This is a genomic window from Candidatus Edwardsbacteria bacterium, from assembly GCA_031082425.1.
GTDB lineage: Bacteria > Edwardsbacteria > AC1 > AC1 > EtOH8 > UBA2226.
Genome location: JAVHLB010000005.1, coordinates 1 through 57,671, shown reverse-complemented (window position 1 = coordinate 57,671; position 57,671 = coordinate 1). Strand labels below are relative to the sequence as shown.

General features: G+C 56.1%; 53 protein-coding genes, 1 tRNA gene and 1 pseudogene (1 of these 55 running past the window's edge). 19 read left to right on the top strand and 36 right to left on the bottom strand.

The window, feature by feature from the left end:
* The 11 genes from RDU76_06255 to RDU76_06205 form a co-directional block, all read left to right on the top strand.
* Window positions 1-218 carry the 3' portion of a hypothetical protein gene (locus tag RDU76_06255; GenBank protein ID MDQ7798528.1) on the top strand. Its footprint begins 190 nt before the window's first position, so only the last 218 of its 408 coding nucleotides appear in the window; the start codon falls outside the window, past its left edge; the stop codon is at window positions 216-218.
* Window positions 218-4,234, top strand: a complete 4,017-nt coding sequence (locus RDU76_06250) for a hypothetical protein (protein MDQ7798527.1) — start codon at window positions 218-220, stop codon at window positions 4,232-4,234. Before RDU76_06255 ends, RDU76_06250 begins: the two co-directional genes overlap by 1 nt.
* 21 nt (window positions 4,235-4,255) lie before the next feature.
* Window positions 4,256-4,837 carry a hypothetical protein gene (locus tag RDU76_06245; GenBank protein ID MDQ7798526.1) on the top strand — a complete coding sequence of 194 codons (582 nt, stop codon included), beginning with the start codon at window positions 4,256-4,258 and terminating at the stop codon, window positions 4,835-4,837.
* Between the two features lie 47 nt (window positions 4,838-4,884).
* A complete protein-coding gene (locus tag RDU76_06240) occupies window positions 4,885-5,655 on the top strand; it encodes a hypothetical protein (protein MDQ7798525.1) in 771 nt (256 codons plus the stop codon).
* A gap of 166 nt (window positions 5,656-5,821) precedes the next feature.
* Window positions 5,822-12,166, top strand: coding sequence for a GGDEF domain-containing protein (locus tag RDU76_06235; protein MDQ7798524.1), 6,345 nt, complete (start codon window positions 5,822-5,824; stop codon window positions 12,164-12,166).
* Window positions 12,167-12,202: 36 nt separating this feature from the next.
* On the top strand, window positions 12,203-12,700 hold the full coding sequence (locus RDU76_06230; GenBank protein ID MDQ7798523.1) for a hypothetical protein: 498 nt from the start codon (window positions 12,203-12,205) through the stop codon (window positions 12,698-12,700).
* A 27-nt stretch (window positions 12,701-12,727) separates the two neighbouring features.
* Window positions 12,728-14,095 (top strand): hypothetical protein, encoded by a 1,368-nt coding sequence (locus RDU76_06225; protein MDQ7798522.1) that lies wholly within the window; start codon window positions 12,728-12,730, stop codon window positions 14,093-14,095.
* Window positions 14,096-14,347: 252 nt separating this feature from the next.
* Window positions 14,348-14,818, top strand: coding sequence for an NlpC/P60 family protein (locus RDU76_06220; protein MDQ7798521.1), 471 nt, complete (start codon window positions 14,348-14,350; stop codon window positions 14,816-14,818).
* 332 nt (window positions 14,819-15,150) lie between these two features.
* On the top strand, window positions 15,151-15,333 hold the full coding sequence (locus tag RDU76_06215) for a hypothetical protein (protein ID MDQ7798520.1): 183 nt from the start codon (window positions 15,151-15,153) through the stop codon (window positions 15,331-15,333).
* Between the two features lie 4 nt (window positions 15,334-15,337).
* Window positions 15,338-15,634: a hypothetical protein gene (locus RDU76_06210; protein MDQ7798519.1), complete on the top strand. Its 297-nt coding sequence runs from the start codon at window positions 15,338-15,340 to the stop codon at window positions 15,632-15,634.
* Between the two features lie 6 nt (window positions 15,635-15,640).
* Window positions 15,641-16,240 (top strand): hypothetical protein, encoded by a 600-nt coding sequence (locus RDU76_06205; protein MDQ7798518.1) that lies wholly within the window; start codon window positions 15,641-15,643, stop codon window positions 16,238-16,240.
* 170 nt (window positions 16,241-16,410) lie between these two features.
* Here the strand turns inward: RDU76_06205 and RDU76_06200 are convergent, their stop codons facing one another.
* The 33 genes from RDU76_06200 to umuD all read right to left on the bottom strand — a co-directional run bounded on the left by RDU76_06200 (window position 16,411) and on the right by umuD (window position 45,643).
* A complete protein-coding gene (locus RDU76_06200; protein ID MDQ7798517.1) occupies window positions 16,411-16,704 on the bottom strand; it encodes a DUF4116 domain-containing protein in 294 nt (97 codons plus the stop codon).
* Between the two features lie 37 nt (window positions 16,705-16,741).
* On the bottom strand, window positions 16,742-17,218 hold the full coding sequence (locus RDU76_06195; GenBank protein ID MDQ7798516.1) for a hypothetical protein: 477 nt from the start codon (window positions 17,216-17,218) through the stop codon (window positions 16,742-16,744).
* Entirely contained in the window at window positions 17,215-18,714 is a 1,500-nt protein-coding gene (locus tag RDU76_06190; protein ID MDQ7798515.1) for a ParB N-terminal domain-containing protein, read from the bottom strand. The genes RDU76_06195 and RDU76_06190 overlap by 4 nt, the downstream gene beginning before the upstream one ends.
* Window positions 18,715-18,910: 196 nt before the next feature.
* Window positions 18,911-19,396 (bottom strand): hypothetical protein, encoded by a 486-nt coding sequence (locus RDU76_06185; GenBank protein MDQ7798514.1) that lies wholly within the window; start codon window positions 19,394-19,396, stop codon window positions 18,911-18,913.
* A complete protein-coding gene (locus RDU76_06180) occupies window positions 19,381-19,674 on the bottom strand; it encodes a hypothetical protein (GenBank protein ID MDQ7798513.1) in 294 nt (97 codons plus the stop codon). Before RDU76_06180 ends, RDU76_06185 begins: the two co-directional genes overlap by 16 nt.
* Complete coding sequence (locus RDU76_06175; protein MDQ7798512.1) at window positions 19,665-19,904, bottom strand: hypothetical protein; 240 nt, start codon at window positions 19,902-19,904, stop codon at window positions 19,665-19,667. Before RDU76_06175 ends, RDU76_06180 begins: the two co-directional genes overlap by 10 nt.
* Before the next feature lie 216 nt (window positions 19,905-20,120).
* A complete protein-coding gene (locus RDU76_06170) occupies window positions 20,121-20,681 on the bottom strand; it encodes a septal ring lytic transglycosylase RlpA family protein (protein MDQ7798511.1) in 561 nt (186 codons plus the stop codon).
* Entirely contained in the window at window positions 20,678-20,875 is a 198-nt protein-coding gene (locus tag RDU76_06165; GenBank protein MDQ7798510.1) for a hypothetical protein, read from the bottom strand. The genes RDU76_06170 and RDU76_06165 overlap by 4 nt, the downstream gene beginning before the upstream one ends.
* A gap of 124 nt (window positions 20,876-20,999) precedes the next feature.
* The gene (locus RDU76_06160; GenBank protein MDQ7798509.1) at window positions 21,000-21,812 is read right to left on the bottom strand and encodes a DUF5131 family protein; all 813 of its coding nucleotides are present in this window, start codon (window positions 21,810-21,812) and stop codon (window positions 21,000-21,002) included.
* Window positions 21,813-22,021: 209 nt separating this feature from the next.
* Window positions 22,022-22,774 (bottom strand): hypothetical protein, encoded by a 753-nt coding sequence (locus RDU76_06155; GenBank protein ID MDQ7798508.1) that lies wholly within the window; start codon window positions 22,772-22,774, stop codon window positions 22,022-22,024.
* Entirely contained in the window at window positions 22,771-23,253 is a 483-nt protein-coding gene (locus RDU76_06150) for a hypothetical protein (GenBank protein ID MDQ7798507.1), read from the bottom strand. The genes RDU76_06155 and RDU76_06150 overlap by 4 nt, the downstream gene beginning before the upstream one ends.
* Before the next feature lie 15 nt (window positions 23,254-23,268).
* Window positions 23,269-23,667, bottom strand: a complete 399-nt coding sequence (locus RDU76_06145) for a hypothetical protein (GenBank protein ID MDQ7798506.1) — start codon at window positions 23,665-23,667, stop codon at window positions 23,269-23,271.
* Between the two features lie 19 nt (window positions 23,668-23,686).
* Window positions 23,687-24,244, bottom strand: a complete 558-nt coding sequence (locus RDU76_06140; GenBank protein ID MDQ7798505.1) for a hypothetical protein — start codon at window positions 24,242-24,244, stop codon at window positions 23,687-23,689.
* A 17-nt stretch (window positions 24,245-24,261) separates the two neighbouring features.
* Window positions 24,262-24,543: a hypothetical protein gene (locus tag RDU76_06135; GenBank protein ID MDQ7798504.1), complete on the bottom strand. Its 282-nt coding sequence runs from the start codon at window positions 24,541-24,543 to the stop codon at window positions 24,262-24,264.
* Between the two features lie 70 nt (window positions 24,544-24,613).
* A complete protein-coding gene (locus RDU76_06130) occupies window positions 24,614-25,054 on the bottom strand; it encodes a hypothetical protein (protein MDQ7798503.1) in 441 nt (146 codons plus the stop codon).
* A gap of 21 nt (window positions 25,055-25,075) precedes the next feature.
* On the bottom strand, window positions 25,076-25,288 hold the full coding sequence (locus RDU76_06125) for a hypothetical protein (protein ID MDQ7798502.1): 213 nt from the start codon (window positions 25,286-25,288) through the stop codon (window positions 25,076-25,078).
* Between the two features lie 212 nt (window positions 25,289-25,500).
* Complete coding sequence (locus RDU76_06120) at window positions 25,501-26,022, bottom strand: hypothetical protein (protein MDQ7798501.1); 522 nt, start codon at window positions 26,020-26,022, stop codon at window positions 25,501-25,503.
* 59 nt (window positions 26,023-26,081) lie between these two features.
* Window positions 26,082-26,480: a hypothetical protein gene (locus RDU76_06115; GenBank protein MDQ7798500.1), complete on the bottom strand. Its 399-nt coding sequence runs from the start codon at window positions 26,478-26,480 to the stop codon at window positions 26,082-26,084.
* A gap of 2 nt (window positions 26,481-26,482) precedes the next feature.
* A complete protein-coding gene (locus RDU76_06110; protein MDQ7798499.1) occupies window positions 26,483-26,854 on the bottom strand; it encodes a hypothetical protein in 372 nt (123 codons plus the stop codon).
* A gap of 63 nt (window positions 26,855-26,917) precedes the next feature.
* The gene (locus tag RDU76_06105; protein MDQ7798498.1) at window positions 26,918-27,205 is read right to left on the bottom strand and encodes a hypothetical protein; all 288 of its coding nucleotides are present in this window, start codon (window positions 27,203-27,205) and stop codon (window positions 26,918-26,920) included.
* Between the two features lie 787 nt (window positions 27,206-27,992).
* Window positions 27,993-30,614 carry a leucine--tRNA ligase gene (leuS, locus tag RDU76_06100; protein MDQ7798497.1) on the bottom strand — a complete coding sequence of 874 codons (2,622 nt, stop codon included), beginning with the start codon at window positions 30,612-30,614 and terminating at the stop codon, window positions 27,993-27,995.
* 92 nt (window positions 30,615-30,706) lie between these two features.
* Complete coding sequence (locus tag RDU76_06095) at window positions 30,707-31,588, bottom strand: zinc finger Ran-binding domain-containing protein (GenBank protein MDQ7798496.1); 882 nt, start codon at window positions 31,586-31,588, stop codon at window positions 30,707-30,709.
* 16 nt (window positions 31,589-31,604) lie between these two features.
* Window positions 31,605-32,600: a DNA polymerase III subunit delta gene (gene holA / locus RDU76_06090; GenBank protein MDQ7798495.1), complete on the bottom strand. Its 996-nt coding sequence runs from the start codon at window positions 32,598-32,600 to the stop codon at window positions 31,605-31,607.
* A 115-nt stretch (window positions 32,601-32,715) separates the two neighbouring features.
* The gene (locus RDU76_06085; GenBank protein ID MDQ7798494.1) at window positions 32,716-36,552 is read right to left on the bottom strand and encodes an Ig-like domain-containing protein; all 3,837 of its coding nucleotides are present in this window, start codon (window positions 36,550-36,552) and stop codon (window positions 32,716-32,718) included.
* A gap of 86 nt (window positions 36,553-36,638) precedes the next feature.
* The gene (locus RDU76_06080; GenBank protein MDQ7798493.1) at window positions 36,639-38,528 is read right to left on the bottom strand and encodes a DUF2723 domain-containing protein; all 1,890 of its coding nucleotides are present in this window, start codon (window positions 38,526-38,528) and stop codon (window positions 36,639-36,641) included.
* Between the two features lie 131 nt (window positions 38,529-38,659).
* Window positions 38,660-38,736: transfer RNA gene (locus RDU76_06075), tRNA-Arg, on the bottom strand.
* A gap of 48 nt (window positions 38,737-38,784) precedes the next feature.
* Window positions 38,785-40,173, bottom strand: coding sequence for an MBL fold metallo-hydrolase (locus RDU76_06070; GenBank protein MDQ7798492.1), 1,389 nt, complete (start codon window positions 40,171-40,173; stop codon window positions 38,785-38,787).
* Between the two features lie 29 nt (window positions 40,174-40,202).
* Entirely contained in the window at window positions 40,203-40,715 is a 513-nt protein-coding gene (locus RDU76_06065) for a methylated-DNA--[protein]-cysteine S-methyltransferase (protein ID MDQ7798491.1), read from the bottom strand.
* A complete protein-coding gene (uvrC, locus tag RDU76_06060; GenBank protein ID MDQ7798490.1) occupies window positions 40,716-42,503 on the bottom strand; it encodes an excinuclease ABC subunit UvrC in 1,788 nt (595 codons plus the stop codon). It abuts the gene before it with no gap.
* 4 nt (window positions 42,504-42,507) lie between these two features.
* On the bottom strand, window positions 42,508-43,179 hold the full coding sequence (locus tag RDU76_06055; GenBank protein ID MDQ7798489.1) for an SOS response-associated peptidase: 672 nt from the start codon (window positions 43,177-43,179) through the stop codon (window positions 42,508-42,510).
* 106 nt (window positions 43,180-43,285) lie between these two features.
* The gene (locus RDU76_06050; protein MDQ7798488.1) at window positions 43,286-43,924 is read right to left on the bottom strand and encodes a hypothetical protein; all 639 of its coding nucleotides are present in this window, start codon (window positions 43,922-43,924) and stop codon (window positions 43,286-43,288) included.
* Window positions 43,925-43,950: 26 nt separating this feature from the next.
* Window positions 43,951-45,219 carry a Y-family DNA polymerase gene (locus RDU76_06045; protein ID MDQ7798487.1) on the bottom strand — a complete coding sequence of 423 codons (1,269 nt, stop codon included), beginning with the start codon at window positions 45,217-45,219 and terminating at the stop codon, window positions 43,951-43,953.
* Window positions 45,220-45,226: 7 nt separating this feature from the next.
* Entirely contained in the window at window positions 45,227-45,643 is a 417-nt protein-coding gene (gene umuD / locus RDU76_06040; GenBank protein ID MDQ7798486.1) for a translesion error-prone DNA polymerase V autoproteolytic subunit, read from the bottom strand.
* A gap of 217 nt (window positions 45,644-45,860) precedes the next feature.
* Between umuD and RDU76_06035 the strand changes: the two genes are divergently transcribed.
* The 7 genes and pseudogenes from RDU76_06035 (at window position 45,861) to pyrE (ending at window position 52,340) form a co-directional block, all read left to right on the top strand.
* A complete protein-coding gene (locus tag RDU76_06035) occupies window positions 45,861-47,300 on the top strand; it encodes a TldD/PmbA family protein (GenBank protein ID MDQ7798485.1) in 1,440 nt (479 codons plus the stop codon).
* An 8-nt stretch (window positions 47,301-47,308) separates the two neighbouring features.
* The gene (locus RDU76_06030) at window positions 47,309-48,871 is read left to right on the top strand and encodes a tetratricopeptide repeat protein (GenBank protein MDQ7798484.1); all 1,563 of its coding nucleotides are present in this window, start codon (window positions 47,309-47,311) and stop codon (window positions 48,869-48,871) included.
* Window positions 48,872-49,648: a dihydroorotate dehydrogenase electron transfer subunit gene (locus RDU76_06025; protein MDQ7798483.1), complete on the top strand. Its 777-nt coding sequence runs from the start codon at window positions 48,872-48,874 to the stop codon at window positions 49,646-49,648.
* A complete protein-coding gene (locus RDU76_06020) occupies window positions 49,645-50,571 on the top strand; it encodes a dihydroorotate dehydrogenase (protein ID MDQ7798482.1) in 927 nt (308 codons plus the stop codon). The genes RDU76_06025 and RDU76_06020 overlap by 4 nt, the downstream gene beginning before the upstream one ends.
* A gap of 164 nt (window positions 50,572-50,735) precedes the next feature.
* Window positions 50,736-51,017, top strand: a pseudogene (locus RDU76_06015) (septal ring lytic transglycosylase RlpA family protein).
* A 23-nt stretch (window positions 51,018-51,040) separates the two neighbouring features.
* Window positions 51,041-51,775: an orotidine-5'-phosphate decarboxylase gene (gene pyrF, locus RDU76_06010; GenBank protein MDQ7798481.1), complete on the top strand. Its 735-nt coding sequence runs from the start codon at window positions 51,041-51,043 to the stop codon at window positions 51,773-51,775.
* Entirely contained in the window at window positions 51,762-52,340 is a 579-nt protein-coding gene (pyrE, locus tag RDU76_06005; GenBank protein MDQ7798480.1) for an orotate phosphoribosyltransferase, read from the top strand. The genes pyrF and pyrE overlap by 14 nt, the downstream gene beginning before the upstream one ends.
* 91 nt (window positions 52,341-52,431) lie before the next feature.
* Here pyrE and RDU76_06000 read toward each other — a convergent pair whose 3' ends face one another.
* Window positions 52,432-54,585, bottom strand: coding sequence for a TonB family protein (locus tag RDU76_06000; GenBank protein MDQ7798479.1), 2,154 nt, complete (start codon window positions 54,583-54,585; stop codon window positions 52,432-52,434).
* A gap of 219 nt (window positions 54,586-54,804) precedes the next feature.
* Between RDU76_06000 and RDU76_05995 the strand changes: the two genes are divergently transcribed.
* The gene (locus RDU76_05995) at window positions 54,805-55,761 is read left to right on the top strand and encodes a dipeptidase (GenBank protein MDQ7798478.1); all 957 of its coding nucleotides are present in this window, start codon (window positions 54,805-54,807) and stop codon (window positions 55,759-55,761) included.
* A gap of 120 nt (window positions 55,762-55,881) precedes the next feature.
* On the opposite strand, the gene RDU76_05990 is transcribed toward RDU76_05995, so the two are convergent.
* Window positions 55,882-56,610 carry an ABC transporter ATP-binding protein gene (locus RDU76_05990; protein ID MDQ7798477.1) on the bottom strand — a complete coding sequence of 243 codons (729 nt, stop codon included), beginning with the start codon at window positions 56,608-56,610 and terminating at the stop codon, window positions 55,882-55,884.
* 149 nt (window positions 56,611-56,759) lie between these two features.
* A complete protein-coding gene (locus tag RDU76_05985) occupies window positions 56,760-57,560 on the bottom strand; it encodes an ABC transporter permease (GenBank protein MDQ7798476.1) in 801 nt (266 codons plus the stop codon).
* Window positions 57,561-57,671: the final 111 nt, after the last annotated feature.

Sequence of the window (57,671 nt, the reverse complement as noted above, 5' to 3'; positions counted from 1 at the left end):
CGCAGCTTAAGCACGCCAAGAACAGCTCCACCGGGACCGGGGCGCAGCAGACCATTGCCCACGGGCTGACCGAGGCCCCGACCGTGGTGCTGATAACGGCAACCTCGGCCCTGGCGGCCGCGGCTGACGCGCCCTATATGAGCGCGGCGGCAGACGCCACGAACATATACATCACCGCCGGAAGCGGAATAAATTATAACTGGGTGGCCATACTGTAATGCAGAGGCACGGCAACACATTGATGGATATAACCCCGCAAAAGGGGTTCAAGGGGATGAGGGAAGACAAGGATCCCAGGGCCATGGATCCCGGGGAGTGCCTGTTGATGTCCGGATTCAGGCCCAGGGACGGCATTATGGACGGCAAATACACCGGTTCGGGCGATCCCCTGAACACCGTTGCCTTTGGATTTGACATATACGACGCCGTGGAGTTTAGAAGCTCGCAGGGCGTTAATTACATACTGGCCCTGACGTCCACCGGCAAGATAATATACACCGCCAACAAATGGGCCGACTGGGACAACGAGGCGGCCACCAAGTCATTTGCCGAGACGGCCGATGGAACGGACCTGGAGCTGGAAGGAGGATCCCCGCACCTGCATGTAGCCTGGATAGTGAGAAGCAACCGGGACGTGGTGTTTTCCAACGGGGTGGACGTTTACCTGATAGACGGCACCACCTGGCCAACCAGCGGGGCCCTGAAAGTGACCAGCCTGACGGAGTTCCCGCCGTTCATACGGGGCCTGTACATGGGCAGCCGGACGGTGATAGACGACGGAGAGAGATACCTTTTATCATCGCCCAACGATCCCAACCGGTTTAAATCCACGCTGCAGGAAAGGCTGGACAAGGTATACGACGACAACCAATGGGTGGCGGCGGCCGCCCAGGGAGTGAGCGGATACAACACGGCACTTTGCCAGATGAGCGAAACCTCGGCCTTTGCAGCCACCCAGAACGGAGTGTTCTGGATAGGACTGGCCCCGGGCGAGAACGGCATAGTGAGCCTTAACATAATATGCGCCCTGCAGGGCGCGGGATGCGCCATAAAAGACGCGGCCTTTGTGAACGAGTTCGGATTGTTCAGTTTTTACAGCAATTACGAAGGCGGAAGCTGGCTGATGCTGGGAAGGGGATCCTACAGCAAGTTACCGGGCGATCCGGTGAACCTTACCGCCGAAGCCGGTTTTTACGTGCGGCCACTGGCCCCGGGCATAAGGAATAGCCTGAAAGCGATCTACAAAGGCGACGGCAATCTGGTGGGGATAGGAAAGGACACCAAGCCGGAGTTCGAGCAGGTAAGCGCCAGGATGAGACTGGGAGCCGATACCGAGGCAGACGCCGGATGGATGTCATTAGGGGTAACTAATGTTATCCCATATACAGTAGGAAGAGCAACAACCCCATGGAAAAACGGAGGAATTGGATGTTTAGATGCTTCCGGTAATAACGTAGGTGGGGTTTATGGCGCGCCATTATATGATAATCATCCAGCTTATCCGGATATTACATCCCCTACTTACTACAGATTGGTAAATCAGGATTATTCATTTTTCCTTACAAAACATACTGATCCAGTATTATATGCTGATGGAAAACAAATAAGTAAAATAGGACCGTCAACTGGCTGGCAGGAAATAACAGTAAATAAATACTGCAGTTCAATTACTTTGGCTTGGTGGTACAGCAATTTAACAGAAGATGATGATAGTGATGCCAAAATAAGCAGATTTTCTGTAACGCTATATATTACGGGAGGTCCAGTTTATATAGCTAAAATGAAAATATTCGGTATGACCTTTACGGGAACCGCCGGAGCGGTGGCCGGCAGTAATTTTATAAATATTGGTGAAATACGACTTGAGGGAAGCGATTCCACCCAGGTCACCTACATCGACGCCATAGCCAAAGGGACGGGACTGACAGCCAGCTCGCAGATTGATTTCGGCCGGTTCCTGGCCGGATTCCGCAAGATAGACAGCGAGTACTACCCGAAGTTCAAGATAAGGGTGGGAAAGTCGGCCACCCTTGACACCCTGGGGACCACCACTTTGTCCGGGGTGCACAGCGCGGGAGGATCTTCCATAACCGTAGCGTCGGCCAGCGCATCCGGACTGGAAATAGGCGACCAGATAAAGATAACCGACCCCACCAACGGGAACGAGACCTTTTATATAACGGCCATATCGGGGAATGTGATCACCCCGGACAGCAACCTGCAATATAACCACGCCAACGGCCTTACAGTGACCTTTTTGGGCAGCTATTCGGGCCTGGCCAGCGCAAACTGGTCACCCTGGACGGAGCTTACCCTGGCCCAGATAACCGCCGGGTACAAGTTCAGCGCACTTAATTACCGGACCGAAGGGGCCGACACCCCGGCCGTGACCGACGCCTCCGGCAACATATGGTCCCACACCAAGGTAACATTCGACCTGAAGCCCAGCGTGGGGTATTCCAGCGCGGCCGACTACTGGCGATTCCAGTTTTTAAAGGGAACGCTGCCGCTTAGCAACCATATGATCCGATCGAGCTATGACAACAGCCTGATATTCGCCACCCCGCTGCCGGGAGCGGCGGCCAACAACACGGTATTCGGCCACAAGGTGGACATGAACAAAGCCGGGTCGTTCAAGATACCGGGGCAGGAGATAAAGGCCTTTGTGCGGTCGGGATCGGACTATCTGGCCTTTATGGGGCGGTCCTGGGTGCTTTACTGGCAGGGCTGGAAGAACTTTAACGGAAGCGGCAACAGCAACGTGCCACTGGTGAGGGAATGGCAGGGCCAGGGAATTGACGAGCAGAGGATGAGGGCATCCAGCATAAAGGGGCTGATAAGATCGTATGAAAGGGATCTGAGCGGCTATACGGTGGCGGCGACGGCGGCCGAAAAGACCATGACGCCCTCGGGATCCCTGCTGCCGGCGGAATTGAACGGAAATTCGTCCATGCAGTGGGGCAACAACAATTCGTCGGTAGTGGCGGGAGACGGTAACGAATACTTTTTGGTGGCCTGGAAAGACACCACCACCACCGGAAAGAGCGACTATGATAAAAACACCTCGGTGGATCTGATAAAACTCAACCGGTCCACCGGAGCCATAGAAAGAATAGCGGTAGACCGCTCGGTGAACGGGAACTACGACATAAACGGGACGAACATACTGCTTTCAGCGGACGGGAATACCCTGTACCTGCTGTGGACCGGACTGACGGCGGCCTGGAATAACAGGATAGTTTACAACACATTCAACGTGAACAGCCAGAAACTGGGGACCGAGCAGAACATAATAATCTTGCCCACCCCAACTCAGGCAAGATGGATATCATCGGTAATCAAAGATGGAATTATATATTTGGTTTATGTGGATTATGTCGGATATACGGCATATATATATAAATCGTCCAAGGACCATGCCACCTGGACGCTGGACAAGTCCGTAACGGCCTATCGCACTGATATATCGCCCTGCTACCTGTACGGACCGAGACTTTTTATAAACAACGCGGGGAATCCGGTGTTTACCGTGGTGGAGCAGACCAACAAGATATCCATTTGGGAATGCGTCGGCGGGATATGGAGCAGTTATCCCAATGTTTGCACGGTGGCAGGAAGCGTATACACAAATAACTCCTATGCCTATTTGAAGCACAGCGGCAGCGAATACCTTTTTGTTCTGTTTTCGGCAACAGTTTACTGTTACCGGAACATATACGGGACCTGGACGCTGGACAGCACGGTATCGGCCAGCGCGGCCAGCTCCAACAATTCGATTGCCGCCTTTTCGGCCTACAATACCATTATCGTGGTGTTCTCCAACGGATCCGGAGCAACGGTTTATTTTAAGCGGATCGACGGAGCTACCAGTTGGGGAAGCTCGACAAACATAAAGACATCGTATCAGTCGCTGTATTTGTGCGGCAATTCTTACCTGACGGACAACTATCTGATAATCTGGGCCAAGAAAACCACGTCCGATTACTGGCGGGTTTTAAGGTTTACGCTTACGCCGACGGCCAGCAACGACGAAAGCGCACTGGTGATAAGCCTGATAACGGCATCCGGCACCAAGAACGCCTACAGCGGGACCGAAAGCCTGGAGGACGAATACCGGCCGAAGAGCGGACGTCCGCCCAGGATAGGGACGGTGAACACCATAAGGCCCAAGATCAGGACCACCAGCCCGGTGGAGATAGCCGAGATGGAGCTGACAGCGGAAAAGAACACATAATACCAATAAAGGGGAAATACGATGGCATACGGAGATATTTACGGGCAAATGCTGATGGACAACCTGATGCGTAAAGGCCGGGCCGCCAGAACCAGAGCCAAGGATGCCGCAGGCCTTCAAAGCGCCGGAGGCGTTCAGAGCGGAGCCCTGCAAAGCAATTTGGACAGCATTGCCGGACAGGAAGCGGTGGAGGGCAGCGGGATAAACCTGCTGGCCACCGAACTGAACCGGGCGGAAAAGGAACGAAATGACGAGTTGGAAAGGATCCGTAAAGAGGAGCAAAAGGCTAAAAAGTGGGGAGCGATAGGCACCGGAGTGAATCTGGGCGCCAACCTGCTTAATTTAGTGGCTCCTGGCGCGGGAACGGCGGCCCAGGCGGTGGCCGGGGCGGTGATGCCGGGCGCAAGCGGACAGCGGACAGCGGACAGCGGACAGGGAACGGGACCCCTCCCGGCTACTGCCACCCTCCCCGATGCGGAGAGGGTAAATCAGATCATGGGCGGGCAGAGGCCGGCGGGGATGACCCTGGCCGAGTGGCTGAAACGGCTGGCCATGAAAGGACAATACCCGCAGGGCTTGGAGACCTACGGGTATCAACAGTAGAAGCGCAAAGCCAAAAGATCAAAGCTTAATTTTAAGGATATACGGACATGGACGCATATCAGAGACAACTGCTGGGCCTGCTGAAAGGCAAGCAGGACAACACATACGACATGCAGATGAGGGCGGCGCTGAACCCGCAGAGATCGGACGCCGATTTGGGCATGCAGGCGCTTTCCGGCATAGTGAAGACCATTGCCGACAAACGGAACGAGCGCCGGGCCGCCCAGATGCTGTCCATGACCGCGGAACAGACCAAGGCGGTGAAGGACCGGGAAAAGGCCTTTGAGGATGCCATGACCATGTACAAGGCCGGGCTGAACGTGCCTCCGGAGCTGGCGGAACGGGCGGGGCTGCCGCAGATAGCGGGACAGGCCAGCAAGCCAAAAGGGTCCGGGAAGATCTACAGCACGCCGTACATGATCCAGAAGGAGGACGGGCAATGGTATGAGCGGCGGATAATCCACGACATTGACGGGACCGCCAAGCGGATAGAGGATACCCCGCTTTCCGGGCAGCCGATGCAGGCCAAGCTGAAACAGCAGACCATGAACAGCCAGATGAACGACTGGAGCGACAGCGAGAACAACGCCTACCGGAACATCATGGAACGGCTGAAGAATATCACCGTATACGACGACGAGGGAAAGCGGGTGCAGGACATGTCCGGCCAGGGAGCATATTTGAAGAAACTGAAGATACTGCCCAAGGCCGGGATAACCCAGCGGGTGCTTGATTCGATAGCCAGCACGTTTGAGCCGATACAGGGCGGGTATAAGAGCCAATTCGGCGAGGGGATCAACACCGATCAGGTGCCTTGACCTCACCCCGCCCCTCTGGCTTGAGGATGACCTCACCCCGCCCCTCTCCAAAGGCATTTGGAGAGGGAGATAAAAGCAAAATAATGAAGGGCTGAAAATGCCGGTATACAGATTTAAAGACCCTGAAGCCGAGACCTTTTTGAAAAAAAGCGAAATCCCTGAGGGAATGAAACGGGGATTAACCACCGAACAGGTGATACAGGGATTTATCAAAGAAAACGGCATGAAAGAAGGCGTGGATTTTATTGTAGAAGGATCCGGACCCCTTCCGGCGGCGGCACCTTCTCCGGAACGGCCGGGGCTGGGAGATGTTGCCGGGGTTTCCGGGGCGGCGGTAATGAAGGGCCTGGCCCAGACCGGCGGCAGGATATTGAGCGCCGGAGCGGCCGGCATAGAGGCCATGCAGCCCACCCTAGGCACCCAGCCGATGATCCCGGGCCAGAGGGACCAGTTAAGCCCTGACGTGGCCCCTGGGGCCATACCGGAGCAAAGACCGCTTACCGGCAGGGAGATGACCCGGAGCGCCATAGCGGCCCAGGAAACGGCCCAAAAGCTGAGGGATCTGGGCGAAACGGCCACCGGAGGCTGGCAGGAAAGCATCGATCGGATGGCCAAGGGCAACCAGGCCCTGCAGACCACGGCGGACGTGATAAGCGGAACCACCGACGTGCTGTCCACCATGGCCCTTTCCTCTTTGGCCGGACCGTTGGCGCCGGCGGCCACCGGGGCGCTGTACGGCTCCGGCAGTTACGATGAATTTATCACCAAGGCCCGGGACGAAATGGCTCCGGCCATAGAGCGGGAGCTTGTTTTGCAGGGCATGAGCCGGCCGGAAGCCAAGGCCCAGGCCAACATAAGGGTGGAGGCCGCGGTGAAGGACCAGGCTTTTATGAACGCCATGCTCCAGGGATCGCTGGACGCCGCCAGCCAGTACCTGATGATGGGGCTGTTTCCCAAGTTCGGCGGGGCCATTGCCGGCAAAAGCCCGGCCCTGGCGGCCAAAATAACCGGGACGCTGGGCAAGCTGAAGCTTTCGCCCGGGTGGGACAAGGCGGTGCGCTTTTTGGGCAACTGGGCATTCCAGCACGGGCAGGAGGAGGTCCAGAATTACGGCCAGAGGGCTTTGGAGGTGAAAGCCGGGATAAAGGGCAGCGGATTGACCCCCAGGCAGGAGGCATCCCAGCAGAGGATGCCGACCGCGCTGATAACCCTATTGGTCTCCGGGATAGGCGGGAGCGCAGACCTGCGGCCGGAGACCCAGGCGGCCATAGAAGAGGCCCAGAGCGACCCCAGCGCCGAGAAAGTGCAGAAGGCATACCAGGCCAGCGCCCAGGACGATCCGGCCAAGGGGGTGGACCTGGAGAGCGCCAGGGGCCTTTTGGAGAACTCGGAGAAGATGACCAGCGAGGAGATACGGCAAGGGCTGGCCAGCATAAAGGATCCCCGGATAAAGGCCACCACCGAGGGAATGATAGGGAAGCTTAAAGCGGCAAATAAGGCCACCGAACAGGCCATCGAGACAGGCAGAATTTCCACGCTGACCGGAAAGCTTAACCGGGCAGGCTGGCAGGAAGGGATACCTTCCAAGGGCATTCCTTCCTATGCTCAAAGGCAGGCGGCCGGGGAAACGGTGATCTACGCCGACCTGGACAATTTTAAGGGCATAAACGACGCCTACGGCGACAAAGTGGGAGATGAGGCCATAAAATACGCTGCCGACATTGCCGACCAGGTGGCCAAGCGGCACGGGATAATGACCCATGCCACACCGATGGGCGACGAGAACATCTTCTCCGCGCCGGCGGAAACGGACCCGGCCGCATTTTCCGAGGATCTGCGGGCGACCATGGAGGCCAACCCCTTTATAGCGCCGGACGGCAAGCCGTTCAACATAACATTTTCGGTGGGCATAGGGGAACAGGGCGGCCAGGAAGAATCGGCCAACATGGCGGCCAAGCTGGCCAAATACATGGGCAGGAACCGGGTGGCCACCGCCGAGCAGTATATGGCTTTGACCCCGGAGCAAAAGAACGACATGAAGAAAAAGGCCGAAAAGGGAAGGATCCAGGATATCCGGCATTTGATACCGGGCGAGTGGTGGAACGACATGCAGGCCCGGCTGATGGAAAAGGCCGGGATCCCGACCGAGGACTGGCCGGATTATATCATGGACCGGGGCGGCCTGAGAATGGCCGAGGAGATAAAGACCACATTCGACAAGACCAAGAAGATGAGCCAGGCGGTGGAGGATATACGGAAGGATTATCAGGAATTCAAGGCGGGAACACCGGCAGAACAAAAGGCAAATAACAAATTGCAAAATGAAAATATAGAGGTCCCGCCGCAAATACAGGAGAAACCACTTCCGGCTTCGCCACCCTCCCCCGAAGGGAGAGGGGATATAGGCACTGAAATAACCGAGCAGGATCTGAATGTTCTGAAAGAGGGCATGGATGCCATTAAGGCCGAGCGGGGAGTGAAGGACAAGAGAACGCAGTTATTCCGCAACCTGGAGCGGTCGTATATCGAAAAGCAGGGGCTGCCGACGCTGGACCTGCCGGAAATTCCGTCCACCCTTATTCCCCTGGTGGAAAAGGCCCTGGCCGGGAAGAAGCTGACAGAGATCCAGGCCAAGACCGTAAAGCTGACCGTGAAGGCCATAAATGACTTTAACGAGCAGATAAAGGCCAGCCCCGCTCCGACGCAGGAGATAAACATAGGCGACCTGCAGGTAGGCGACAGCTTCACCATAAAGGGCGAGAAATACAGCGTGAAGGCCTATAAGGACGGAGAGTACACCATTCAGGACGGGAAGACCTACAAGGTGGACCCGTTTGAAAAGCTGATGGTGGATCAGGAAAGCTTAATACAGGGGACAGGGGAGACCTCACCCCGGCCCTTTCCAAAAGCATTTGGAGAGGGAGAAGGGATGCCGGTGATGAACAGGGAGGGGAGAGGGCCCAACCCCACCCCTGCCCCTCCCCCTGTGGGAGAGGGAAAACCCCTCCCTGCTTCGCCACCCTCCCCCGAAGGGAGAGGGAAGAAAATAGAGCAGGCAATGATGGAAGGGATGGCCGGGCGGGAGATGCCGCGGGGACCGATGAAGCAGAAGGCCGCCACCAAATCGGACCGGGGGACCATATTTGACCAGGAAGGACTGAAGACCGATCGGGAGGTGCAGGAGGAAAAAGGACAGACCAGCCTGGCGGAGGTGGAGAAGGAACTGGACCGGATGGGGAAAGATCTGGTGCAAGGGCCGGCTTTGGGCTTGAGCGTAAAGCAGGAAACGAGGGGATTTAATGCAAAAGGCAAATTGCAAAATGAAAATATAAAAAGCGGCATCTCGACAGGCTCGGTGACCGGGGAGAGGGGCATTGATACTAAGAGGAAAGCCGAAGTTATGACGCCGCCCAGGGCCCAGACCGACGCCGAGGCCCGGATGGAGGAGGCCTTTGGGATCGGCCGGGAGCCGATAATCGACCGGATGAAGCGCTGGACGACCACAGCCAAGAATGTGTTCACCAGGACGTTCCGGGACCTGGATCCCAAGGCCAACAACGGCTTTTTTGCCGACGCGGTGGACTGGCTGAGGCTGGCCAGGGACACCAACGAGCGCAGCCGTTCCAAGACCCTGGACTATATCCGCAAGGTGACAGCCCCGATGAACCGGCAGCAGTTTAAGGGATTTTCCCGGCTGGCCATGATGAAAGACCTGATAAGGTCGATCGACGAGGGGCTGTACAGCCGCAAGGCCCTAGTAGCCGAGAACGGCATGAGGGTGAGGCCGGAGAACCAGATAGGGATGGGGCGCATTCTGGAGGTGGACCGCAAGGGCGAACGGGCCAGGCTGTACTTTAGATTCGAGCAGAGCGGGAACGAGAAGGAGAGCTGGTACAACCTGGACAAGCTGATCACCGAGGACGGCAACCGGCTGGTGGCCACCGAGGAACAGGTGGGGGACGCCAGCTACAGCCGGGAGCTGCCATTCGGCTTTAAGAACGACCTGGAGGCGGCCAGCTACTTTAACCAGCTGAAAAAGTGGGCCGACGGCCAGCCGGAAGTGAAGAAGGCCGTGGAGATGCGGGGAAAGATCTACAAGGCGGTGGGCGAGCTGGCGGCCAAGCACGGGGTGATATCGGAGGAGAACGCCAAGAACTACGACCGGTATTTTCACCGGCAGGTACTGGAATACTTCAGGGCCAAGAAGGACGAAGGCGCCGGCGGCGAGCCGGGGAGCCTGAAGAACTTTAAGGCCGGATTCCAGCACCAGAGGCTGGGATCCTCCAAGGATTACAACACCAATATTCTGGAGGCCGACTTTGAGGTGATCAGCCAGATGCTGGCCAAGATAGAGCGGAAGCAGCTGAGGCTGGACCTGAAGCGCAAATACGGCATAAAGGTGGAGCCGTACCACCAGATACCCAAGGGATTTGTGGAGTGGGCGGCCAAGCCGGGCTCGGTGTGGTTTGAGACCTACGGGGTGGCCGAGGAGCTGGTGGACAGCTTTGTGCAGGCCCTGAAGGAAAGCCCGGCCGGGAACCTTTCGGACAGCGACAAGATAAAATCGATGTACGCCAACGCCGAGCAGTTGATAGAGAAATCGGTGCGCAGCGTGGCGGCCGAGGACAAGATGGTGATACCCCAGGAGCTGGCCAAGGCCATGGACGGGGAGTATTTTACGGTGAGCAAACGGAACCCGCTGGACAAATTCATTCGCTGGACCATGAGCAAATGGAAGCAGTGGGTGCTGTTAAACCCCTTCCGCTTTATAAAATACAACCTGAACAACATGTCGGGCGACCTGGACGTGACCCTGGCCTACAACCCCTCCATTTTGAGGGAGGGACCGGCAACCATGAAGGATCTGCTGGCCTTTTACGGCAAGAAGGGCGAAAGCCAGGATGTGAAGGAAGCGGTAAAATACGGGGTGATCAGCTCCGGGCAGACCGTGAACGAGATCCAGGACATATCCAGCGACGCCATACTGAAGGTGCTGACCGGCCGGAACGAAATAGACCCGTTCTACGTGAAAAAATACTTTCACAACGTGCGGGAACTGACCAACTTTAGGGAAAGTTTTTTGCGGCTGGCGGCCTACAAGTGGTTCCGCAAACAGACAGCCGCCGGCAGGAAGGTATACGGGGCCAGCGAGAAGGCCGACATCGACGGCATAAACGATCCGGTGAGGAAGGCGGCCAAGCTTAGCCGGGAACTGTTGGGTGATTACGGCGCGCTGACCGAGGCCGGGAATTACATGCGGGAGCGGCTGATACCGTTCTATTCCTGGATGGAGATAAACACCCCGCGCTACGTGCGGATAATGAAGAACATGGGCGACGAGGGGCGGGGATCCCGGGCGATGGGGCAGGCGGCGGCCGGCAAAGTGGCCCGGGCGGCCATGAAGCTGCCGGTGAAGATAGCCCAGGCGGGGATGCTGATGGCGGCGGTGAACTCCTGGAATCACCTGGTGTGGCCGGAGGAGGAGAAAAAGCTGAGCGAACAGCAGAGGCGGTCCGTTCATGTGATCATAGGCCGGGACAAGGGAGGGAATCCGCTGACCATAAGGTTCCAGGGAGCGCTGAGCGACGCCCTGGACTGGGTGGGGCTGGAGGACGTGTGGTACGACGTGAAGGATATCCGGGAGGGCAAGGCCACCATCAAGGATAAGACGGCGGAGGCCGGAAAGGCGGTGGTGAACAAAGTGGTGCAATCCATCCGGCCGGACGTGAAGCTGTATACCGAACTGCTGAGCGGCAAAAGGCTTTTCCCGGACGTGTTCAAGCAGCAACCGATAAGGGACAGAACCGAGCACGCCCTGGGAACGCTGGGAGCGGCCATGAACATACCCTACCGCTATGCCACCGGGAAGCCGATGCGGCCTCTGGGCCAGGAGCTGACCGAGGCCCTGCTGGCCTACCGGACGGTAGACGCCGGGGAGGCGGCCTACGGCCAGGTGAAGAGCGCCAAATACCAGTGGCTGGAAAAGACCGGAAAGGAATCGGCCGGCTTTGAGCCAACCCCCAGGGCCAACGCCCTGTACAACTACAAGCTGGCCCAGAGATACGGCGACAAGAAGGCGGAGCAGAAATACTTTGCCGAATACAAGAAGCTGGGTGGAAACGAGAAGCAGCTGGGCATGAGCTTAGCCATGAGCGCCCCGCTGGCCGGGATAAAAGAGGACGATCTGGAGCAGCTGCTGAGCGAGATCCCGGCCGAGGCCCTGGAGAAGACCGGACTGGCCTACCGGTGGTATTTGGACAACATGCTGGACCCGGCGATGAGCAAGATTATAGCCAAGCGACGGGGCGCCATGCCGGAGGACAACGCCAAGCTGGCCGACTGGGTAAAGCACGTGGAGAAGGACATCCGGCGGGAATACCGGAAGATGTATTACAGGGAGAAGAATAGAGATCAGGGAAGACCCCTCCCGGCTTCCGCCACCCTCCCCGATGCGGAGAGGGGAAATCCGGCGTATACCAAGATGCTTAAGGATAGGTTAACCGGAAAATAAATCATCAAATATCAAATCAAAACCAAAGGAGAGAACATGAAACGGATAGTTATCTTGATCACGCTGCTGGCCCTGGCGGCCGCCGCGGGGATGGGCCAGAACATCATGGTATCGAACGATTATGCCGTGATGCAGATAAAAAAGCCCATCCGGCCGGAGATGGACGTGACGATAAGCCTTAGCCCCGGCCAGGCCTGCACCCTACAGGTGATCCCGTTCGCCCAGTGGGGAGGCTACAGCTTGAGCTACTGGGACAGCCTGAAGCAGGCCAGCAACAAGGACACGGCCATAGTGATCTTTAAGCTGCAGGGCTCGAACCGGCCGCTGTACGGGTTTAGCGCCTACGGCTTTACCGACAGCATAGCCTTTACCGACACTTTGATAAACCATAGTGCCGGAAATTACTGCGAACGGGTGTACGACATGACCAGCAATATTCCCCGGGTGAATTTTTTGAGGGGCATTGCCACCAATGCCGGACCGGATACCCTGCAGGGTTTGAAGATCTGGCAGCTGCTGACCGTGGACCGGTAAAAGAACTGTAATTAAAGGAATGATAAAATGAAAAAGATAGCTTTATTCTTGGCAATTCTGCTGATGGCCGGAACGGCGCTGGCCTGGATCCCAGATCAAACGACTGCGGGAAATTATTACCCTTCTATCGATAATGTCTATTATTTGGGACTTGACAGTTATCGCTGGGCGAGGGTGTATGCCTGGAAATATTACGGCGGGGAGTTTATTGGCAACCCAGTTGGTGCCGCACTGTCCGACAGCGGAATATGTATTGGCATAGCTGACAGTAATAGCTCGGCCAGGGCCGCTGTTGTTGGCATCAATAATCAACTTGGCGGAGTATCTTCTTCATCGGCCATTTTTGGCATGTATAACAGAATACATCAGGCGTCGCAAACGTTCCTTTTTGGAACCAATAACAATGTGGTTTGGGACGGCTCAACATGCACGGATGGGATAACGGTTGTCGGAACGGGCAACACCGGGTATGGGTGCAATAGCTTTGATGCTGGATTTTATAACACATCCCGGCCCGGTTCTGACGGGCATGTTCTTATCGGGAACAAGGGATATTTACAAGGGGTCGGCTCGGTTGTTGTTGGCAGTGGAGATACGATAAACGGGGACAACGTTATCACTGTTGCCAATCACAGCAAGGCAGACGGAAACCTATCTAACATTTTCGGGACATACGATTCAGTGCGAGCCGCTAATGCTACAGCCCTTGGCAGTTATATTACTATTAATGCGCCGGGAGCGACCGGCCTTACGGCTACGATTATACGCAGCCAAGACACCTCTACCGTTGCTATAAACTGCGATAGCTGGCTGGCGTTCCATACCACATCCCACAAACGGGCGTTTGAAGTAAATGCTCCGGGCGGGCATTGGTTTTATGGTGATAGCGGTGTGCGGTCAAATCTTGTCCTTCCCCTTACTTCCGGCACCGGCTCCCTCGGTGCATCGGGCAATGCGTGGAATGCTGCTTATGTAGATACAGTAAATGCAACAAATATTGTTCAGGTTGGTAGTATCGTTCATGCGAATACAGGAATCTATCGTGGTAATGGTGATATATATTTTGGTTCTCTTTTTGCAAATGGTCGTGCTTGGTTGCAGGGTGGGAATAAAACAGGAATAACTTTGTATGGCAATGGTGGAGTATGGATTGGCCAAAATGGAGTATATACTGCACCAGATAGTTCCGATGGGTGGTGTGCCGATACATTAAATTTCCGTGGCAAAGCGGTTGACAGCCGAACGCAGCCATACATTCAGGGCTTTACTCCCTATGCCAAGGGGACACGACCAGCTACACCGGCTCTTGGTGATATTATAGCTATTGATGGAGACACTACGACCGATAGTCTGCTCTGTTACTTGGGCGGGGCGTGGGTTGTTTTGAAACCGTGAATATTTATATGGTGCATAATGAGCAAGTGGTGGGATAAGCGGAACGACAAAAGCCTTGCGGACAACGATGCCAGATGGGTCAACCCGGTAATGTTTTCGTTCGTCAGCCTGGCCGCAAACTGCCTGATACAGGGGTTTATAAGGAGAAAGTAATGGCCGCAATCGCTTTTGTTCTGGTCGTGGTGGGCGTGCTGGGATTTATGCCGGGGGTAATCTCCGGCCAGATAACCAAGGAATTAAAGGAAGGTGAATATGGTGAAGATTACCCCACAGCTCCGGGACCGGATGGCTCTGGCGGCCAGGGACAAGATCGGCACACCCTACCGCCTGGGGGCTGAAGTAAAGCCCGGCGATCTGGAGAATGCCCGGGATCTGGACTGCTCCGAAACAACCGAGCGGCTTTACAACGACTACCCACAGATACCCCTGCCGGACGGCGCAGCGGCCCAGCGGGAATACTGCGAAAAGAACGGCAAGCAGATCCCATACCCGCTATCCAAGGACATTCAGCCCGGCGACCTGGTATTCCTTTGGGACAAGGACATGGCCCGGATCGGCCATGTGATGATGGCGATCGGCTCGATGGCTCCCTTTGGCTGGCCGATGCTGATAGAAGCCCGGGGCCGCCCCTACAGCATGGTATGCATCACCAGCCTGGATGATGTGATGGCGCACTTTGGGACCCGCTTTGCCGGAATATACAGGCTGTTTGAGGTGATATGACCTCACCCCGCCCCTCTACAAACGCATTTGGAGAGGGAGGACCCCACCCTGGGCGAGGGCACCACGCCTCTACAATATGATAATACAACAATAATAAATCATTAAAAAGGAGATCAACAATGACTGCGCTTTTAATCAAAATTCTGGCCGTATTGGGATTCTATTTGCTGGGAATAGCGGGAGCTTTTGCGCATCTGCTATCGGATTTTGTAACACAAACGCCGGATGAAGGGGAAAGCGAAGAGGCATTTAAGGCATACTATCGGAGCCGAAAAATTAGGTTTATTTTGTCTTGTTTTTTGTTCTCTTTCATTTTTATCATCTGGCTGGGAATGAAGGGCTGGGCTGTCAATTATGAGAAGCTGGCGGCATTCTCCGGGATAGGTTACGGAGTGTTCATGTCGGCCATAGGATATATCGCCGATAGCCTATGGAACAAGGGCATGAAGGCCGCCGAGAAATTGGCGGCCAAAAAAGCCGGGGAAGAACAACCTGACATAAAACCAGAGGGATAGGGCCATGACAGCAGCAGAGAGGGAAGAGCTCCGTGATATGATCGAAGAGGCCCTGGACAGCAAGGTGATCCCCAAGCTGGACGCCAACGACGAGAAGCTGGACAAGGTATGCAAAAGGATCTTCGGCAACGGGGACGTGAAGGGCTGTTTGGTTTGGGAGATCGAGGAGATAAAGGATTGGCGGAAGACCGTGGAGAGCTCCCTGAAATCCATAAGGAATACCCCGAAGATCATCTGGAACTATCTCAACAGCGGGCTGCTGTTGTTGTTCGTAATTTTATCATTCATTTTTAGGAGATAAGGGCAAATGAAAAACATACTTTTAGCATTCTTGCTGGGGCTGACCCTGGGCGCCAGCGTGATGTACTTTGTGAAGCCCGGAGCGCCGGCAGTAACCACCAGCGTGGCGGCAGGGTCCGGGACCACCGAGACGGCGGAGAAGGATTCCAGCACCACCACCAGCACCGAGACCGGGAAGGAGACGGGGAAGATCACCAGCAGCACCACCACAGTGACGGTGACCGGCCCGGGAAAGCGGGACACCTCGGTGACCGAGGAGAAGACCGTGACGGACTATACCACCTTTACCGAGGCGGTGCGCCGGCAGACCGAAGCCACCGAGCGGCAGACCAGGATCTACCAGGAATGGCAGGATAGCACCAATATGCTGCTGAAGGCCTCCAGGGAGGCCCAGGGGCCGCGATATGACCATTGGCTGGGTCTTGGGCTGGGCGGGGAGGTGAACGGGCCCATGGCGTGGCCCTGGAAGCCCGAGGAGGCCTATATTTGGCCCAAGCTGAGGTTCGGGGAGAAGGAGCTGAGGTTGCTGCCCAAGGTGGGGTATAATTGGAAGGATGGGGAAAATCCGTGGAGGGTAGGCATTGCCTATAGTTTGTATTTCAGGTGACGCCTTCCGCTGTCCCGGTAAAAGGGACCCCTCCCTAGTCCCTCCCCGATGGGAGAGGGACCTCCTTAAAAGACCATCTTAAAACCCCCGGAGAGATCCGGGGGTTTTTTGCTGTTCAATTTCACGTTTCCATTTATGGGGTGCGGACTGCACGGCACTGCCAGCGGTGATTATTCAGTCATAGTTATCTCCATAGCAAATATATGTTCTTCGACGTACTGCAGGGAGTCGCCGTTTTGCTTGACGGCCTCCAGACACACCTCGGGGGTCTGCTCCTTGACGTACCGCAGGGAGTAGCCGTTTTGCTTGACGGCCTCCAGACACACCTCGGGGGTCTGCTCCTTGACGTAGCGCAGGAAGTAGCCGTTTTGCTTGACGGCCTCCAGGGCATCGTTGCCTGAGAGTGTTTTTTTGACGGACAGCCGTTTCCAGTTAGCCTCGAGGGATTTGAGAGTAAGTTTCATGGTTCCTCCTTCAATTAATATTTATGGGCCTGTTGGTTCATTTACTTTCCACCGGACCAGGCAGCAGCTTAAACCCGCCGTCCTGGACGTGCTGGAAAAAGGTTTTATTCTTGGCCGGATCCCAGGCGTATGGCAGGAATATCTCCAGGGGGGCGGCCTGCTCCAGCCGGATCATGGTTACCTGGACGGATACCCAGTCATGGAGGATCTTCCAGGCGGTCCGGTGGGACTGATCGCGGATCCGCTTCTCGGTCTCCGGCCGTGGCCGTCGGACCTCCTGATACATCACCTTGAATACCTCCTCGACATGGACCGGGAGCTTAAAAATCATCGGGATAAGCCGGTTCGATTTCCCGTCCCTGATCTCCATCTGAAACATGAGGGCCTCGACCTGATCGGTCCCGGGGCGGTATTCCTTGTTGATATTTCTGGCTCCGGCCAGGGCCAGCGACCGCTCGATGTATGAGATCGAGCGATCGGCCGGCACGGAAGAGGTGTAGTTTTTAAGGTTCATTTCTTGCCCTTCTTGATCTTTTTCTCCTGGTTCCCCGGCAGCAGGGCCTTGATATTCTCCGGCAGGGCTTCGTCCACCGCCGCCATGTCCAGGGCCTTGCCGGTGGCCAGGGTATACATGGCCTGGTTGTTCGCCAGCGTATTCGTCATCTGGCTGTTATAGTTCTCCGCCGAATCTTCCAACAGCTGGATCAATTCCGGCTTTAGGTCGTCCAGCTTTGCCGCCTGAAACTGCGCCAGTTTTTTCTCGGCGATCCCCGGCTGGTGCATCAGGATCATCTTGATCAGGTTCAGGGCCGAGACCTTTTTGATGTTCTGCTCCAGCACGTCCCCGGCCAGCTTGGCGGCAATCTCCTCCCGGTGCTGTTTGATCACGTCCTTTTTCTCCCCAGGGGTGAGAGGAATATTCTTCTCCAGCTTCTTCCGGACGCTGACATGGCCGGGGCGTTCCGCTTCTGCCTTTTTGCCCTTGGGCTGTTTGATGTTCGGGCACTGGGTGGGGCAGTAGAGGACATACTTCCCCTTGGTGTCCTGGCCACGGCACCACTTCACCAGCTTGCAGTCGGGGCATTTCTCCGGGTCGATCCGGGCGGCTTCCTCGAACTTGACCAGGCCGTCCATGCTCCAGCGGTTCTGGGTGGAGATGCCCGCCTTCTTCAGACCCAGCTTTTGGGCCTTCAGCTTCATGCCATCGTTGAAGTCGGCCAGCTTTTTCTTGTAGCACTCCGGGTTGAAACATGAACCCTGATCCCGATACCACGCTTCTTTTTCTCCCAGCTCGGCCTGGTCGAACAGGGCCGGGCTGCGATCGCCGTTGAACTGGCAATCCTTGCAGCCCTTGGTATCGAACTCGGCATCGGACAGTCTTTTCGTTACCTTGTTATTCACCAGCCAGCGTTTGGCATCCCGGTAGCTGGGGCGGTTGTCGAGGCAGAATGTGGCGAACTCGGCCGCCTGCTTCTCATTCAGGTTGACGGACAGGATGGCGGTGGCCAGGGTCAGCTTTTTGGAATGCACCAGCTCCTTGATGTTTTCCCCGCAGCGGTTGAGGGTCAGCAGTTTCAGGGTGTCGTCGACGGACAGGTTGACCTTGGCGGCGATGGCCTTCACAGTCTCCGGTGTCCAGTATCCATTTGCCATCGCATCTGGCCCGATCAGGGCCTTGATGCTGTCCAGCATCTCCAGGGGGGAGAGGTTCAGCCGGTGGGTGTTCAGGATCAGGCTGATGTCCGGGTTGCTGTCTTCGGCCACGATGCATGGGAGGGAGGGAAGTCCGGCGATCTTGGCGGCCTCGAGGCGGCGGCGGCCGTCGAGGACGATAAAGCCTTCTCCGGGGTTGCATGGTTGGGGCGGCAGCGTTATCACCAACGGCACTTGCAGGCCGTGGGCTTTGATGCTGGCGGCCAGGGCTTTCAGGTCGCCCATGTCCCGGCGGTCGGGGGTGTAATGCAGGTCGGCCAGGGCGATTGAGTGGAGGGCGGTTTCGGTTTTTGTCATGGGGGGTGTCTCCTTTTTTGGTTAATTTAAAGTTTTCTTTTGTTTACGTGGTGTAGCGGGTGCCCCTTGATCCATTAATTTGCTAATGCATGATAAGCAAAGCCCGGCCTTGTTCTCCGCAACGGCTCCACCCTTGCCGCACCGGGGACATTTCTCATCCATGTTTATGTTAATAGTGTATGATGTTTGTGCCATTTCACTTCCTCCTTTCCCACCAGTCCACAAAGCCCTGGAGGGTTGGTTGTTTATGAATTACGATGTTACCATAATGGCAAACGCAACTATTGCCATCCATAACACAGTCCCATCTATCCCACCAGTCAACAGTTTTTTTATGCTGGTGCGGGCATTTAATTATACCATATGCTACCGTGCTGTCGTTGTGACACTCCGCCAGATACGCCTTGATGTCGGCGATGGTGATGATCTCTGAAATCTTTTCGCAAAAGGCCGAGTCCTGGACTTGCGGCGGATGTTTGGTCGGAAAAATGTATGTTTGTATTTGCTCCGTAGAATCGTCTGGTGCGATGACAATTTTCTCCGAATCGACTACGGCAATATGATAAGTCCTGGGCCTTATCAGTGGTATTTTTAGATGCCAGTAGTCGGCGGTTGTTTTGGTTAGTTCTTCCGCCCCGGCTACTGTTGCCAGGGCCAGGATCAGGATTATTGTTTGTCGCATGGGGTCTCCTTTACTGGTTTATTAAGGGCCGTGTTAAAATCGGATATTGCATAAAACGGTGTTTTGCCAAAACCTGCTATCCCGTCCTGCAAATTTTCGCCGTAAAGCACACACCACATGTCTCCGTCAATATATATTTTTGGCTGAAGCATTTTAACGTTTATTAAGTCCAGCGTAGCGACGGCGATATTCATTTGTTCTCGGTGTTGCAATTCTTGATGGAACTGCTCTTGGCTTGACCGCATCTGCCAATATTCTTGTTCATTATTTATTGACATTTCTTCCCCTTCTCCCCTGCGAATTGATTTAATCCAATCTCTTCCTTAAAGGAATCAAGGTGGCTTTTGGCGTCGCTAAGCATATCTTCCATGTGCATTCTATGGCGTTCTAAAATTTGGCCTAATTCTACTTTTGTTTTTGCCCGTTTTATTTCATCCTCCCACAGCAGGTCCCCGCCGAAGAAGTCGTGCCATTCAAGCAGTTTCTTTTTAATCTCTGCAATCTTCATCTCCCGCCCTCCTTGCCGAGGGCTTGCTTTCGTTCGTAATAATCAGTTGGTTTATTTATTCGTATACAATAAGTACATCTATCCCCTCCTACATGCCTACATTCGCCACACGGCATATTGCCCGGTATGTATTCCACCGCTTCTGCGTAGCCATAGCCGTCATCGTGGTTTATTTCGACATCTTGGCCGCAATAGGGGCAAGTAACGTCCGACATGCTATTCCTCCTTAATGATTATCAATTCTTTTTTCCCGTCCTGTATTATCCCCAGGCTGTCAGCCGCAGCCCTTGACAAATCAAACCGCCTGTCCGTGTCCCAGTATTTCGACGGCATCCTGTCATTGATGCGGCATACCACCTGCCGCCCGTTGTCTGGGTTGACAAAGCACAGCCGTGTCCCAAAGGGTATTTTCTCAAGGCTGGCGCAGGTGAAGGAAAGGCTATCGTAGATTTCCCCATTGGCGGTTTGCCGCCCATGCTCCGGCCATGAGTAATAGGTGCATACCGCCCGGACATTGCCGATGGCTTCGGTGTTCAGCGTTTGCGGGGATATCTCGGCGGCGATATCGTCCATCGCTGCATACTGCTTTTCGCAGCCGTGGGCCATGAGCATCCCCCAGCCAACAGTCAGCACTACAATCACCAGCCCGCCGGCCAGGGACCTTAGCATATCACCGGCCATAGTTTCCCGCCTGGCCAGGCCGGGCCAGGCAAACCGCCAGAGATATAACCAGCCGCCGGCGAAGGCGATCAGGGCAAGAAAGATAATGTATTTCATTGAGCCTCCTTTACGATTATAATCCTGGCTGGGCCCAGCACCGGAATGGTTATGCCGCCGTTTATCTCTATCTTTCTTATTTCGGCGTAGGTGATTGGGTCTATTGACAAAGTCTGGCACTGGCCCCGAGCTTCCAACTTGTCGGCCAAGGCGATGAGAACGGCGCGGGGATCGGCTGGGCGAGATGTCGCCATTTTTTCTTTGTGAAATTTTTGGAATTGGGGACGTGTGAGCGGCCGACGGGGGATCCGTGGCTTGTTTGTGATATACCGGTCCCAGAGATATTTTATATGGTTTAACATGACGTCGGTTTATTTCCTATTCTCCGCCTTGCGGGGTTATTATTGGATATTGCAGCCAGAAGCGGCCGTTTATCACCGGAGCCTCGCAGAAGCGTCCGGTCTCGTCCTGGCCATATTTATAAAACAGCGGCTTGCCGGCGGCCAGGCAGTCCTCCATAATCTGGAAGGCCCAGCGATCGTAGAACCTTCGGGCCAGCTTGAACGGTCGGCAGCGCTCGGCTCCGAGAATGACCCAGTCCAGCCCGGAGATGAACTCCCTGAGATACAGGGCCTCCAGGAGAGGCTCGGCCGATATGCCCACCACGGCGGCCTTAATATGGGAGAGGGCGCAGGCGGCATTGATAAGCTCCTTTTGATTGGAAACGCTGGCCAACAGCCAGATATTGGGATGCCGGTGCTTGAGGTCGTAAAATAAGCCCGGCCAGATGTCCTTTATCCGGTGGACCCGTTTGGTGGTGAGGATGAATACCAGGTCCGGGTGAAGCTGGGCCAGCTGGAGGACATGGTCCCGGCGGTCCTGGCAAAGCGGATGATCGTAAAACAGGTCGCCCATGAATTCCACCGCCACCCGGGAGCCGGAGGGGAGGCAGTGAAGCTGGGCCAGCTGGCGGTCGTAGTTTGGGTTAAGCTGGATCTGGCCGGTCCACCGGATGTTGCGGAACCTGGGATCCCGGCAGACCAGGTCCTCCCGGCCGGGGAGGGGACGGTCTGCCTTTTCGTCCCAGAAGCTGGCGGCGGCCCAGCAGTGAATGCACCCCGGGCTGCAGGAGCTGCAGCCGAACCAGGGATTGATGGACAGATTCCACCAGAGGGAAGGCTTGTTTTTCATGGGAGACCTGTAATTATTTAAAATTTTAAAATGTAAATTGCAAAAGGCAAAATGATCAAAGGTCGGATCTTAGTGTAATAAATGGGAGCACGTAAATGGTGAAGGGGACCAGGAGCAGGCGGGTCTCATCGACGTTGCCGAACCAGAGGTATGCCGCCACAAAGGCCGGGATGATTACCAGGGCCAAGGTGAAATGGGGCTGAGGGCGCTCATGCCAGAAAAGCTTTAACGCCGGCCAGGCAAACAGCGAGTAGGTGCATAGAAAAGAAAAGACCGCTGGGTCGGAAATTGCTTTTGAACATCTGCCAGCCGTATGAAATGCCCATATATCCGACATTGGCCTGCTGGTCGGGAGAAATATGCCGCAGAAGGAAATATACCGCTCCGAAGACCGCGGCCGAGGCCAGGGCCGGAGCCCGAAGCCGGGAATGCCTGAACGACAATAACCCGACGGCCAGCACAAAGAAAAGATAGGTCTCCCGGTTTAGCGCTCCCAGGAAGGTCAGCGGGACCAGATACCAGAATCGGCCCTTTTGAAGCAGGATAAACCCGACCAGATAGAAAGCCAGATCCCAGTAAGTATCGAAGGCCAGATTGGAACGGATGGAAGCGGCGAACAATACGAATCCGAACAGCAGGGTGAGGCCGTAAGCTTCGGCGCCAGTCAGGGCAGAAAGATAATAATAGACCAGCAGGATTAGAAGCATCACCTGGAGTTTTTTGAAGACATCCAGCGGAATGCAGTATTTTGGCAGGAGGGAATGAAGCGACAGGATCAGAAAGTTGTTGAATACCCGGTACTGCCAGGGATTTCCGGCCTGGTTTGCGTACCACTTAGAAAATATGTTTATTTCGCTGGAGTTGGGATACAGGTGTTCGTCCTGGGCCCGGCGATCGCAGATATTGAATGCCAGCGACCAGCCGAGAAGCAACAGGGAAAGGATGATGATGGGCTTTTTCATGGCTGTTTGACCTCACCCCGACCCTTAGTAAGAGACCCCACCCCTGCCCCTGCAGAGAGAGACCCCTCCCGGCTTCGCCTTCCTCCCCCTGTGGGAGAGGGAGATAGTTGGCAGGGCAGGGGATGGCCCGGGGCCGGAATGGGCCGCCAGTGCCGGTTAACGGTAACCTTGTAGGGCAGGATCTCGACCGCCACCCGGCATTGGTGACCGTCGCAGTTGTTCTTTTTTTCGGCCGGGCACTGGGCGCAGTAGATCCGACGGTATTGCTTTTGGAGGGTGTCCAGCACGCGGTGCATGAGCTCTATGGCCTGGCGCTCCTGCATGGCCTCCTGAAGCCCCAGAGTGTTCTCGCGGATGGCCTCGATGCTGCCATTGGTCATAAGGGCCTCCAGCTGGCGCTTGCCGGGCCGGAGCTTTTCGGATCGGCGGTAGCCGAAGCGTTGTTTTTTGGGACCACGGCCGGAGATGTTATCTGGCATGGCGGCTCCTTATTATTAATTATCCGTGGTGGTGATCTCGATCATGCGCCTTACCACCACCCGGTAGCTGACGTTGCGGCCGCACTTTAGGCAGTGAACAGTGGCCTTGGGCTCGGTGTAGGTGATCATGGCTCCGCAGCCGGGGCAGAAAAGATGCAAGCTGGACGGCAGATCGTTTAGCGTCGGATGCAAGCCTACGGACTTGGTCATCGGGCATACGCCCTGTTTTGGTATTTTGGGGATCTTCCAGCCCTTGGGCCAGGGTTTCCCCAGCTCCACAACGGCCCGGTAGAGATCCGCCTGGTGTGATTTTGTGGCATTCAACCCATTCTTGAGATTGAAGGCCGTCTTGCAGGCCATCTTAAGGCTTTTTACGCCCAGTGCTTGGTTCACCAGATTTTCGGTAAGTGCCATGGCAACCTCCTGATTAAAATTATATTCCTTCGTTGATTTGAAGTTGTTTGAAGTCGAAGCGCTGGAGCATGTCGGCCAGCCACTCGCCCCGGTAGATGGCATCGGTGATATGGTCCGAGGTCTTGGGAGGAAGGCCGTACTTGGAGATCATTGATAACTTGACGAGTTTTTTGTTAACGGGATGGACGGCGGAGTTCCATTTGAGGATCTTCTCTTCCGGCAGGTTTATCCCGGCCAGGAAGGCGCCGATAGCCTGATGGTTGAGGGCCAGAGCGGCCCCGTTGAGCTGTTTATGGCCCCGGCTAGACCGGCTGTAGTTGGACATGGAAGGGTAGTCGATGACGATGTAGTCGGGAGCGGGGATCTCATGGCTAAAGTTGTATATCTGGCCAAGGCGCTCGAAGACGCCGATAGTTCCGGTTTCGTAGGTTTTGCAGGTGCCGTATTGAAGACCCACCCCAGCCCCGGTGGGGAGCGACCCCACCCCTGCCCCTCCCCCGGTGGGAGAGGGAGAACGAAAGGCTGCGAAGCCGAATTTATTGGGATCGATACTGGGATCGACGGAAAGGATGTACATGGTGGAGCTCCTTTGTTTTAATCGTGGCTGATTATCACCTTGACGGGGGTATCGCATTTGTATACAACGCCGGGCAGGGTTATAACTGAATTTTGCGGGACCTGGTAACAATCGACGTTTCTGCGGTAGGACAATTCTTTGACCAACTCTTCGTTATTGAACAGCAGGAGGTGGTTGAAGGGCAGGGTGTCCGGGACCACGTGGACGGAATCAGAGACCCCACCCCGGTCCCTCCCCCGAAAGGAGAGGGGTATTTTAGCGAAGAGGCGTGATATTCTGGTCAGCAGGTTTTTAAGCATTGCCGTAGTAATTTTGAGTTTGCTCCGAAGCGGAGACCGGGGCGAGCCGGTCCCCGCATGAATGAGTTATTTACTTTAAGCCGACGCGGACATCGGTGGAAAGGTCAACGGTCTGCTTGGGCCAGCCGCTGTTCCACCAGGTGGCGCTGATGAGCAAGCGGTCGGAATTCTTGTAAACGTCCAGGGTGTCGGGAATGGACCAGGTCCAGTCTCCGGAACGGTAGGGCCAGACGGCGGTGTTAATAAATGTCCCGGTGCTATCGGATGTTATTTTGTAGGCTGTAACAGTAAGGCTGATAGTGTCTCCGACAACGGTGCCGTGATCGGTGCGGGATATGGCCAGGCTTACGGTGTTGGCTGACAGATCTACCCAGGCCAGGGAAGGGGACAGATCGGTGATGTAAGCGTTGGTACCGACCGGCACGACCGGGGCCACCGGATCGGTCTGGCTGCAGGCCGAAAACAGAGCGGTTATTACAGCCAATGCGATGATTAGGTTAAGGCGTTTCATTTGTGGAGCTCCTTTTTTTGGTTATTTATCTTCTTCCGACCGTTTGCCGGAAGCGCTCTTGTAGTCTTTCTTGCTTGGTTTAATATATTTTATGGCGCCGGATATTTTACCTGATACAACAAGTTTGGCGATGCAGAAATGAAGACTGGAAAGGTTTATAAGTTTGAGGCGGCGGTCGTGCTGCAGCATTCTTTTGACCTGTTCTGGAGACAGTTCGGTATTAAGTACCGGCATGATTTCTCCTTTTTTTGTGGTACCATTTTTTACGGCGGGGCTTGGGGAAAAATCCCAGCCATCCGTGCCATCGGAATCTGGAGCGTTCTTTCACACCGGTGAGCTCTTGAAGGTCGTCGATGGTAAGCGATGGTTTTTCCCCGGGACCGTGAAGATCGGATTTTAAGAAAGTCCCTTTGGGAGCATAAAAGAATTCACCGGAGCTGAAATATTTAACCTTTGGCATCGGATACCTCCGGATGGGTTTTAAATTTTGATAATTCATTTTCCAGTTCGGCAATGCGGCGGTCCTTGGCGGCATCAATGGCGGCAGTAATACCGCCCAACAATCCACCTACCGAGGACAACTTTTTTGCCTGCTGTTCGTAATGCTGTTTTTCGGCATCCCAACGGATCTCCTCGACCTTAATGCGGGTGTTGTCGCAACGGGCTATGTGGGTCATTAGGCCCCAGCACCCCAATTTGGTATGAAAATACTCCGGCTTGCGGATGTACTGCTCCAGGGCGTTCTTTACCGCCAGGGGATCGCAGCCGTTGAGGGCCGGATCCTTACGGTCGGGCAGAAGGGTGACGGTAACCCACTGCCGGGCCTTGGGCCAGGGGGTGACGGTCCGTCCGGATACCTTGCATCCGTGCTCTATGGCCAGAGCCATGGCATAGAGCATGCGGCATAGTTCCGGTTCATGCCGGCGGAGCTCGGTTATTGTTTTGTATATTTTAAGCCTGGTATTCATAAAAATCAGTTTCGGAGAAACTGCTTTCTTTTATTATTGCTTTTATTATTACCGTCATGTTATGTCATGTTATGTAACGGGATTTTTCCAGAAATTTCTTTTATTTTCCGTTGGCCGTCAATATATGATATCCATCCTATATTCATAAGTATCGGTATTGCATGGATAAAGCCAGATAGCGGCATGCCGCTTTTATCCGCCATGTCCTCAAGTGTATAACCTGTTGATAAGTCTGACTTGATAAGTTTTCCACGGTGCCCTTTGGGAGACCTGCTGGCTATTTCGGCCATTATTACAGCTATACCAAAAACAGCTATCGGGTCTTTTTGTTTTAGGAGCCGCCGATACAGGGTCCCGTCAAAACTGTTTTTTACGGCCACCCAGTGAAGATTTTTATATCCTTTGCTTTCCGGCGTCTCGTAATTCTGGTCCCAGTTCTCTATCTGGTAGTATGGCATTATTAAGAGCCTAAAAGTGTGTTGAGTTTAAGCTGTTCGATTATGCGCTGGAACATTTCGGAGGATACTTCGTCCCGGGCGGCCTTGATCTCGGAGGCGCCGTGCCGGATGCGCTGGATGATGGAGCGCTCCAGGTCTTCGGCGTTTCCGCGCCGCAGACCGGACTTGCTGGTGGCGATGGAGTACCCGGCTTTTTTTATGGCCTTGATCTGGTCCCTGATCTCGATGTCCAGTCCACGGTATGACCGGTCGGAGAAGGGGTACAGTTCCTGGATTATGGCCGATATGGTGGTAAAGAGCGGCTTGCCGGAGGGACCGTTGCCTTCCGGGATCAGGGCATAGATGGCTGATTGGATTTGACTGAGCGGCTGCATATATTATCTCCCTGGATTATGGTTAATGTTGGGCGTAAAAAAATAAGGCTGCGAAAAGCAGCCTTATATCTTACGGGCGCCGAGCACCGCCGGCGGTCTTATGGGAATGGGATCAATGCTTTTGAGGACGTCGCCCAGCTTGAGCCTTTCGTGGGTGACCACCACCCCGACCCGGCTGGGGAATTTGTCGATCTCCATGGGCTGGCTTACCGTGTAACGGTCCATGTAGGGACCGTTGACAATGCTGGACTGGTAGATGACCAGCGAACGCCGGCCGTAACCCCGATCGACCTTCTCGGAACATTTGATCTCACGCCGCCATAATTCTGTTGTAGCCCGTTTGCCTTTCATGGTGTGCTCCTTTGGTTTAGGATGAAAGTAAAAACGGATATTATAGCATACAATGCTATAACAGTCTACTTAAGGTATAAAAAACGGCTGCAGAGACAAGCTCTACAGCCGGAAGTAGATTTAGTATTATGACGGGTTTACATAATATTTATTATGGGACAAATGAATTAAAACAGATTTAAACTGTCAAACATTTATCAATCAACTATGCCACACCTCCTTGGCGGTTTTGCTAATAATTACTGTTGACTTATTTCTTTGTTTTAATATGTCTTCCCTTATATATGAAATAATCTGTTGCTATGATAAAGATATTTCCAATTATCAGAAACCCATATGTTTTATAAATAAAATATTCGAATGTTGACTCTCCATGGTACCATAGAGCAATAGATGCACATAAAACCAATAAGCTACAAAATCCAGCAGACACAAAACTTGTGTATACACCTTTTTTATAAATTCTTCTAATCTTATAATCTACTGCTAGAAAAAATATTTCCATGAAATATAGAACTGTCGCTAAACAAAATGCTAATATTATACGTAGAATAATATCAATACTATAAAAAAGATTTGGGTTTATTAAAAAGATACTGATGTACCAAAATGGAATCAAAACAATAATTGACATAATTGAAGTTTTAGAATAGACGTCAAGTTTATCAAAATATTTCAAAATATAGTCCATATTAATACCTCTTAAATGGTTGGTGTAGATTCTTGTATTAGTACAGTTATTATGCGAAAAAGCTGGCCTATAGCTCAGCTTTTTATAAATCACCCTCTACCCTACAATATTCACCAGCTTCTTGGGCACCACCACCACTTTCTTCACATTCACCCCAACCAAATACTTTTTTACCTGCTCGCTGTTCAGGGCGGTCTTCTTAAGCTCCTCGTCGCTGATATCGGCCGGAACGGTGATCCGGTCCCTGAGCTTGCCGTTCACCTGCACCACCAGGGTGATCTCCTCATTGGCGGCGACCTGGGGATCGGACTTGGGCCACTGGGCCTTGTAGGTGGTCCCCTTATGGCCCAGCATCTGCCACAGCTCCTCGGACATATGCGGGGTGAACGGGGCCATCAGCAGGGTCATGGTATCCAATATCTCCGAGACCAGGCAGGGATGATCGGTTATCGAAACATCCTCTTTGATGGGAAAGGCGTCCTGAACCTCATTGGTGAGCTCCATCAGGGCCGCCACCGAGGTGTTGAACTGGAAGCGCTCCATGTCGTCGGTGACCTTCTTGATGGTCTGGTGCAGTTTCCGCCTGACCGATCTGACCGCCAAGTGGTCCTCCTGTTCGATCTTAGCGGCCCAATCAGCCTTATAGACCGGCTGATAGGTGGTTATCCAGCGCCACACCCGGTTGACAAACCGGAAAGAGCCGTTGATCCCCTCCTCGGTCCACTGAATATCGTCCTCGAAGGGCGCCATGAACATCTCGTAGACCCTCAGGCTGTCGGCCCCGTATTTCAGGGCGATCTCGTCCGGGGTCACCACGTTGCCCTTGGACTTGGACATTCGGGCCCAGCGCCAGACGATCTGATCTTCGGGAAATTTCTCCCGCTCCTCGGGCTTCAAAACTATCCAGTCGACCAGCCGGGCCTCGCCGCCCCCGCTCTCCGCGTTCTCATCGGCCCGGGGTTTTCTTCCCGGGGTGTTGGCCAGCAGGGATCCCTGGTTGTGGAGGGTCAGGAACGGCTCGGTGAAATTCAGATATCCCTCATCAAACAGCACCTTGGTCCAGAACCGGGAATACAGCAGATGCGACCGGGCGTGCTCGGTGCCTCCGGCATAGATGTCCACCGGCAGCCAGTAGTCCAGCTTCCGACGGTCGGCAAACATATTGTTATTATGCGGGTCGGCGAACCTCAGGAAGTACCAGGAGGAACAGGCGTAGCCTCCCATGGTGTCGGTCTCCCGTTTGGCCGGGCCGCCGCATTGGGGGCATTTGGTGTTCACGAATTCAGCGATGTTGGCCAAAGGCGATTCGCCGGTGCCCGACGGATGGTAATTATCCACCTCCGGCAGCAGCACCGGCAGCTGGTCCTCCGGCACCGGCACCACCCCGCACTGGGGGCAGTGGATCATGGGTATGGGCGCCCCCCAGTAGCGCTGGCGGCTGATCAGCCAGTCCCGCAGGCGGTAGTTGACCCTGCTCTGGCCTTTTCCGGAATCCTCCAGCCATTTTATGAATTTGGAGACGGTCTCCTTTGAATTGGACAGGCCGTCGAACTGCCCGGAATTTATCATGGTCCCCCCGTCGGGAATGGCCTGGGTCATCTCCTCCGGACCGGCCGGCCCTCCCTCCGACCGGAACACCATCCGGACGGGGATGCCGAACTTGCGGGCGAACTCGAAATCCCGCTGGTCGTGGGCCGGCACCGCCATGATGGCCCCGGTGCCGTAGCCCATCATCACGTAATCGGCGATCCAGACCGGTATCTGTTCGCCGTTGACCGGATTGACGGCATAGCTGCCGGTGAACACTCCGGTCTTGGTGCGCTCGGTGTTCAACCGTTCTATCTCGGTCTGACCCTGGGTCTTTTTGATATAGGCTGCGACCCCAGACCTTTGTTCCGGCGTGGTCAATTGCTCGACCAGGGGATGCTCCGGCGCCAGCACCATGAAGGTGGCCCCGAACAGGGTATCGGGCCGGGTGGTGAACACCTGAATTTTGAATTCTGAATTTTGAATTCTGAATTCAACTTCTGCTCCCTCGCTCCGCCCTATCCAGTCCCGCTGCATCTCCTTCATGCCCTCGGTCCAATGGAGCTTTTCCAGATCATCCAGCAGCCGGTCGGCGTAGGCGGTGATCCTGAAGAACCACTGGGGCATGGGGCGCTTCTCCACCGGGTGATCGCAGCGCCAGCAGCGGCCCTCCTTGACCTCCTCGTTGGCCAGCCCGGTCTTGCATGACGGGCACCAGTTGATGGGCGCGGTGTCCCGGTAGGCCAGGCCCTTTTTATGGAGCAGCAGAAAGATCCACTGGGTCCATTTGTAATATTCCGGCCGGCTGGAATCTATCTCCCGGGTCCAGTCGTAGCTGCATCCGGCCAGCTTGAGGGTCCGCTTGTAATTGGCGGCGTACTCCGGCACCATCTGCCGGGGATTGCGCCCCTTCTTGATGGCCTCGTTCTCGGCCGGCTGGCCGAAGGCGTCCCAGCCCATGGGATGCAGCACGTTGAAGCCGCTCATGCTCTTGTAGCGGCAGAAGGCGTCCATCGGCAGGTAATTCTTCAGGTGGCCCACATGAAGCCCCGATCCCGAGGGATAGGGGAACATCTCCAGGCAGTAGGTCTTGGGCCGGTCCGAATCGTCAGGGGCCCTGAAGGTCTTCTCCCTTTCCCAGGCTTCCTGCCAACGGGCCTCGATCTCTCTGAAATTGTATTCTCGGGTCATATTTGATATTCCGGTTGTTCGATTTAATTGCAAAAGCCCTCAGATCAACAAATCATCTCTGAAGGCTTTCAATCTATTTATCTGAAAGTCCTTTATTTGCCGCCCAGCAGGTCGGTGGCGTTGATCAGCTCATTGCCGCATTTCTCGCAGTACCAGTTGTCGGCCCGGTTGAAGGCCCCGCACTTGGGGCATGTAAGTTCGCCCTCGTGGGAATCCTCGACAGGCGCATCCTCGGCCTTGGGCTGGAACGAAAGATTCTCCTCTATCTGGATCGGTTCGGGCAACGGGGCGGTGGGTTCGGCGGCCGGCTGCTCCTGGCCGAAATTGGCGCCCAATATGCTGGCGAATTGCTTCTCCAGATCGTCCAGCTCGCTGCGCTGAACTGCCGGTGCGGGTTGTGCCTCCGGCTCCGGGGCGGGCGGCGGGGCTGGTTCCGGAGCTGGAGCCGCCGGTGGCGGCGGGGATGCCGGCTTGGGGGCAATGACCCGGGGCGGCGGGGGCGCTGCCGGGGGCAGGGATGCCACGGGAGCCGCCGGCTGGGCGGTTTTCCCGCCGACCAGCGCCTGGTAATTATCTATTTTTTCCGTCAGTTCCTGGAGCTTGGCTACAATGGCCTCGGTCTCGCTATTATGGGCCTCCGATTTCCGGGCATAGTCGGCATCCTCCACCTCGCCGATGGCGGCCCGCAATTCCAGCTCTTCCATCTCGGTGCGGATCTCCTTCTCCCGGGCCAGCAATCCGGCCTGCTCGGCCAGAGCCGCGTCCAGCGCCTCCTGCATTCCGGCGCCCTTCTCCTCCAGCAGAACCTGCAGTTCCAGCAGCTTGGCCTCGTACTCCCCGCGCACCTTCTGGAAGATCTCCGGCTTGGTGGCGGCCTTCTTCTCGTCCAACAGCCGGATCCGCTTGTTGAAGACCTCCGTCAGCCGCTGAAGTTCCTCTATCGACTCGTTGCCAGTGATGTTCTCTACAGCCATTATTATTTCCTTAAATTTAGGAAGATAATTTATAGATAAGTCTTTGCACCAGGCTTCGGGGCTCCCCCCGTCCGGATTTAAGGGCATATTCGGTCCGGTAGATCTGGTCCATGGCCCACAGGTACTGCTGCGGGGTCCTCTTTCGCGAGGCGGGGATCATCTGATTGACGTAATATTCATGGCTCTGGATGCTGTACCCGATCTGACGGGGGGATATCCCGCGGGCGGTCATCAGGAACACCTTCCAGTATTTTTCCAGCTGATAGCAGACGGCGCTGACCAGCCTGACCGGGTCCTCCCCGGATGACAGCAGTTTTTCGTAAAGCATCAGCGACCGGTCCCGGTCCCGGTTGCAGATGGCGCCGGCCAGTTCGTAACTCTCGACTTCGAATGATGACCCGGCCAGGGCCTTTATGTCGGCTTCGGTTATTTCGGACCGGTTTTGACCGCTGGTGTATATTTCAAACTTCTCTATTTCCTTGTCCAGTATGCCCAGGTTGTTGCCGGATATCTCAACCAGCATCTGGGCTCCGGCAGGGGCGATATTCAACCCCCGGGCGGAGGCTTTGGCCATCACCCATTTTACGGTCTCGGCCTCCTTCAGCTGGTTGAAGACCAAGGTGGGTATCTTCTCGGCCAACCCCTTGTAAAAGGCTGTCTTCTTGTCCAGATTGACGGAACATAATATCAAGCAGACATCCTGGCCGGGGGAATCCAAGTGTTCCAGGACCTGCTTCCGGCTCTTGACCGAGAGGGCCTCTATCTCCTTGACCACTATCACCCGCTGTTCGGCAAACATCCCCAGGCTCTGGGTGCGCTGCAGGATGCTGATTCCGTCTTGCTCGGTGGCCGAGATGCGCTCCAAACCCTGTGAAACCTGGGATTCGCCCAGGAAAGCCAGGGCCAGCCGGCCGATGGCCTGATCTTTTAGATACTCCTCTTCTCCCGGGAAAAAATACGCCAAAGCTATCTTTTTTGCCGCGATCTGGCGTTCTAAGTCGTTAAATGTCATCTTAACTGTATAGTTTACTAACTAAACAGGGTTTTGTCAACAAAATTCTTAAAACGAAATATCAGGTTAAAACAAAGCCGGGCCCTTTAAGGGGCCCGGCTTTATCAGGCTGAATTTATCGGAGAATCGTGATCCGCTTGGTCAGTGTTTTGTTCATGGTCCTCAGCTGGTAGAGGTAGACGCCCGATGCCAGTTTGGCCCCGTGGCGGTCGGTGCCGTCCCAGTTCACCGTGTGGTATCCGGCATCCAGCTTCCCATTGGCCAAAGTTGTGACCTTCTGGCCCAGCACGTTGAACACCTCCAGGCTGGCCTGGGCCGATGCCGGCAGGCTGAACCTGATGGCGGTGCCGGTTGTCATGGGGTTGGGGGCGGCGGCCCTGAGCTGCAGGACATAGGCCCGAACCTCCGGCCTCCCCTCCACCCCGGTGGGCGTGGCTGATGCCTCGTTAGACCAAGCGCTGAAGGTATCGGGAGTGCTGTATTCAGATCTGACCACGTAATAATAGGTGTTGTCGTTAATTACGGAATTGTCGGTATACGCAGGAGTTATTCCAGCCAAGCCAATTGACGCGTAGGGTCCACCAGATACATCACCGCGGAAGATGTTGAAACCGGTGATGTTCTTGGCCAAGGCGAGGGCTCCTTCAAGTTTCGGGTATACCGGTGTCTGCTTGTTGCCAACGGGCATGGACTTGATTCCGGTCAAGACCGGCAATGGTTTTTCTCCCGGTTTCGGGAGGTAGGATTTCAACGCCAGCCCCTTAGTGTAATCCTGATAGGAAACCACCGACTGATGCGCCCAATCGCGGTACTCGTCAGTGTTTAGTATCAGGCTGCCCCAAGTTGCGGTTGAAGAATCATAAACCAGGGAGCGGAGTCCTGGCCCATCGCCATCGCATAGCGGCATGGGGAGATTGTCTGTCTGGATGACATAGCCGATGTGAAAATCCCCTGAAGCTATATATAGATTGTGGGACGATAGGTCGACCACGGTGTAGTTGGGGTAGTCTAATGGCATAATGTAGTGTGGAGGTACCAGATCGGTGGAACGGTCGGGAAGACCAGTGCCGTCATCCCCCCATACGTGAAGTGTCACAAAATCGGAACCAGCGGCATACCACCAGGAGGAAACGGCTTGTTCAAGTTTGCAGGGGTAGTGTTGAGGTGTGAACCGGGTGTCAACTATATCCCCGGCATCCTGGAATGTTCCGGTGCCGTTCGAGGTTGCATAATCGAGGACTTCGACCGGCGGTTTCCAGCTTAGATATACCGACTGGTCGCTTGCAAGAGCCGTCAGGCTGTCCGGCGGTAGCGGGTCCAGGATCCGGAACTGATAACCCCGGTACATGCTGGGATCATAGTGCGCCGTTCCTCCGTCGTCCCAGGCCCCGAAAAAGAATTCTATTACCGTCCCGGCCACCAGGGGTCCCGGAATGCTATAGTTGAAGGTATCACCGTCGGTCGAAGCATGGGTCAGGGCCCACCAGTCGGTGGAGTTGTCGGTGTACCACAGGGTGTCGGCCGCTATTCCCGCCTTGCCCAGGTCGGTGATCACCGCCCGCACCGGGAAGGGACCGGTCCCGTCGTAGGTGTCCTCCGGCTGCTGGACCAGGGTTATGGACGGGCCCTGGAAGGGGGCGGAGGTGAACTGAACCACGGTATCCGGCAGGATGGCCATACTGTTGCCGGCCAGGTCGATGCCGGAGGTGACTATGACCGACATCACGGTGCTGTAGGGATAGGGGTCCTGGGGGGCCAGGGTGAAGGTATCGCCGGCTGCGTTCCAGCTGGGGGTGAAATCATGGAAGGGATCGGTGAATCCGTCGAGCGAATCGGTGTTCATCGGCTCGGAGAAGGCGATGATGATGGTGTCGTTGAGCCCGACCCCGGTGGCACCCCAGGCCGGGGAAACGGAGACGACATATGGCCGAATGGTATCACCTACCACAGTGGTGAACATGAAACTGTCCGGCAGTACCGCCAAGGGGTTCCCGGCCAGGTCGGTGAGTGCAGCGATCTTGACCGTATACACGGTGTTGGTGGCCATCGGATCATGCGGCAGATACAGGGTATCCAGGGATGCGCTCCATTCCGGCTGCTCGTTGGGGCTGGGGGTAACGCTTCCGGCCAGGCTCAAAGTGTCCACCGGCTCGGAGAAAACAATATACAGGGGGGCGTCCAAAGCCACCTCGGTGACCCCGTCGGCGGGCGAGGTGGAGATGATGACCGGGGCAATGGCGTCAGGAGCCAGCGAATTCTGATCCTTGGCCATCGTGAAATCGCTCAGGGTGGTTAGATTGGAGATCTGGATGCTGCCCCCGTCGTCGGCCCCGTTCGGGGTCCGGACAGAGATCTCGGGGAAGGTCCAACCCGTGCTGTCAGCCTTGCCGACCACCATGGCCGCCTCGTCGGTCGCCTCGAGAAACCCGGTGTTGAAGTCGGCCGGCAGGTAGGCAAACTCGATGCGGCAGGAATCAAAGACGGCCGGTATGACGGGGTGCTGGCCGATGTTCCAGTATCGCTGCATGGTGTTGGCCGGTATGTTCACATCAGAATTGGTTGACTGGACTGCGCGAACTCCGACGCCGCCGGCAGCGGTAACATTCTGGAAGTCGATGGTTGCCGGGCTATAACCATTGGCAGTACCGACATGAAATACGTAGTTTGGATTTCCCGTGGGAATGTATATAGCCAGTAACCCATCAACATAACCTGTGTTCCGGGCGGGCGCACCCAGGTAGCAGGCCAACCTGAAATTACCGGTGGTTACGATGCCGTCCTCCAGGGTTACTAATCCATAGCAGGTCACGTCCTTGTCCAGGACGACACCCGCCGAGTTGTTGAAAGATACTGCATACACCGTTGAATCTGCAGCCGGAAACTCGTAACCGGTGGTCAGCGCCGCTGCGGCCGGGTTGGGGCCGTATTCCAGATTTACCCAGCCCTCGAACGCCGGGGCAGCCGTCAGGGATCCGGTGTAGCGCTGAATGTGGGCAAAGTCGGCGATGGTCAGTCCGCCCGAGTTGTCGTAGTCGCCCCAGCCTACGGTAAGCACACCATTGACCCTCACCGGGAATCCGAATGATGTACCTGAGGGGTTATTGGTGTACAGATTGTCGAATTTCATGGTATCGGTGCTGGTATAGGTTATGGCCCCGTTGACGATCACGGTCTCGTCGCCAGTGGTGGCGGCGTCGGCGATAAGCGTGTCGCCCAGCACCAGGTTGCCGTAGATGTGGACCAGTGATGACAGGCCATTGGCCACCGAGATGTTGAAATTGCTCCCGCTGGGCATGATCACCGTGCCATCGATGAAGAAAGTGCCGCCAACGGTAGATGCTGTGGTGCTGTTGGTGCCCCAGGAAAATGCGGAGTTGCTGGAAAAGGTCAGGGTGTCGCCATCATTCACCTGAATAATGCAACCAGTTTGGCTGTTAGCGTACAAGGCGACATTATTGGGTGCAGCGGCCGTGTAATGCAGGTTGAAATTGCGGTCAATGGTGATGGTTACATTGCTGGCCCCGGGGCGCAGGCGGCTTACCTGGTAGGACCCATTACCTTTGAATGTAACACTTGTCATGCAGGTGAAGCATATCCCATCAGTCGGACTGCCGATGGTTCCGTCACAACGCACTGAGTCTCCGCTCAGGTTGATGTAACGATTGGTGGTTGAATTGGCGTATAAGACCGCCCCACTCTCGACCACCAGGTTCCTGCAGGCATAAGGGCTGCTACCCATGGAGATGGTGTGTCCATTCCGCACCAAAACGTTGTTGGTGGCAGTTGGCAGGGCAGTAGCCACGATCCAGGACCCTCCGTCCCATGTTTCCCAGTTTGCCAGGGTGGCCCAGGGACCGCTGACCGCCGAACGATAATCGCCGATTTCCTGGGCGTTTGTTAAACCTACAAAAATCAACGCCACAGTTACTAGAAGCAGACACTTTTTTCTCATTATCCTTCTCCTGTTTATATTGTTATATAATTTAAATCATGCATTGATTATACAGCTATTATTTATAAAGTCAATATAATCTTTATTTATTTAATCTCGGTGGAAATGCCCTTGGGACCGCCGGGCAGGAACATGGATATCCTCCGCAGGTTCTCCAGGGCCACCGGGTTGCCCGGCTCCAGCAGCAAAGCCTTCCGGAAGGCGTCGCCGGCCTCCGGCACCCGGTTCAGGCCGGCATAGGTGCCGCCCAGGGCCAGGTATAAAGAGGCCTTGTTCCGTTCGTATCTCAACGCCTGGAGAAAATAATCCAGGGCCTGGTCGAACAGCAGGTTCTGGGCCAGATACATCCCCCGCTGGTACAGCATCTGGGGCATCATCCGGTAAAGCATCTTGTCCCGGGACGACAGGGCCAGGGTGTCGGTATTCAGCAACTGCCCAGAGAACATGAATTCGTCCGGGGCCCGCTCGATCATGCCGGGAAGCTTCAGCCGGTACAGCAGGCCCTCGGGTATCCGCTGGTGATCGGGGGCTATCGCGGCGAAATCCCCTACCGGCTTGTTCTGGGTGAGATACGGCGGATGGTCGTAGTAGTTGGCCAGCAGCAGGGCATTTATCATGGCTATGAATTCCCGCTGAATGTCCTGATGATCATAGGGCTGGCCGTGCTCAAAAGGATGCAGCTGTTTTTTGAAGGCCTCCATCCTTTCCCGGCAGCTGTGGTATAATTCCGGATAACGCCTCTCCAGATACTCCAGGTACCAGCTCCTTCGCAGCAGTTCCTTGTCGATCAGGATGACATCCGGGCGGAGAAGGTCCCGCTGCATCAAGTAAAGGCAGGGCGAGTAGATGTCCCAGTTGTCGGCCAGGATCAAACCGTTGGGCGCGGCCGATGCCAGGACATTGCCGGCGATGGCATAGGTCAGCTGGTTGCGGCTGTTGTCATTGGCCTTGAAATTCAGCACCAACGGAAAAAGGAAAAGCCCCAGCACCGCGCCGGCGAAGACCTTTCCCAGCCTTTCCTGTCCGGCCGCCAGCCGGCGTCGTATCCACTCAAGCCCGAAGGCCATGAAAATAAAGGAACTGATGAAGGCCGGAATATAATAGGCCTCGATATCGGGGATGCTGTAATTGATGCCGTAAAACACCGCCAGGCAGAAGATCGCCAGCAGGGACCAAAAAAGTATCCTGCTTTTCTTGAATGCGGCATACATCCCGGGAGGTATCAGCCACCAAAGATACAGGCCCGGGTTGTCCAGCCATAGTCCAAGGAAATTCCTGAGATTAGCCAGCAAGTCCCCCCATGATTGGTTGAACATCCACACCCGGTATTGCTTTCCGCTGACATGCCAGAAGAACCGCTCCCAATTGCCGGGGTTGCCCCAATTTAACAACGGAGCCAGGTTTGAACGGATGGGCAGGTATAAGTAAACTGACAGGCCCAAAATGAAAAATAATACCCCCCCCACCCACAGTGATTTCTGCCCTGATCGGTCTGTCCTTCCCAGCGTCATCACCAACAATCCGGGGATCAGCCACAGCAGGCTTAAATGATTGCCCAGTCCCAGCCCGGTCAGGAAAGCCCCCAACAGGACATATCTGTCCTCCCCGGATTTCTGGTATCTGACGGCCAGCCACAGCAGGATCATGGCCAACAGGGCGCTCAGGGCATAGACCTCCAGGAAGGCCGCCTGCCGCCAGATCATCGGCGAAAAGGCATATATCAGCGATGCTGAAAATGCGATCTCCCCCTTGATCTCCAGCCCCTCAATGATCCGGAACAGCCAGCCGGCGGAAAGGGCCATGAAAATAGATGACAGCAGGTTCAGTTTCCAGGCCAGCTCCCCGAAGGGAATGAGCAGCACCCATAATCTGCCGATCAGGGTGTATAATGGATATCCGGTGGGATGGGCTATGCCCAGCGTCCGGCAGACCAGGGATAATTCCCCGGAATCTATCGGACCGATAGTGGGTGCCATGGTCTTCAGATAGACCAAAAAGGATATAAAAAAAACGAGTCCTGGTCCCCAAGTCGGGCCGATGCTCGTTTTTAAAAATTTCAGCAATGTTCTCATCATCTGCAATTGTTATTGGACCATCTTTTGTAAAATGGTGCGTCCGGCCCGATTTGAACGGGCAACCCCCAGCTTCGGAGGCTGGTGCTCTATCCAGTTGAGCTACGGGCGCATCACTTGTAATTATAACTTTTCTGGGAGAAAAAATCAAGCAGATAAACTACAGTTCCAGCTTTTGCCCCGGATCAGGCACCAGCACCTCCCTCCCCTTTTCCCTTAAAGCCTGGGCCAAACACTGGCTTTGGGCCTCCTCGCCATGGACCAAGAGCACCTTCCCCGCTCCGTCTTTCATGTTGTCCACAAAATCGATCAGGTCGTTGCGGTCGGCGTGGGCGGAGAACCCGTTCAGCACCTTTATCTCGGCCCGGACCTCCTGCTCCTCGCCGAATATCTTCACCGAAGGGGATTTATCGACCAGCCGCCTTCCCAGGGTGCCCTGGGCCTGGAAACCGACTATCAAAACCATGTTTCGCGGGTCGCCCAGGGAATTCCTCAAATGATGCAACACCCGCCCTCCTTCGCACATTCCCGAGGCGGAGATGATGATGCAGGGATCGCTGTTTTTGTTGAGTTTTTTAGAATCCTCCGCTGTCAGGACGTAGGTCAGGCGGCTGAAACCGAAAGGATCGTGATGGTTATCGATCTGCCGGCGCGTTTCCCGGTCAAAACATTCGGGATGCATCTTGAATATGTTGGTCACGTTTATCGACAGGGGGCTGTCCACGTAGATGGGTACGGCCGGCAGCTTCCCGGCCTCAAACATTCCGTGTAATTCATAGACGATCTCCTGGGTGCGTCCCACCGAAAAGGCCGGGATGATCAGCTTGCCCTTGCGGCTATGTACCTGCCTGACGATCTCCTGAAGTTTCCGGCTGGTCTCCTCGATGGGGCCGTGGACCCTGTCGCCATAGGTGCTTTCCATCAAAAGATAGTCGGCTCCGTCCGGCTGATAAGGGTCGCGGATGACGGGCAGATGATCCCGGCCCAGATCACCGGTGAAAAACAATCTTGTGGCCTTCCCGTTCTCGGTAAGCTCCAGATCCACCATGGCCGAGCCCAGGATATGGCCGGCATCGTGGAATACGGCCTTGACCCCCGGCAGGGGATTGAAAGACCGCTCATATGACAGGCTGACGAAATAGTCCAGCGCCCTCTCGGCGTCATCCATGGTATACAAGGGTTCTTTCAACGGCAGTCCCCGGGCCGCTCTTTTTTTATTGACAAATTTTATGTCGCTCTCCTGGATATGGGCCGAATCCCGGAGCATCAAGCCCAGCAGGTCCCTGGTGGCCGAGGTCATGTGGATGTCACCCTTGAAGCCGTTCTTTACCAGGGTTGGGATATTGCCGCTGTGGTCCAGGTGGGCGTGGGACAGGATCATGGCATCGATCTCTGCCGGGTTAAAAGGCAGGTTCCTGTTTTGGTCCTCGCTTTTTTCCCGTCGGCCCTGGTGAATCCCGCATTCCAGGAGCAGTTTTTTCCCCCCGATTTCAATCAGGTGCATGGACCCGGTGACATTTTTGGCAGCTCCATGAAAGGTGATGTTCATTCCCCTGTCTCCTTTAAGTATTGTGCGGCTCATAACAGGCTGAGTTCCCCGCGCTCCAGGCGCAGCAGCCTTTCCTTCCACCCCACTCCGGCCGAAAACCCTCCGGAGGAAAGGTCCTGCATGATCACCCGGTGGCAGGGAATAATTACCGGCAGGGGGTTAAGGCCCAGCGCCCTGCCCACCGCTTTGAAGGCCTTGGGGTGGTGGATCTGGTCGGCCAGCCACTTGTATGACCGCACCTGTCCGTAGGGGATCTGGCGGACCTTGTTCCACACTTCGCGTTCAAAAGGCGTGATGCCCCTTAGGTCCAGGGGGTAACTGAAGTCGGTCTGGATGCCGGAGAAATAACCGGCCAGGTCAACATAAATGTCTTCAAACCTGCCGGGGCCTTGGATGAACCGGCATTGAAACCGGCCCTCCAGTTCTTTGAAATGACCCTCCAGCGCAGGTTCCCCCAAGATCACCGAAAACAGGCCGATGTCGGTGGAGGAAACAAAGACCTTCCCCAGGGGCAGATGATACTGGCAGTAATATATTTTCATTCAGTCCTTTTCAAATTCCCGCAATATTCTGGTTGCCAGCGCTGCCCCGGCAACCTCAGCCAGCTCTTCCGGGCTGGCCGAGGCGATGCGCTTGACCGAGCCGAATTTTCTCAGCAGCCGGCCGGAGATGGCGGAGCCCACCCCCTTGATGGAGACCAATCTGGTGTTGCTGGCCCGACCGGCCCGGAGCGCATGATGGTACCTTTGGGCAAAACGGTGGGCCTCGTCACGCAGCCGCTGCATCAAATGCAGCCCGGATGAACCCCGGGGCAGGCTGGCGACCCTCCCGTCCTCCAGAAACAGTTCTTCCCTTCTTTTGGCCAGCCCGGCCATGGGTACATTATAGCTTTTTTCCTCTTTCAATTGCAAGACCGCCTTCAGCTGGGGCAATCCTCCATCCACCAGGATCAGGTCGGGCAGGTCCATCTTATTTTCCAGGGCATGCGCCAGATAACGCCCCACGGTCTCCTTGATCATGGCTGCATCGTTGGGGCCATCGATCCTCATCTTGAAGTGCCGGTATCCCGTCTTGTAAGGTCTGCCGTCCTTGAAACAGACCGCCGAACCCACGCTGTCGGTGCCGGAGATGTTGGAGATATCGAAAGCCACCACCAGCCGGGGAAGCTTGTCCAGGCCCAGGGCCTGTTGAACCTCTATCAGGGGCTGGGCGGTTTTGGCGCTCAACTTTTCCTTCCCCGCCACCATTTCATCCATCTTGCTCCGAAGCTGTTTGCCCGCGAATCTCTGAAGTTTTTTGTCGGTAGCGCTGGATGGCAGTTTAAGCGACACCGGGGTTCCCTTGAAACTGCCCATGACCTCCTCCAGCAGTTCCCGGTCCCGGGGCAAGGTTTCCATGATTATGTTGTCGGGGATGGTCAGGGAGTTCAGATAATGCTGGGAGATGAACGACGACATCAGTTCGGGGTCCCCCACCCCCAGGGGATCCTCGATGGCCCGGTCATACCTGGCCATCAGCCTTCCGCCCCGAAAGGAAAGCACCGTGAACATTATCTGTTTTTTCAGCCGGGCCAGGGCGATGAAATCGGTGTTCATCATCCCCCGGAAAATTATCTTCTGCCGGGCGGTCACCCTTTCCAGGTTCTGCAGCTGATCCCTCCAATGGGCCGCCTGTTCAAAATCCAACTGCCGGGCGGCGGCGTCGCGCAGTGCTTCCAGTTCCTGCGCCAGTTCCCGGCTTCGCCCGGAAACAAATTTCACTATGGCCTCCACCATCTGGCGGTATTCCCCGGGGCTGACCCTGCCCTGGCAGGGCGCCAGGCAGCGGCCTATTTGATGATTGAGGCAGGGACGGGGAGGTTTTCTGGCGGGAAGCTGATGCTGGCAGGTCCGGAGGGGAAATATCTGTCTGACCAGGGCCAGGGTCCGGTTCAGGGCGGTGCTGTCGGTGAATGGCCCGAAAAGGCGCGAGCCGTCTTCCGCCAGGTTCCGGGTGGAGAATATCCTGGGGTATGGCTCATTGGTGATCTTTATCCAGGGGAATTTTTTATCGTCCTTTAGAAGAATGTTGTACCTGGGCTGCCGTTTCTTCACCAGCTCGGCTTCAAGGATCAGGGCCTCCGGTTCGGAATCGGTGACGATATAATCAATATCGGCCGAACCGGAGATCAATTTTTCCTCCTTGACGTCCCCGCTGTTTCGGAAATGTCCCAGCACCCGGTCCCTGATATTCTTGGCCTTGCCGATGTAGATATCTTTTCCGGTCGGGTCCTTGAAGATATACACCCCGGGCAGTTCCGGGAGGGCATCTATTTTATCCGGCGGTTTCATCAAACTACTGAACGGGTTGAATGCATTGGATGGAATCGTTCCGTGGGGAATTGACCAGGGGGGACACCGGATAGCACTCCATGTCCTCCGGGGGATAGGGCCGGAGCAAAGCCCCCAGGGCCTTGGGGTCGGAAATGCCGTTGTCCAGCCAGAGGCGGTAGTCCTCCCGGGCGATGACGGCCGGCATCCGGTCATGCACCGGCTGCATCAGCTGGTTGGCCGCCGTGGTGATGATGGCGCAGCTGTTGACCACCAGTCCTCCGGGGCCGGACCATGATCCGAACAGTCCGGCCAGACCCATGGGGGCTGGGTCCTTCCGGTGGAAATAATACGGGACCTTGGGCCGGCCCCGGCCGCGCCATTCGTAAAATCCATCGGCGATGATCAGGCAGCGCTGGCTCTGAAAAGGCTTTTTAAAGCCGGCCTTAACGCCCAGGGTCTCGGCCCGGGCATTGATCATTTCATATCCGGTCTTTTCGTTCCCGGCCCAGGGCGGGATCAGGCCCCAGCGGAAGGCCTCGACAGACAGCCGGTCCCTTTTGACCACTGCCGCCACCTGGTTCCCCGGAGCAATATTATAACTGGGCTCCAGCAGAAAGGAGATATCGCTTAGTTCGATATCGAACTCCCGGGCGATCTCCTCTCCCCCGCTTTTTCTGACGAACCTGCCGCACATAATTAAATAACCAGATATTACAATTTGTTTATACAAAAAAATAGTCGGATTCTATGTCGGTTTTCAGGGAATCCCTGCAGAGCACAGAACATCCTTTAGGTAAAGATCATTTATACAGAATCCCCCGATACTTAATTTCCTCAATATACATCACTTCACAAGATCCGTCGCCCACATCCTCCCGGCTTAGCGAGGAGTTCCACCAGAAATTGCTCTCTCCCTTGAGGGCATCCACATAAACCAGAAAACCGTTAGCTTCGATGGTGTCACCGGCCGAGATGTGCCGCAGCGCCGCCCGGAGGTTGTCGTTGGCCGGAATGGCGTGAACGTTGGCCGAATAACGGGCAATGAAGGAATTGTCAAATGGAAATTCCTGGTCATAGCGCCAGTAATACCAGCGGTTGTCCTGGGACCATTTTACCTTTTTATACAGTCCGGTGGTGGTCATCTTGCCCCAGGCCACCGCCAGGTCACAGGGGGCTATGGTCGAGTTCCAGTCAGAGCTGTAATTCTTCCGGCCCAACACCAGGCCCTTTAGGAAGTATTCGGCCCTGGGTTTTATGGTTATGTCATAGTCATTGGCCGATATTTTGATCGGCTCCTGGTCATCCAGCGGCAGCTGCACCGGATCGTTCCGAATGTCGATGGTTTCGCTGTCGACGATCCCTTCCGGCGGAGTCCCGCAGGATTGCAGCAAGGTCAGGCTAAATATGATCATCAGGATAACCGGGGTGTTTCTCGACATATTATTATCGCTCCCGTTTCAGGTTCTCAGGCCTTGGCCACCGGCAGGTCGGCCCAGCTGGTAGTGTATCTGGGCGACAATGTCAGCTGGCGCATTTTCCACGGTTTGGCTACCCCCTGAGCAGCATAGAACACCGTATTACGACCCTGCGAGAGATTGATCTTGTCGACCGCCTGCATGACGGCCTGCTTTTGCCGATGCTTTTCCTGGTCGCTTTCCAGGTCCAGCTGCACCTGGCTATCGGGCACCAGTCCGCTGAGCATGACCCCGGCCCGTTTGTAATTGTAGCCCGGTTTGAAGATTTTCTCCAGAGCCCGGCCGGCATATTTTATCAGATCGGGGGTGTGGCCGGTGGCCGAGGGTAACCCGACGGTCATGAAAGCCCGGTATTGCGGTTCTTGTCGAAAACCGCTGGTTTCGATAAAGACCTGCACGAAGGCTGCCGCCGACCTCTGCCGTCTGGCCTTTTCGGCGGAGGCCGCAGTGAACTCCGCCACGGCCTGGCTTAACTGGGCCCGGTCCCTGATGAGCTGGCCAAAGGACCTCGAAGTAAGAACCGCCTTCTTGGGTCTGGCAAAATGTTCCAGCCGGATGCAGGGCGTACCCCGCAGCTCGGTGACGGTCCGCAATCCCGTCACGGTCATATTATTTTTTATCCAAGCATCGGATCTGTGGATCAACTGCCAGGCGTTATGGACCCCCTGACAGTTCAATAATTTGGCGTAGCGCAGACCCACCCCCCAGATATCTTTGACCTCCAGCTGCTCTAGGTAACCATCCAGGCGGGGATTGTGGCAAAGGTTCAGCACTCCGTTTGCACCGGGCATCCTCTTGGCGAACTTGTTGGCGGCCTTGGCCAGGGTCTTGGTCGGCCCCAGGCCGACCGTCACCGGGATCCCGGTCCATTGCCGGACGGTGCGGCGGATCTCCCGGGCACAGCTTTCCGGATCGCCAGACGTGCCGGACAGGGTCAGGAAGGCCTCGTCTATGGAATATATCTCCATCTGCGGGGAGAACTGTTTCAGGGTCTCCATCACCCGGTTGGACATGTCGCCGTACAAAGCGAAATTGGCCGAAAAAACCTGGATGTTATGCCGATCGATCAAGTCCTGCTGTTCAAAAAAAGGCTCCCCCATCCTGATCCCGGCGGACTTGGCCTGGTTGGAACGGGCGATGATGCAGCCGTCGTTGTTGGAAAGCACCACCACCGGTAGCTTGACCAGCCGGGGATCGAACACCCCCTCGCAGGAGGCATAGAAATTGTTGCAGTCCACCAGGGCAAAGACCGTATCCATAAAGAACCTACACCGAATGGATCACGTGTATCACCACCCCCCAGATGTCGAAATCCATCTCCGGGGTGACCTCGATATCCTGATATTCCGGGTTCTCGGCGGTCAGAACGGTCCGGTCCTTTTTACGGCGCAGGCGTTTGACCGTCAGCTCCCCGTTGACCACCGCCACTACGATCTTCCGGTCGGCCGGCTCCAGCGACCGGTCCACTATCAGGACATCTCCGGAGTGAATGCCCGCCTGGATCATGGAATTACCCTGGACCCTGACGAAAAATGTGGCCGCCGGATGCCGGATCAGGTGTTCGTTAAGGTCCAGCTTCTTGTCCAGAAAATCGTCGGCCGGCGAGGGAAACCCGGCGGCGATGCTGGCCAGGTACAGCGGCAGTTTCAGCCTTCCCCTGGCCTGGAATCCGTATATGTTCATTCCGTGAGAAGATTGTTTGGATCTTATCTTCATGGTCCTCGGCCTATTGCAAATTCAATGGATCGATTGAAATATATCATTTATCAAGCGGGCTTTCAAGTGAAATTGTCCTCAAAGTATGACCTATTATTTTGACCGGCAAATGATCAAGTTATTATTGATAAATCCATGGGTTTTGTGTTATATTTACTGACAAAGAGAATATTGGGGAGATATCATGAAGTCGTTCGCTAAAAAGGTGATCGCCGGCCTGCCGGCCAAAGGAATAGATTACGCCGATGTCCGGGTGCTGGGCACCCGGCGCCAGAATATATTCACCAAGAACGGCACGGTGGAATCGGCCACCAATTCCTCCGACCAGGGGTTCGGCCTCCGGGTGCTGATCAACGGATCCTGGGGCTTCGCCTCCAGCTCCAAACTGGAGACCTCGGAGATAGCCAAGGTGGTCAGGCTGGCGGTGGAGATAGCCCGGGCCTCCGCCCTGTCGCCCGGGGAGCCGGCGGTGTTGTCCGGCTTGAAAAAACAAACCGGGGGCTACCGAACAAAAATCCAGCAGGATCCCTTTAAGGTGCCCCTGGAGCAGAAGATCTCCCTGCTGCTGGAGGCCGATGCCATCATGCGCCGTAATCCGGCTATAAAAGTGGCCCGGGGCAGCCTGTGGTTCTTTCATGAGGATAAGGTGTTTGCCTCCACCCAGGGCAGCCTGCTGTCCCAGGAGATCACCGAATCCGGCGGGGAGATCAGCGCCCTGGCGGTGGACGGGCCGGAGGTTCAGATCCGGACCCATCCCAACATGGGCGGGGACACCGGCCAGGCCGGATATGAGTTCATCGAAAGGCTGGACCTGGCGGGCAACGCCGAGAAGATATCCCGCGAGGCCTCATTGCTTCTCAAGGCCCCACCCTGTCCGGCCCAAAAGGGCACCATCATCATCGCCACCAACCAGCTGGCCCTGCAGGTGCATGAATCCATCGGCCATCCCATCGAGCTGGACCGGGTCTACGGCACCGAGGCGGCCTATGCCGGCACCAGCTTCCTGACCACCGATAAGCTGAATACCCTCAAGTACGGGGCGGATATCGTCAACGTCAATGCCGATGCCACGGTGCCGGGAGGGCTGGGGACCTTCGGCTGGGATGACGAGGGGGTGCCGGCCCAGAATGTGCCTATAATAAAGAACGGGCTTTTTACCGGTTATCTGAGCTCCCGGGAAACGGCAGCCCGGCTGGGGCTGTTGTCGGGCGGCGCCATGCGGGCCGACGGATGGAACCGGATCCCCCTGATCCGGATGACCAACATCAACCTGGAGCCCGGCCGCTGGGATTACCAGAACCTGATTGCCGACACCGCCGACGGGGTCCTGTTCGACACCACCAAGACCTGGAGCATAGACGACAGAAGGCTTAATTTCCAGTTCACCACCGAGATCGCCTGGCAGATCAAGGGCGGCCGGCTTACCGGCCAGGCCTATAAGAACCCCACCTATACCGGCCTGACCCCCGAATTCTGGAATTCCTGCGATGCCATCTGCGACAGCAGATCGTGGCACCTGTGGGGCATCCCCAACTGCGGCAAGGGCCAGCCGGGGCAGACCGCCCATGTCGGGCATGGAGTATCCCCGGCCAGGTTCCGCAACGTCCAGATAGGAGTCTCCTGATCCCCGATATGCCAAACAATAATAGACACATAAACCTTGGCAAAAGGACCGGCTTTGTTCTGATGCTGGCTATGCTGGCCGGGAATTCGGGCTGCGCCTACTTCAACACCTACTACAACGCCCAAAAACTCTACAATTCGGCCAGCCGGAAGCACCAGCAGTTTCCCGACACCACCGCCGCCACCAGTGCGGAAAAGGAGGAGCTGAAAAAAGCCATCGACAAATATGCCGATGTGGCCCTGAGACATCCCAACAGCCGCTGGGTTGTTCCCAGCCTGTATAACATGGGCAATGCCTATTATCTGAGAGGCGAATACGACAAGGCGGCCCGCAAATATCAGGAGATATGGCAATACTATCCTGAAAGCAAATATTCGCCCCGGGCCCAATTGAACAACGCCCTTATTTCCCAGAATCTGAAGCAATGGGACAAGGCCTTGTGGGAACTATCCCAGATAAAGACCGACGACGGAAACATCAACCAAAGGGCGGCTTATCTGGAGGCCCTGATACTGCAGGCCGTCCCCGATTATCCCAAGGCGATAATCTCCTGGGAGCGCTTCCTGCACAATCACTACAAAAGCGATCTGGCTGTCGAGGCCCGCTATAACTACGCCCGGTGCCTTTTTTCCCTGAATGAATTCTCCAACTCCATCAGGGAGCTGGAGATGATACTGGATTCCCGGATCAAGAGGACCTTCCGCTATCAGGTCACCATGCTGCTGGGCCAAGCCTACCAGGCCAATGGCAGGCATTCCCGGGCCCTGCCGTTGTACCGGCGGTTGTTGAGGCGGGAATCCGACAAGGGCCGGATATCCGCCATAGAACTGGAGATCCTGAACTGTCAAAGGCCGGGATTGACGGCCGCTGATGCGGCGGGGCTGTATCACGGCCTGGCGCAGAAATATCCCAAGACCGCCGTATCCTCCGAGGCCCTGTTCAAAATCGGGCAGATCCATGAAGCCGGACAGGAGCTGGACAGCGCCCTGGCTTACTACAACAAGGCCCGAAACGAAAACCCGGCGGCCCAGATCCGCGAAGCCGCCCTAAAGAAAAGCGCTGATATCTCCCTGCTGCTGGCCTACCGCCAGCAATCCGACCAGCAGGCGGCGGAACAAAGCGCCAAATTGCAGTTTCTGATGGCCGAGCATTACCTGTTCGGCCTCAACAAGCCGGATTCCGCCCTGGCCGTCTACCGCCGGGTTGCCGGCGGTTCCGGTGATAATCAGCTGGCCCCCAAGGCCTGGTATGCAGCGGCCTGGACAGCGCGAAATTACCTGTCGGATACCTTAAGTTCGGACAGCCTGTTTTACATTTTGATAGAAAAATACCCCCGGACCAGATACGCCAACGGCGCCAGGCTGATGCTGAACCAGCCGGTCGACACCACCGTCATCGACACTGAACCGGAGATCGAAATGAATATACGGCCCCTGGAACAGAAACCGGAAGCCCCTCCGGCACGGCCCGATAGCGCCCAGGCACAGCCGCCCGATAGCGTCGCCAAGGATGCTCCGTCCGCTCCCCTGATACCGGGACCGAACATAAACCGATCGATGGATACCAGATAAATGAAGCAATATCCTTCAATACCGATCGCCTCGAACATCCCAGTCAGCGCCCAGGCCTACAAACTGTCCCTTAAAGCTCCCGGGTTGGCCCAAAGCGCCGACCCCGGGCAGTTTGTGCATATCCGGCTCAGCCCCGGGTCGGACCATCCCCTGCTTCGCCGCCCTTTCAGCATCAACGACATCCGGGGGGATAAGGTAGCAATCCTTTACCAGGTCAAGGGATCCGGCACAGAATTGCTCTCCAAAATGACGCCTAAGGACACCCTGGATATCATCGGGCCGCTGGGAAAGGGATTTGACATCGATCCCGGCAAGCGGCACCATCTGCTGGTGGCCGGGGGCATGGGGATCGCGCCGATGGGCTTTCTGGGCCGCCGGCTGAAAGGCTTGAAACTGAAACATCAGCTGTTTTACGGCTGCCGGTCCTCCTCCGAACTTATAAAAACTGATATCAAAATATGCAGCATATCCAGCGATGACGGAAGCTGCGGGAAAAAGGGCCTGGTCACCTCCCTGCTGCCGGATAGACTGGACGGCTGCCAGGATCCGTCGGTCTACGCCTGCGGGCCGTGGCCCATGCTTCAGGCGGTGGCCCGGATCTGCCGGGATAAAAAAATACCCTGCCAGGTTTCCCTGGAATCATTCATGGCCTGCGGGGTCGGGGCCTGCCAGGGCTGCGTGGTCAAGGGCAGCGACGGCGGCTATCTTTCGGTCTGCGACCAGGGTCCGGTGTTCGACAGCCGGCGGATCGACTGGGATCAGGATTGCGTCATATGAAGAAATTAAGGGACATAGACCTGCGGGTCAGCCTGGCCGGATTGGAGCTGAAAAATCCCGTCATTGCCGCCTCCGGCACTTTTGGCTACGGAACGGAATACTCCACTCTGGCAGAACCCGGCGATTTCGGGGCCGTCATCACCAAGACCATCACCCTTTCCCCCCGGGCCGGCAACCCTCCGCCCCGGGTCTGCGAGACGGCCTGCGGGATGCTCAATTCCATCGGACTGGCCAACGTGGGATTCGAGGCCTTTAAAAAGGACAAGCTGCCCCGTCTGCTGGGGAAAGGCACCGTTATCATCGCCAACATCGCCGGCAACACCATTGAAGAGTATGTCGAGCTGGCGGGAAAACTGAATAAAATAACCGATATCCCGGCCCTGGAATTGAACATCTCCTGCCCCAACGTCAGGCACGGCGGGATAGCCTTCGGCACCGACCCGGCCGGCGCCGCGGCCCTAAGCAAAGCGGTCCGCCGGGTCTACAAAAAGACCCTGATAGTAAAGCTCAGCCCCAATGTCAGCGACATCGCCGCCATCGCCCGGGCGGTCGAGAAAGCCGGGGCCGATGCCCTGTCGCTGATCAACACCCTCTACGGCATGGCGGTGGACATAAGAAAACGCCGCCCGGTGCTGGGCAACATCACCGGGGGCCTTTCCGGACCGGCCATCAAGCCGGTGGCCCTCTACAATCTTTACAAGGCCTATCATACGGTAAAAATTCCCCTGATCGGGCTGGGAGGAATAATGAATTATACCGATGCCCTGGAGTTCATGATCACCGGGGCTGCGGCGGTGCAGATCGGGACCGCCAATTTCGTCAACCCCTCGGCGGCCAGGGACATTCTGGCGGGAATGACAGGATTCTGCCGGGAGAACAACATCATCAGAGTTAAGAACCTTACCGGGGTACTGAAATGCTAATCTCAAAGTTTACCAGCAGGCTGGCAGCCTTCTCCGCCCTGCTGGCCCTGCTGGGCTGCGCCCCGGCCCCCGTCTACCGCGCAGGGCCGGCCAGGGAGACCGCGGCCCCCCAGAGCGACCCCGTCAAGGAGAATAAGAAACCGTCCGCCGAATGGCCCCTGACCACCGCCACCGGCATCGCCAGCTACTACGGCAAGGAATTCCACGGCCGGAAGACCGCCAACGGCGAGACCTTCGACATGAATGCCATGACCGCCGCCCACCGCACCCTGCCATTCGGCACCATGGTCCGGGTCACCAATCTGGCCAACGACCAGAGCGTCACCGTCCGGATCAACGACCGGGGGCCATTCATCAAAGGACGGATAATAGACCTGTCCTACGGGGCCGCCAAATCCATTGATCTGCTGTCCATCGGACAGGTCAAACTGGAAGTGTTAAAATATCCCCAATGAACGAAAGGATTTTAATGAACATCTCTACCCCTGACCGGCTGATAGTGGCCCTGGACGTGCCGGATCTGAAGAATGCGCAGAATTTGATAGATCGGCTGGGTTCCTCGGTGAATTTTTACAAGGTTGGGAACCAGTTGTTCACCTCCTGCGGCCCCAAAATTGTGGAGCTGATAAAGAAAAGTGGGCACAGGGTCTTTCTGGACCTCAAATACCACGACATCCCCAATACCGTGGCCAAGGCCGCCCAGGCGGCCTACGAACTTGGCGTCGATATGTTCAACATGCATGCCATGGGCGGGTTCTCCATGATGGAGACGGCAGCTACTACTGTCACCAATTCAGCCTCCAGCGACCGGAAAACCAAGCCCGTCATGCTGGGGGTGACGGTCCTGACCAGCATGGACGAGGCCACCTTTCAGGACGTGTTGGGCACTCCCGGAAGGTCCATAGAGGAACAGGTGCTTCACCTGGCCGGCTTAAGCCGGAGCGCCGGGCTGGACGGGGTGGTGGCCTCGCCCCATGAGATAGCCATGCTCCGCAAGGAACTGGGAAGCGAGTTCGTGATCCTGACCCCCGGCATACGCCCGGCCGACAGTTCCAGCGACGACCAGAAGCGTTTTCTGACCCCTGGCCAGGCCATCAAGACCGGGGCTGACTACCTGGTGGTGGGCCGGCCCATCACTACGGCCAAGGATCCGGCCGCCGCCGCTCAAAAGATAATCAAGGAGATCGAAGATGCTCTCAAATGATGAAATAAAACAGATATTGCTAAAGAACCAGGTCCTGCTTGACGGTCATTTCCTGCTGACCTCGGGCCGCCACAGCCGTTTCTATTTCGAAAAATTCCGGGTGCTCCAGCAGCCGGCTGACGCCGCCCTGTTCTGCCGGGCCATCGCCGAACATTTCAAAGATGCTGATATCGACACCGTGGCCGGGCCGACCACCGGCGGGATAATCATCGCCTTCGAAGTGGCCCGGAAGATGGGGAAAAAGGCCGTCTATGCCGAGCGGACCACCGAGGGCCGGGGATTTTTACGGGGCATGTCATTGGCCAAGGGAGAAAAGGTGCTGGTGGTGGACGATGTGATGACCACCGGAGGCTCGGTGCTGGAGACCATCGAGGCGGTGAAAATGGCCGGGGCGGAACTAAAGGGCGTGGCGGTGTTCATAGACCGCAGTTCCCAGAAGCCTGATTTCGGGGCTCCCTTCTTCTCGCTGTATCACGAGAAGGTGGAGACCTTCGATCCCGAAAATTGTCCGCTGTGCAAACAAGGGATACCTCTGGCCAAGCACGGCAGCAGCCCCAAGAAATGATCGGCAATTGTTTGCCATTTCCGGCTGGACCGGGAATCCATGAAAAAAGAAAAGCCCCTTCCGATGAAGGGGCTTTTCAAATATCGCTGTTCTATTTCATGAACGGATAGGGAATGGTGATATAGGCGTCGGCCGGCTGGCCGTTCTTGGTCCCCGGTTTGAACACCGCCTTGTAAGCGGCATCGGTGGCGGCCTCGTCGCAGCCGTACCCGATCCCCCGGATCACCTGGGCATCCTTGACCTTGCCGTCCGGGCCCACCAAAAGCTTGACGAACACCCGTCCGGTGATCCCGGCCTTGCGGGCGCTTTCGGGATAGGCCGGGGAAACGATCTTCACCGCCTCGGGTTCGGTGGGGCGAATTTCAGGCTCGGCAGGTGTCTCCTCCGGGGCCGGGGCGGGCGCCGATGGTACAGCCTCGGCTACCAGCAAGTCCTGGGGGTTCACCGCCACCGGCTTGGGTGCAGTCACCACCGGTGCGGCCGCCGGCCTGGGTGCCGGCTGTTCGGTCCTGGTGGCTATGGGCTGGGGATTGCTTGTTTCTGCGGTGGTCGGTCTTTCCGTCCGCCCTCTTTCCGGGACGGCGGTCATCACCGGCTGGGATGGCGGCGGCGCCACGGCGGCGGTCGCCGCGGAGGCCAGGGCCTCTCCCCTTCTCTGGGCGGCCGGGATCCACCACTCGTCCAGCGCAGCCATCGGCCCGCGGGCGTCCTGGGCCGGACCCTTGACCCCCTTGTAGATGATGGTGACCACGTCCGGAACGTACAGATAGGTGGCCGGCATCTCGGTATTGACCACCTGCTGGAATTTGACCCAGATATCCTTGGCCTTGCGGCGGCTTAAAGTGGCCAGGCCCGCGTCGATCAGGCTGTCCACCGATGAATTGGAATACTTGAGGATGAAATTATAAATGCCCTTCTCCGGGGACGAATGCCACACCGCCGTGGGGTCCACCTTGAAGTCGTTCTTCCAGGAGAACAGCATGGCGTCGTACTGGCCGTTCCTCAGCCGCTGGATGAAGGTCTTGGCATCCACCACCGCCAGATTGACCTTGACCCCCACGCCTTTAAGCTGTTCCCTGATCAGCACAGCGGTGGCCTCCTGCACCGGCTGTCCCTGGGCCAGCAGCAGGTTCAGCTCCAGCACCTGCTTGGGCCCTTTGGCCAAAAACCCTTCGCGGTTCCGGTCCTTCCAGCCCAGCTCGGCCAGCAGGGTCTTGGCCTGGTCGGGGTCGTAGGGCCGTGCTTTGAGCTCCTGGTCGTAGGCCCAACTGGTGGGCAGGAACGGCCCGTTGGCCGGCTTGCCCTTGCCCATCAAAACGTCGTTGATCAGGGCCGTCTGGTCTATGCCCAGGGCGAAGGCCTTGCGCAGGCTGACCTCGGAGAACAGAGGACTGTTCAAATTCCAGCCGATGAAAGTGAAGCTGCGTCCGGGATATTCTATGGATGTCAGGTTGGGGTCGCCCTGGACCTTGAGGGCATACTGGGGCGACAGGTCGTTGGTCATGTCCACCGTGCCGTTCTGCAGGGCGTTCATCAGGCTGGCCTCGTCCCCGTAAAATTTAAAAACGATCCGGTCCAGGGCCGGTTTGCCCTTGTAGAAGTCCGGATTGGCGGCCAGCACCAGGCGGTCGCCCCGCACCCATTCCTCCACCCTGTACGGCCCGTCGCCCACCGGGTTGTCGTCGAAGTCGGCGGAGTTGGCGGCGCTCAGCTTCTCCAGAATGTGTTTGGGAAGGACCATGATCCCGGTATCGAACAGCTCGTCGGAGTATACCCGGTTGAAAAAGAACTTCACCGCCAGGGGCCCGACCACCTCGACCCTCTCCACGAACTGCAGGCCGCCGGACCGGGCGTATTTTATCTGGGGATCGCGCATCATGTCGAAGGAGAACTTGACATCCTCGGCGGTCACCGGCTGTCCGTCGCTCCACTTGACGTCCTTGCGCAGGACATAGGTGACCTCCTTGAAATCCTCGGAGAACTTCCAGGAGCGGGCCAGCCCGGCCACGATGTTCATTCCCTGATCGAAGTGATGCAGGCTCATGAATAGTTTTTCATGGATATCGGTGGAGGCCGTGAATGACAGCCGCAGCGGATTCAAGGAGGACGGCTCGTTCATGGTGCCGATGGTCAATGTCCCTCCGGATTCGCTGTCCGGATATTTCTCGCTCTTGGAACATCCGGACAGCACCAGAAAGAATCCGGCGATCACTAAAAATAATCCACGAAAAACCCATGATCTCATGGTTCGCTCCTTTTATTAACGTTCATTATATCCCTGATTCCCCGCAATATGTATAAATTATAATAAGTTAAGCGATTTGTCAAGTAAAATTTGTTGATTTGTCAATATTTCTGTAGTATAGTATCTTTTCGGGAGGATATTATGCAGCACCGCCTCATCTTAACGACACTGCCAGTGATGATTTTATCCGCAAATATTTTATGGGGAGCCGGCGACAATATGACACAAACCACCATCTGCGACCTTCATTGCGACACCGCCATCAACCTGGCTGACGGTAAGGGGATCGGCGGGCCGAGGGCAAAAAGCCAGGTCACCCTGGAAAAACTAAAGGCCGGCGGGGTCGGCCTGCAGGTCTATGCCTGCTGGGTGTCCCCCAAATACCGCCACCGCCTGGCCTGGGATCGGGCCCGGCAGCTGATAGCCGCCGTAAAGAAGGAGATATCGGAGCATCGGAACGAAATGATGCTGGTCACCGGCAAGCAGAGCTGGCAGGAATGCCGTAAAAGCAAACGGATCGGGGTTCTCCTGGCGGTGGAGGGCGGCCATGTGCTGGACGGCGACATCTCCCGGCTGGATTCCCTTTATGATCAAGGGGTGAGAATTCTGACCCTGACCTGGAACAATTCAAACATCTTCGCCTGTTCGGCCTACAGCCTTCACAAGACCGGGGTCGATAAGGGTCTAACACCGACCGGTCGCCAACTCATCGCCCGGGCCGATAAGCTGGGCATGCATATAGACCTCTCTCATTCCTCGGAAAAGACCTTCTGGGATGTGCTGAAGACCAGCAAACATCCCCCCCTGCTTTCCCACTCCTGCGCAAATTTTCTCAACGGACATTTCCGGAATGCCTCGGACAGGCAGATCAAGGCGGTGTCTGATAGAAAGGGATTGATGGGAATAAATTTCTGCCCGGCCTTTCTGGGGGACGAGCACAAACCCAAATCGGTAGAGAGCGTGGCCGACCAGTTCGAGTATGTCAAGGAGCTGGCCGGAACCGATATCCTGGCCATCGGGTCTGATTTCGACGGAATTAGGGAAACCCCGGAAGGCCTGGACGGACCGGACAAACTGCCCGGTTTGCTGGGAGCATTGAAAGAACGCGGCTTCAGCAAAAAGGAGATTGAGGATATCGGGCTGTACAATACTTTAAGGTATTTTGGCTGGCAGTGATTGGTCTTTGACCTCACCCTGCCTACCGGCTTCCCTCTCCTAAAGCATTAGGAGAGGGTTGGGGCGAGGTCCTCCGGTCAGAATGACCATTTGAAAAGCCCGGATCAAAATCCGGGCTTTTCAGTCGGCCTCGCCTTTTATGAACCGCTGGACCCTTTGGTCCGGCGATCTTTTTATCTCCTCCGGGGTGCCGCAGAAGATGATCCTGCCCTGATGCAGCATGGCGATCCGGTCGGCGATCTTGGAGGCGCTGACCATGTCGTGGGTGACCGCTATCGAGGTCAGCGTCATCTTGTTCCGAAGGTCGATGATCAGATCGTTGATCTTGTCGGCCATGATGGGATCCAGTCCGGTGGTGGGCTCGTCGTAAAGAATGTACTCCGGGTCCATGGCGATGGCCCGGGCCAGCCCCACCCTTTTTTTCATCCCGCCGGAGAGCTCGGCCGGCATCAGGCCTCCGGTGCCGGACATGCCCACCATCTCCAGCTTTTTATCGACGATGCCGGATATCTGCTCGGTCGAATATTCCGAGTGCTCCTTGAGACCCAGTCCCACGTTCTCGGCCACCGTCAGCGAGTCGAACAGGGCCGCCCCCTGAAACAGCATACCCAGGCGCTTCCGCAGGGAGAACAATTCATTTTTTCCGATGTGGGACAGCTCGGTGCCGTCAATTTTGACGGAGCCCCGGTCCGGCTGCATCAGCCCGATGATATGGCGCAGCAGGACGCTCTTGCCGCAGCCCGACCCGCCGATGATCACCATGGTCTCCCCGGTGTTGATGCTTAGGTCCACCCCGGCCAGCACCGGCTTGGAGTTGAAGGATTTGTATATGTTGGATATCTCTATCATTATCTTTTACCGGCGTATTTGTCAATTGATATCATAAAAACTCTTAGTGTCTCTGTGTTTTTGTGAGAGAAACTATCCTGGATTCTCGTCTTCACGGGAATGACACCAAGTCTGAGACAAAAGACCCTTTGTGCCTGAACCTCGGGTTTTTATCTGAATATCCAGGCTGAAATAATATAATCAAATATCAGTATCAGCACCGCCGAGGTGACCACCGAATTGGTGGTGGCCTTGCCCACCCCCTCGGCCCCGCCCTCGGTGGCCGAGCCGTGGAAGCACCCCGAGGTGGCGATGATGATCCCGAAGAACACCGATTTGACGATCCCGCCCACTAGGTCCCGGGTGTGGAAATGGAACCGCAGGCCGTCCAGGTACATCTGGCTGGAGATGCCCACCGACAGCACCGCCACCAGCCAGCCGCCGATCAGGGCCACGAAATTGGCGAACACCGTCAACACCGGGGCCATCACCGCCCCGGCCACGAAGCGCGGCATGTACAGGTAGGCCACCGGGTCGATGGCCATGGTCTCCAGGGCGTCGATCTGCTCGGTGACCTTCATGGTGCCCAGCTCGGCGGCGATCCCGGCCCCCACCCGGCCGGCCACCACCAGGGCGGTCAGCACCGGCCCCAGTTCTATCAGCACCGCCCGGGAGATCCCGGCCCCCAGCCAGATGGGCGGCACCAGCCCCTGCATCTGGTAGGCGGCCTGCACCCCGGCCACCATCCCGGTGAATACCGCCGAGAACAGCACCACCGGCAGGGAGCTCACCCCGAAGAACATCATCTGGGTGAGGACCTGGGAGAAATTCCTGAGGATGTATCTTAATGACAGGGCGATCTTTCCCAAAAGGATGAAAGCCGCTCCCCATCCCTGGAAAAGGTCGATGGTCGAGCGGCCGATGTTTTCGAAGATGCTGCGCTGGGAAAGAATGTTAAGTTTGAATGGCATGTCCTTAAAATATATTTAGTTCAAGTAAGGCCTTATAGATTATAGAAAATCACTTTCCCGCTTTCTCTTATAACTAAGAGAAAGCTCCAAAGAGAAGTTTTAGGGGACGGC

Coding starts and splice junctions, on each gene's coding strand:
- RDU76_06250 (MDQ7798527.1), top strand. CDS start 218: ATGCAGAGGCACGGCAACACATTGATGGATATAACCCCGCAAAAGGGG.
- RDU76_06245 (MDQ7798526.1), top strand. CDS start 4,256: ATGGCATACGGAGATATTTACGGGCAAATGCTGATGGACAACCTGATG.
- RDU76_06240 (MDQ7798525.1), top strand. CDS start 4,885: ATGGACGCATATCAGAGACAACTGCTGGGCCTGCTGAAAGGCAAGCAG.
- RDU76_06235 (MDQ7798524.1), top strand. CDS start 5,822: ATGAAACGGGGATTAACCACCGAACAGGTGATACAGGGATTTATCAAA.
- RDU76_06230 (MDQ7798523.1), top strand. CDS start 12,203: ATGAAACGGATAGTTATCTTGATCACGCTGCTGGCCCTGGCGGCCGCC.
- RDU76_06225 (MDQ7798522.1), top strand. CDS start 12,728: ATGAAAAAGATAGCTTTATTCTTGGCAATTCTGCTGATGGCCGGAACG.
- RDU76_06220 (MDQ7798521.1), top strand. CDS start 14,348: ATGGTGAAGATTACCCCACAGCTCCGGGACCGGATGGCTCTGGCGGCC.
- RDU76_06215 (MDQ7798520.1), top strand. CDS start 15,151: ATGAAGGGCTGGGCTGTCAATTATGAGAAGCTGGCGGCATTCTCCGGG.
- RDU76_06210 (MDQ7798519.1), top strand. CDS start 15,338: ATGACAGCAGCAGAGAGGGAAGAGCTCCGTGATATGATCGAAGAGGCC.
- RDU76_06205 (MDQ7798518.1), top strand. CDS start 15,641: ATGAAAAACATACTTTTAGCATTCTTGCTGGGGCTGACCCTGGGCGCC.
- RDU76_06200 (MDQ7798517.1), bottom strand. CDS start 16,704: ATGAAACTTACTCTCAAATCCCTCGAGGCTAACTGGAAACGGCTGTCC.
- RDU76_06195 (MDQ7798516.1), bottom strand. CDS start 17,218: ATGAACCTTAAAAACTACACCTCTTCCGTGCCGGCCGATCGCTCGATC.
- RDU76_06190 (MDQ7798515.1), bottom strand. CDS start 18,714: ATGACAAAAACCGAAACCGCCCTCCACTCAATCGCCCTGGCCGACCTG.
- RDU76_06185 (MDQ7798514.1), bottom strand. CDS start 19,396: ATGCGACAAACAATAATCCTGATCCTGGCCCTGGCAACAGTAGCCGGG.
- RDU76_06180 (MDQ7798513.1), bottom strand. CDS start 19,674: ATGTCAATAAATAATGAACAAGAATATTGGCAGATGCGGTCAAGCCAA.
- RDU76_06175 (MDQ7798512.1), bottom strand. CDS start 19,904: ATGAAGATTGCAGAGATTAAAAAGAAACTGCTTGAATGGCACGACTTC.
- RDU76_06170 (MDQ7798511.1), bottom strand. CDS start 20,681: ATGAAATACATTATCTTTCTTGCCCTGATCGCCTTCGCCGGCGGCTGG.
- RDU76_06165 (MDQ7798510.1), bottom strand. CDS start 20,875: ATGGCGACATCTCGCCCAGCCGATCCCCGCGCCGTTCTCATCGCCTTG.
- RDU76_06160 (MDQ7798509.1), bottom strand. CDS start 21,812: ATGAAAAACAAGCCTTCCCTCTGGTGGAATCTGTCCATCAATCCCTGG.
- RDU76_06155 (MDQ7798508.1), bottom strand. CDS start 22,774: ATGAAAAAGCCCATCATCATCCTTTCCCTGTTGCTTCTCGGCTGGTCG.
- RDU76_06150 (MDQ7798507.1), bottom strand. CDS start 23,253: ATGCCAGATAACATCTCCGGCCGTGGTCCCAAAAAACAACGCTTCGGC.
- RDU76_06145 (MDQ7798506.1), bottom strand. CDS start 23,667: ATGGCACTTACCGAAAATCTGGTGAACCAAGCACTGGGCGTAAAAAGC.
- RDU76_06140 (MDQ7798505.1), bottom strand. CDS start 24,244: ATGTACATCCTTTCCGTCGATCCCAGTATCGATCCCAATAAATTCGGC.
- RDU76_06135 (MDQ7798504.1), bottom strand. CDS start 24,543: ATGCTTAAAAACCTGCTGACCAGAATATCACGCCTCTTCGCTAAAATA.
- RDU76_06130 (MDQ7798503.1), bottom strand. CDS start 25,054: ATGAAACGCCTTAACCTAATCATCGCATTGGCTGTAATAACCGCTCTG.
- RDU76_06125 (MDQ7798502.1), bottom strand. CDS start 25,288: ATGCCGGTACTTAATACCGAACTGTCTCCAGAACAGGTCAAAAGAATG.
- RDU76_06120 (MDQ7798501.1), bottom strand. CDS start 26,022: ATGAATACCAGGCTTAAAATATACAAAACAATAACCGAGCTCCGCCGG.
- RDU76_06115 (MDQ7798500.1), bottom strand. CDS start 26,480: ATGCCATACTACCAGATAGAGAACTGGGACCAGAATTACGAGACGCCG.
- RDU76_06110 (MDQ7798499.1), bottom strand. CDS start 26,854: ATGCAGCCGCTCAGTCAAATCCAATCAGCCATCTATGCCCTGATCCCG.
- RDU76_06105 (MDQ7798498.1), bottom strand. CDS start 27,205: ATGAAAGGCAAACGGGCTACAACAGAATTATGGCGGCGTGAGATCAAA.
- leuS (MDQ7798497.1), bottom strand. CDS start 30,614: ATGACCCGAGAATACAATTTCAGAGAGATCGAGGCCCGTTGGCAGGAA.
- RDU76_06095 (MDQ7798496.1), bottom strand. CDS start 31,588: ATGGCTGTAGAGAACATCACTGGCAACGAGTCGATAGAGGAACTTCAG.
- holA (MDQ7798495.1), bottom strand. CDS start 32,600: ATGACATTTAACGACTTAGAACGCCAGATCGCGGCAAAAAAGATAGCT.
- RDU76_06085 (MDQ7798494.1), bottom strand. CDS start 36,552: ATGAGAAAAAAGTGTCTGCTTCTAGTAACTGTGGCGTTGATTTTTGTA.
- RDU76_06080 (MDQ7798493.1), bottom strand. CDS start 38,528: ATGGCACCCACTATCGGTCCGATAGATTCCGGGGAATTATCCCTGGTC.
- RDU76_06070 (MDQ7798492.1), bottom strand. CDS start 40,173: ATGAACATCACCTTTCATGGAGCTGCCAAAAATGTCACCGGGTCCATG.
- RDU76_06065 (MDQ7798491.1), bottom strand. CDS start 40,715: ATGAAAATATATTACTGCCAGTATCATCTGCCCCTGGGGAAGGTCTTT.
- uvrC (MDQ7798490.1), bottom strand. CDS start 42,503: ATGAAACCGCCGGATAAAATAGATGCCCTCCCGGAACTGCCCGGGGTG.
- RDU76_06055 (MDQ7798489.1), bottom strand. CDS start 43,179: ATGTGCGGCAGGTTCGTCAGAAAAAGCGGGGGAGAGGAGATCGCCCGG.
- RDU76_06050 (MDQ7798488.1), bottom strand. CDS start 43,924: ATGTCGAGAAACACCCCGGTTATCCTGATGATCATATTTAGCCTGACC.
- RDU76_06045 (MDQ7798487.1), bottom strand. CDS start 45,219: ATGGATACGGTCTTTGCCCTGGTGGACTGCAACAATTTCTATGCCTCC.
- umuD (MDQ7798486.1), bottom strand. CDS start 45,643: ATGAACATATACGGATTCCAGGCCAGGGGAAGGCTGAAACTGCCGCTG.
- RDU76_06035 (MDQ7798485.1), top strand. CDS start 45,861: ATGAAGTCGTTCGCTAAAAAGGTGATCGCCGGCCTGCCGGCCAAAGGA.
- RDU76_06030 (MDQ7798484.1), top strand. CDS start 47,309: ATGCCAAACAATAATAGACACATAAACCTTGGCAAAAGGACCGGCTTT.
- RDU76_06025 (MDQ7798483.1), top strand. CDS start 48,872: ATGAAGCAATATCCTTCAATACCGATCGCCTCGAACATCCCAGTCAGC.
- RDU76_06020 (MDQ7798482.1), top strand. CDS start 49,645: ATGAAGAAATTAAGGGACATAGACCTGCGGGTCAGCCTGGCCGGATTG.
- pyrF (MDQ7798481.1), top strand. CDS start 51,041: ATGAACATCTCTACCCCTGACCGGCTGATAGTGGCCCTGGACGTGCCG.
- pyrE (MDQ7798480.1), top strand. CDS start 51,762: ATGCTCTCAAATGATGAAATAAAACAGATATTGCTAAAGAACCAGGTC.
- RDU76_06000 (MDQ7798479.1), bottom strand. CDS start 54,585: ATGAGATCATGGGTTTTTCGTGGATTATTTTTAGTGATCGCCGGATTC.
- RDU76_05995 (MDQ7798478.1), top strand. CDS start 54,805: ATGACACAAACCACCATCTGCGACCTTCATTGCGACACCGCCATCAAC.
- RDU76_05990 (MDQ7798477.1), bottom strand. CDS start 56,610: ATGATAGAGATATCCAACATATACAAATCCTTCAACTCCAAGCCGGTG.
- RDU76_05985 (MDQ7798476.1), bottom strand. CDS start 57,560: ATGCCATTCAAACTTAACATTCTTTCCCAGCGCAGCATCTTCGAAAAC.